Here is a 57,671-nt window from a genome sequence, read left to right on the forward strand (position 1 = left end):
GCGGATGTGAACAGTTTTGGCGGGGAAGAAAAAAGTTTTGAGATCAGTGTCAACCCAAATAACCTCACCAAGTACGGCCTTACCTCGCTGGATGTATACAATGCAGTTGGCAAGAGCAATGTGAATGTGGGTGGAGACGTGATCGAACGGAACGGACAAGCATATGTGGTAAGGGGGATCGGCCTGTTGAACAATATCAGCGAGATCGAGAATATTATTGTCACCAAGATCAATGGGGTACCCATACTGGTCAAAAACCTGGCACAGGTAAAAGAAGCCGGCAAACCAAGGTTGGGACAGGTTTCAAAAGATACCACAAGTGATGTACTGGAAGGCATTGTCGTAATGGTAAAAGGTGCAAACCCGACAGAGATCCTGGAAAAACTGCATGAAAAAGTAAAAGATCTGAATGAAAACATATTACCCAGCGATGTAAAGATCGATACGTTTTACGATCGTACGGTGTTAATGGATTATGCCACACATACGGTGATTCATAACCTGATTGAAGGCATTGTACTGGTAACCTGTATCGTTATGCTGTTCATGGCCGACTGGCGAACAACTGTAACGGTCAGTATCATCATACCGCTGGCACTGCTGTTTGCATTCATGTGTCTGCGTATGATGCATATGCCGGCCAACCTGTTATCGATGGGTGCCGTGGATTTTGGTATCATCATTGACGGGGCTGTGGTGATGGTGGAAGGTTTGTTTGTGGCATTGGATCACCGGGCGAAGGAAGTGGGTATGGATAAGTTCAACAAACTGGCCAAACTGGGATTGTTCAAACAGGTAGGAACAGAAATGGGTAAAGCTATCTTCTTTTCAAAGTTGATCATCCTGACCTGCCTGATCCCCATTTTCGCCTTTCAGAAAGTGGAGGGTAAGATGTTCTCCCCACTGGCATATACACTGGGATTTGCTTTACTTGGAGCATTGATCTATACGCTTACCCTGGTTCCTGCCCTGTCAAGTATCCTGCTTCGGAAGAATGTTCGGGAGAAACATAATCCTGTGGTTCATTTTTTTGAAAATGGAATCAAAACATTGTTCCAGAAAGCCTACCGTTTTCCCAAAGCAAGTCTGGTGATCGCTTTTTCTGTGATGGCCCTGACTTTCTTCTCTGCCCGTTTCCTGGGAAGCGAATTTCTGCCCGAGCTGGATGAAGGAGCCCTATGGGTAAAAGCCCAGCTGCCCATGAGTGCTTCACTAAGCCAGTCTAAAGAGATCTCGGATAAAATGACCGCCATCATCCGTAAATACCCGGAAGTGCGGCATACGCTTGCCCAGATCGGAAGAACCAATGACGGTACCGATCCGAAGGGATTCTTTAATGTGGAAATAGCGGTTGACCTCTACCCCAAAGATGAATGGCGCAAAGGGGTGTCTACAGAAGCCCTGATCGACAGTCTCGACAGACAACTAAGCAAGATACCCGGCCTGCTGCTGAACTATTCACAGCCAATCAGAGATAATGTGGAGGAAGCCGTAGCGGGTGTGCCTGCATCACTGGCAGTGAAAATTTCCGGACCTGATTTTCTCAAACTGGATTCATTGGCCAACCAGGTAGAATCGGTTCTGTCCACCGTAAAAGGTGTGGAAGACCTTGGTGTACTTCGCAACCTGGGTCAACCCGAGTTCCGCATTGAATTGGATCAGGCAAAAATGGCACTTTACGGTATTGCAACGGTAGATGCCAATGCGGTGATAGAAATGGCTTTGGGGGGAAAAGCAGCCACGCAGTTATATGAAGGAGAGAGAAAATTTGATATCCGTATCCGCTACCAGAAAGATTTCCGTGACACACAGGAGAAGATAGAACAACTGATGGTTCCTTCAGAAGATGGAAGCAAGATCCCTATCAAAGAGATCGCAACGATCCGGACGCTGACCGGTCCGGCATTCATTTATCGCGATAATAACCGGCGGTACATACCCGTTAAATTCTCTGTACGGGGAAGAGACCTGGGAAGCACCATCAAGGAAGCACAGGAAAAAGTGAACAAAGTGGTATCATTACCCAAGAACTACCGGATGACCTGGAATGGTGAGTTTGAAAACCAGCAACGTGCCTCACAGACACTGGCCAATGTGGTGCCGATTTGTTTACTGGGTATCTTTTTGATCCTGTTCATCACATTCGGCAACGTGAAAGACGCCTTGCTTACCATACTCAACGTTCCATTTGCATTGATCGGCGGTATTCTGGCCCTGCACATCACAGGTATGAATTTCAGCATCAGCGCCGGCATTGGTTTCATTGCCCTGTTTGGTGTCTGTATACAGAACGGGGTCATCCTGATCAGCGTATTCCGCAAAAACCTGGAGCAGCATATGCCGCTGCACAAAGCGGTACTGGACGGGGTCATCTCAAGGGTAAGGCCTGTTGTGATGACGGCATTGATGGCCGCTATCGGATTGCTGCCTGCCGCCATCAGTACCGGTATTGGAAGCGAAACGCAGAAACCCCTGGCCATTGTTGTCATCGGCGGGTTGATCACATCAACCATACTTACCCTGCTGATCCTGCCGATCATTTACAGCCTGGTACATGTATTTATGCACAAACGACAAAATATGAAACTCCTGAAAAAAATGGGAGCTGTATAAATCGTCTTACCGGTGCAGCCGTTCGGCTGCACCGGTTTTTTAACTAATCACTTATGAAGTTTTGGTTCACATGGATACTATGCACCCTCAGCTGTACACTATGGGCGCAAAAGGATACGACGGTTGAAAGGGATCAGCATTATTCGCTTCATTTCCAGTCAACGTTCATTCCCCAGTATCATTTCGATTTTTCTGCCAAGTATACCGGTGCCAACAGTCTTTTACCCAGCGAAGTGGTACGTGCCTCTGTATCTGCCACAGCCTATCTCGCATACAAGCCCACCCAAAACCTGTACCTGGTGTTCAACCCGGAAGCAGCAGGTGGCAAAGGATTGAGCCAAACCATGGGTATCGCCGGATTCCCTAATGGCGAAGTATACCGTGTAGGAGATCCGGTTCCCCATCCATTTATCGGCAGACTGTACGCTGAATACCGTTTTCCGCTCAGCAGCAGGAAAGAAAGACTGGCAGATGGTCTGAACCAGGTGGCTGAAACGGCACATACCGATTATTTGTCTGTGCTGGCAGGCAAGTTTGCGCTAACCGATTTTTTCGACAATTCCACCATCAGTCATGATGCCCGCACCCTATTCATGAACTGGAGTCTTATGGGAAGCGGTGGCTGGGACTATCCCGCCAATACCCGCGGATACACTATAGGGGCAGTAATACAGACTCTCTACCATGATTGGGCATTCAGAACGGCAATGACCACAGTTCCCATCGAAGCGAATGGTCCGGAACTGCAGTTCCGGTTCAACAAAGCCATGGGTATGGTTTGGGAACTGGAAAAGACACACCTGTTTCAAAAAAACGAAGAACAGTTTACCACTTTACATGCCGGCATATTCATGAATAAGGCCAATATGGGTAATTACCAATTGGCGCTGAACAGCGGAATGTCGGTACCCGATATCACCGATAGCCGTTCCTACGGGAGAACCAAGTGGGGCTACTATTTCAGTACGGATAACCATTTCGGCTGGTTCAGCCATTTTTTCAGGGTAAGCTGGAATGACGGGAAAAACGAAACCTGGGCTTTCACTGAAATAGACAGAAGTATTGCTACCGGTATCCAGCTCAAAGGAAGCCGGTGGAAACGCAACGGAGATCATTTTGCCCTTGCCTTCGTTAGCAACGGTCTGTCACAGGATCACAGGAATTATCTCGCCAAAGGAGGATATGGTTTTCTGATCGGTGATGGCCAACTGCGTTATGGAAGAGAAAACACCCTGGAAGCCTATTATTCGATGCATCTTTTCCGACAGGTATACCTGAGTCCTGATTACCAGTTCATATCAAATCCGGGATATAACAGGGATCGCGGACCGGTGCATATTGTTGCTTTCCGGCTTCACGCATTCCTATAAAAAGCTACACAGCTAGCAGTACACCAGTTGTACGTTACAACCATGAGGGGCGGGGCGGATTATCTGGAGATAGAAAAATTAAACTGCGAAACTGGTGCCGCAACCACAGGTCTTGCTGGCATTGGGATTGCTGAAAGTGAAGCCACGACTGTTCAGTCCACCCTGCCAGTCAATTTCCATGCCGTATAAATAAAGCTGGTGACTTTTATTCATCACGCAGGGAATGGCTTCAATGGTAAAATGTTCATCATCTGCTTCAGCCTTATCAAATCCGAGCACATAGGTCATACCGCTGCAACCGCCCCCCTTTACACCGATACGGAGGTGTTGGGTGGTATCAAAACCTTCTTCGTTCATCAAACGCCTGATCTCTGTAATGGCACCGGCCGTTAAAGTTACCGGTACGGTTTGGGTCATTGTATCCATACATCTGCTTTACACTGCAAATTTAAGAAGAAATACAGGTATCCTGTCAATACCGGTTTTCGATACAGGAAATTTTGACCATTACAATTTTTGGAGGCTGTTTTCTTCCGGATTATGCCGCTACAGTTTGTTGCAAAAGCAGCTTGTACAGCCCTTGTTTACCTTATTTTTGTTCAAAATTGGCATAATGGATTCTAAATACCTGATACTGGCCGGTGTGGTCCTGGTGGGTTTTATTGCGTATTACTTCTTTTTACGGCCGAAAAATGAAAATAATCAGGCAGAGAAACCTGTAGCCGATAAAGGCTCGCTGGCATTGCAGTTGCAGGCATATGAACGTTTGATATTATTGGTTGACCGGATCACTATTAACCATCTTGTCAGCAGGATCAGTTACGAAGGTCTGACGGCCCGAGAAATGCAACTGGTGCTCACCCGTTCCATCCGTGATGAGTTTGATTACAATATTACCCAGCAGATCTACGTAACCCCCGAAACCTGGAATGCCGTTCGCAGTCTCAAGGAAAAAAACCTGCTCATCATTAACCAGGTGGGCGCTCTATTACCGGCCGGGGCCAGCGGACTGGACCTGAACCGGGCCTTACTGGAATACCTGGTGCAGGACGATAAAGCCAATCTGCACGAACTGGTAAGCGAAGCACTGAGTTTTGAAGCCAAAAAATTATTGTAACCACAGACGAACAGAACAGGTATAGTTTATTGTAACGATTGCCAAATGAGTGAGAAAAAAATATTTACCGACAGCGGGATAGAGATCCGAAAGGTTTACTATCCCACCCCAGACAGTACCAAGCAGCCAACGGAGCAGCCCGGTCAATTTCCCTATACCAGGGGTGTACAACCGGATATGTACCGGGGTAAACTATGGACCATGCGCCAGTATGCAGGGTTTTCTACTGCAGAAGAAAGCAATAAACGGTACCACTATCTTTTATCGCAGGGCGTGATGGGACTCAGTGTGGCATTTGACCTGCCTACCCAGATCGGGTACGATAGTGACCATGAACTGGCTGAAGGCGAAGTGGGTAAGGTAGGTGTAGCCATCGATAGCCTGGAAGATATGGAGCTGCTGTTCAAAGACATTACCCTGGAACAGGTAAGCACATCCATGACCATTAATGCCACAGGTTTTATACTGCTGGCGTTTTATGTGGCACTTGCAAAAAAACAGGGTGCAGACTTATCGAAGATCAATGGAACCATCCAGAATGATATCCTGAAAGAATATGCTGCCAGGGGTACCTATATCTATCCGCCCAAACCTTCCATGCGGATCATTACAGATATTTTTGAATGGTGTAGCAGCGAATTGCCCAAGTGGAATACGATCTCCATTTCCGGTTACCATATCCGCGAAGCAGGGAGCACCGCCGTACAGGAGATTGCATTTACTTTGAGCAATGGTAAAGCCTATGTGGAAGCAGCCCTGGCAAAAGGACTGGATATCAATGTTTTTGGCAAAAGGCTTTCCTTCTTCTTCAATGCGCATAATAACCTTTTTGAAGAAGTGGCCAAATTCCGTGCAGCCAGGCGTATGTGGGCTACGATCATGAAGAACCTGGGGGCTACCGACGAAAAAGCCATGATGCTTCGTTTCCACACGCAAACAGGAGGCGCCACCTTAACGGCCCAGCAACCCCTGAACAATATTTCCCGCGTAACCATACAGACCCTGGCAGCGGTATTGGGCGGAACACAAAGCCTGCATACCAATGGTTACGATGAAGCCCTGAGCCTGCCCACCGAAGAAGCGGCCCGTATTGCATTGCGCACACAGCAGATCGTAGCTTATGAAAGCGGTGCGCCGGATACGGTAGATCCTTTGGCCGGTAGTTATTTTATTGAATCACTGACCCATGAAGTGGAGCAGAAAGCCTGGGAACTGATCAACAGGATCAATACCATGGGGGGCAGCGTAAGTGCCATCGAATCCGGTTTCATGCAGGACGAGATTGCCAGGAGCGCCTACGAATACCAGCGCAATATCGAGAGCGGCGATAAGATCATTGTAGGCGTGAACAAATTCACCATCGACAAAGAGAACCCGATACCCGGTTTTAAGATCGACGACAGCATCCGTACCCTTCAGGCGGAGAAACTGCAGCAACTAAAGGCCAAACGCTCCGCAGAGAACGTAGACCGTTGCCTGCACCAGATCGTTGTTGCCGCAAAAGAGGGCTCCAACCTGATGCCCCAAGTGATCGAAGCCGCCGAAAACCTCTGCACACTGGGTGAAATTGCCTGCGTGTTAAGAAGTGTTTTCGGAGAATACAAAGGGTAATGAAACAAATTCAAAAATCAAAATTCAAAAGTCAAAAAATAGCGTTAAAGGACTACTTCTTGTTTTTACTTTTGAATTTTGATTTTTGAATTTTGACTTCATTTCAACTCAGTACTACGATCAACGCATAAATCACACCCGGTAACCAGAACAGCAGGGTAAGCAGTACGCTTAACCAGAATTTTCCGTTCAGTTCATGTTCATGCAGTCCAACCGCCAGTGGTGGTAATAATACGGCAAGGACGGCCAGCAGTACGGTATTGGTGCTTACATCTTCTCCGGCTGCTTTCATGGCTTTTAATTCCCTGAGTTTGGTTTTGGCTTCATGGAGACGCATTTTACGGTCAACCCGGGAAAGGCTACGGAACTCACGCAGCGCATCGGTGGCCACCACATCATCCAGCACCACTTCTTTTTTAGCTATTATTTCGTTTTTGCCTGTCTTTACCGGTTCTGTTTCGGTACTGGCCGCAGATAGGGTAACGGAAGTCAAGAGGGAGAAAGAACAGAGTAACAGTGTACATTTTTTCATAGATACGGATTTTGGATATGATTATAATAATCTGAAGCAAAGTAGCAAATAAATGGAAACCCTGCAACCAACTAATCCACAATTACACATCAAACGGCAGACAAGGCTTCTAAATAAAGGGGTTCCCTGCGTGGTTGAAGCCTGCAAATTTGTACCTTCCCTATCTAAATGATTGCCATGAAAAAGCCGGTTCTATTTGTATGGATCTTATCCCTGTTTGTTATTGCCGGTAACGCACAGACACCCCGTTTTGTGAGCGACAGCCTGGAGAACTATATCAAAAACGGCATGAAGGACTGGCAGATCCCCGGACTGGCCATCGCCATCGTGAAAGACGGCAAACTGGTCTATATGAAAGGGTATGGAGAAAGTAATATCGTTACGCACGAAAAAGTAGACGAGAATACCTTGTTCATGATTGCCAGCAACAGTAAATTATTCACCGGAACCTCGCTGGCGCAGCTGGAGTACAACAAAAAACTTTCTCTCAACGATAAAATTACCCGGTACTTTCCTGATTTCAGGCTGTATGACAATAACACCACGGAGATGGTGACCATCAAAGACATGCTTACGCACCATCTTGGCACCAGGACCTTCCAGGGCGATTTCACTTTCTGGGACGGGAACCTGAGCCGGAGCCAGATCATTCAGCGGATGCGGACACTCAAACCGGAGGGACAGTTCCGGCAGGATTTCGGGTATTGCAACAGTTGTTTTTTAACAGCAGGAGAAATCATACCCAAAGTAAGCGGCAAGCCCTGGGAAGTATATGTGTACGACAGCATACTGATGCCGCTCGGTATGAAAAATACCCATATGCTTACCACCGGTATTGCACAAAGACCCAATGTATCACGCCCCTACTCTACTTCTTTTACCGGGCAGTTACATGAGCTTCCTTATGACCAGGTTGACAACCTTGGTCCGGCGGGCAGTATGATCAGTAATGTAAAAGATATGGCAAAATGGCTGCTGCTGCAGCTCGACAGCGGCCGTTATGAAGGCCAGCGTATACTTCCCTGGCAGGTGATCCGCAGAACCAGGGATATGGTAACAACCATCTCCAGCCGTAAAAGCAGTTTATATCCCAGTCATTATACCGGTTACGGTCTGGGTGTGTTCATGACGGATTATAACGGAAAACAGGTATTCTGGCATACGGGTGGGGCATTTGGTTTTGTGACCAACACCTGTTTTGTACCCGAAGAGAAACTCGGGATCACCATTCTTACCAACAACGATAACCAGAACTTCTTTGAAGCGCTGCGTTACCAGATACTGGATGCCTACCTGGGCGTAGCATATGTGAACAGAAGCCAACAGCAGTTACCTGGTCACCAGAAAGAAACCGAGCAGGCGATAAAAAACCTGGCTGCACTGAAAGAACGGGTAAAAGGAAATACGACCGCTTTACCCATTTCGGCCTATACCGGTGAATATGGCAATGAGGTTTACGGAACCATCAGCATTAAACCCAAGGGAAATGATCTGCTGATCAAGTTCAACAGTCACAATAACCTGACCGCCACCCTGCAGTATATGGACAAAGAGGAATGGTTACTGGCGTACAGCAACCCTGCCTTCGGCATCTTTCCTGTAAAGTTCAGGACTGAACACGGCAAGGTGCAATCAGTAGATATCAAAGCCAGTGATTTTGTTGAGTTTGATTCCTACCTGTTCATTAAAAAATAAATCAATTACCTCTATATCCATTTAGCACATGAAAAAAATTATCCCTTTCTGTTTACTGTTCAGTGTGGCTGCTTCGGCCCAGAACCTGCCTGCCGGTTATGAGCAGCTGGTAAAAGATGAAAACGCCAAAGTAATTGAATGGCGCAGGTACTATCACCAGTACCCGGAATTATCGAACCGCGAGTACAATACTGCCAAAAAGATCGAAGCCACTTTGAAACAGTTCGGCATCGAAACAAGAAGTGTTGCAGGTAGCGGAGTGGTAGGTGTATTGAAGGGCGGCAAACCCGGTCCGGTGGTAGCCCTACGTGCCGATATTGACGGCTTACCGGTCACCGAACGAAATGCCCTCTCTTTTAAGTCAACCGCTACCTCAGAATACAATGGACAGACCGTTGGTGTTATGCACGCCTGCGGACATGATTCACATATCGCCATGTTGCTGGGAGCAGCTGAGGTTTTGTCTAAAATGAAAAAAGAGGTTCCCGGAACGGTCGTATTCCTCTTCCAGCCTGCCGAAGAAGGTCCTCCCGGCACCGAGGAAGGCGGTGCCCCCCTGATGATCAAACAAGGTGCCCTCGACAACCCGAAAGTGGATGCGGTCTTCGGCATACATATCCAGGCAAGCCTGGATCCCGGTAAGATCTATTATAAACCCGAAGCCTTCATGGCTTCTTCCGATTGGTTCGTGATCAAAGTAAAGGGCCGCCAGACACATGGCGCTTCTCCCTGGCTGGGTGTTGACCCGATCGTGGTCAGCTCCGCCATCGTACAGAACCTGCAGACCATCGTAAGCCGCCAGTCGCAGATCACCAAAGCACCTGTGATCCTCACTGTGGGTAAGATACAATCCGGTGTTCGCCCCAATATCATTCCCGAAGAAGCTGTAATGGAGGGAACCATCCGCACACTGGATGCCGATATGCAGAAAGATGTGCACGACCGTGTCCGGAAAATGGCCCAATCGGTGGCAGAAGCCTATGGCGCCACCGCAGAAGTGACCATCGATACCAAAACACTGGTTACATATAACGATCCCCAACTGGTGGCACAAAGTCTGCCTTCTCTGCAGAAAGCTGCCGGCGATGGTAACGTAGTATTACATCACTGGGATACCGGTGCGGAAGATTTTTCCTTTTATGGTACCAAAGCACCCTCGTTCTTTTTTTACCTGGGCGCCCGTGATGCCAGATACACCCAGGAAAATGCCCCCGGTCACCATACACCCGATTTTGTGATCGATGACAGCAAACTGGACGTAGGCGTAAAAACCTTCTGCCAACTCGTATTCGACTACGGCAAATCCAAATAAAACATTCACTCATTGAAATATTGCCCCATGAAACGAATAATATCCTTAACGATTCTTAGTGCGATAGTGACACTATCGTTCGCGCAGACCAATCTCACCCCCGAACAACTCTGGAAATTCGGAAGGGTAACCGGCCTGGGCATCTCGAAAAACAACCAGTATGTGGTATACCAGGTAAGCACACCCAATGCTGCTGAGAACAAGAGCTCGCGTAAGTTCTATGCCATTGCCGCCAGTGGCGGGGAAGCATTCGAGATACCGAATACGGACAGTTTCCTCGTCAACACCAAGATCTCTTCCAACAACAGGTTCTTTGCGGAAGCCCGTAACGTGGAAGTGATGAAAGTGACCGGCGCGGCCAAATACCAGGACCTCAAGAAATCGAATGTATACATCTACAATTCACTGAACTACCGGCACTGGGATACCTGGGAAGACGGAAAGTTCGACCATGTATTTGTTGGACCGGTAGTGAACGGCAAACCCGATCCTGCAAAAGCCAACGACATCCAGCTCAACGAGCCATTTGATTGCCCCACCAAACCATTTGGTGGCGATGAAGACTTTGTATGGAACCCCGACGGAAAGCACCTGGTATATGTTGCCAAGAAAAAATTTGGAACAGACTACGCAGTCAGCACCAATACCGACCTGTATGAATATGATGCTGAAACCGGCAAAACTCGGAACCTCACCGAAGAGAATAAAGGCTATGATGTAAATCCGGCTTTCAACAGCAAGGGACAGCTGGCCTGGCTGCAGATGAAAAGAGACGGTTATGAGGCCGACAAACAGGATATTATCGTCAGCAACGGTAAGAAAAAGCTGAACCTCACTGCACACAGGGACGATATTCATGTGGAGAGTTTTCTCTGGAGCCGTAAAGGCGACAGTATCTATTTTATCGCCCCCATCAATGGCACCCTGCAGTTGTTTCGTGTGAACGATGCACTGGCCACCAACAGTACGCCTGTGATCACCCAACTGACCAATGGAGATTTTGACATCAGTGCCCTTATTGGTGAAGCCAACAATATGTTGTTTGTGGCGCGAAACGATATGAACCGGGCTTCTGAAATATACAAGCTAAATCTGCTGAACGGCCAGTTAACACAGTTCTCGAATGTGAACAATGCAGCGTATGCCGGGATCAACAAAGTAAGAACAGAACGTCGTTTTGTGACCACTACCGATAACAAACAGATGCTGGTATGGGTGGTATATCCGCCGGGTTTTGATCCTGCCAAAAAATATCCCACCCTGCTGTATTGCCAGGGAGGACCACAATCCCCTTTAACACAGTCCTATTCCTTCCGCTGGAACTTTCAGCTGATGGCTTCGCAAGGGTACATCATTGTGGCGCCTGCACGCCGGGGTATGCCTGGTTTCGGTACAGCATGGAACGAAGAAGTCAGTAAGGACTGGGGCGGCCAGGTGATCAGGGACTACCTGAGCGCCATTGATGCCGTTGCCAAAGAACCTTTTGTGGATAAAAGCCGTTTAGGTGCCGTAGGCGCCAGCTTTGGCGGATTCTCTGTATTTGCATTGGCCAGTCAACATGAAGGACGCTTTAAAACCTTTATCTCCCACGATGGTGTATTTGATTTCAAAAGCATGTATGGCACTACTGATGAAATGTTCTTTGAGAACTGGGAAAAAGGCGGCCCTTACTGGGATAAGAACAATGCAGTTGCCCAACGTTCTTTTGGACAGTCGCCCAGCAATTTTGTTGAGAAATGGAATACCCCGATCCTGATTATCCAGGGCGGACGTGATTATCGTGTACCCATTGAACAGGGGCAGCAGGCATTCCAGGCTGCACAACTAAAAGGCATCAAAAGCCGTTTCCTGTATATACCTGATGAAAACCACTGGGTATTAAGTGCCCAGAATGCACTGGTATGGCAGCGTGAGTTCTATCAATGGCTGGATGAAACATTGAAGTAATTTGAGAATTTGGGAATGTGCTAATTTGAAAATGGATATCCTTGTTTCTTTTCAAATTAGCACATTTTCACATTGTCAAATTCCCTTATCAGGATATATTCTTGCGCCGAAAAGTAAACTGCCTATGCGAACCAGGGTGCTTCCCTCTTCTACGGCGATGGTATAATCGCCGCTCATGCCCATACTTAACAGGGCCCATTCACCATTCACTACCGGCCACTCCCCGATCTTATTGAACAGCTTTTTCAGCAGTCTGAATTCATTACGGACTTTTTCCTGGTCATCGCTGAAGGAAGCCATTCCCATTAATCCGCACACACGAACATGAGACAAGCCAGCGGCAGCAGCAAGTGCTTCTTCCAGTTCGGTCTCATCCATCCCGAATTTGGTTTCTTCCTGTGCAATATGCACCTGTAACAGGCAATCAATGATACGGTTATGTTTAGCCCCCTGTTTATTGATCTCCTGTAAAAGTTTGAAACTATCCACCCCATGTATCAGGTGCACAAACGGAGCTATGTATTTGACCTTATTGGTCTGCAGATGGCCGATAAAATGCCAGCGGATATCTTTCGGTAAAACCGCCTGTTTATCTACCAGTTCCTGCACATAATTTTCTCCAAAATCACGCTGGCCCAGGTTATACAATTCCTGTATGTCTTGGTTGGGTTTGGTCTTACTTACGGCTACCAGGGTCACCCTCCCAAGTTCCTTTTTGATCTCGTTGTATTTTTCAATGTTCACTGCCATACAATAGTATTTTAGAATAACGGATCCTCAGCTATATGATAGACGGTTCGTGATGAGTTACCCGAATCTGTCATTCCCCTACCTGCAGATCCAATAATGTATTTTTCAACGCCAGGTATTCCAGCAACAAAAGATTATTATACGCATCACAATCGTAATAAAATTTCCCGACCCCGGTTCCACTCACCCATTGTTTAAAGGGATCAGGCAACATAGAAGCCATATTGGCAATGAAAAACGAGAAAGGGCCTTCTTCCACTAACTCCCTAAAACTATTTGCCTGCTGTACTTTTATTGACGGCGGCTGAACGCCCCACCGCATTAAGGACGTATAGAGGATTACCTGCTCCATAAAATCGTTTGTACTTATCAAAGCTTCCCTGGTTTGGACGATCAGCGCTGTCCGGTATTGTTCGAGTACGGGTATCGGCTTTACTGTCATCAGCCTTGACAAGTGATATAATATAATGGGCAGCTTACCATAATGCGGCGATACGTAGGCGGCATCAGTAAGGTGTTTTTTGTCACTCAGCACTTTTTCAATCAGCTGAAGGCTGGCACTGTCAGCGGCTGTCCATTCGAGGTTATATTTCTGAACGAAATACAGGATATTGGCCAGTACGCATACATCAAAATCGACCGGCATTTTTTTACCGAACCAGGTGGAGTAAGCGCCTATATTACGATACGCTTTAAATGTATTCTTTACCGGTTTTACACCATTGTTGGTGAAAGCCTGCATCAATGCGTGCACTTTCCGGGCAACAGAATCGGGGGCTTGCAAGGCCAGCAGCATGATCACAGTATCATCCAGATCGTCCGGCAACGACTGCGGTTTATCAAACAGGTTCAGCCAACCTCCGTTAGGGAATATTCGTGGAGTATCTGTTGGCCAGAAATTATAGGTGTTCCTACCCTTTCGGTTCTCAAATTTGGGATATACCGGCAAACTGTTGTTCACGATCCTGTCTGCGATCATCTGCTGGGAAGCATTGAATAAAGGTCTCAGGTCACGCAAAGTAAATCCGATCAGTCCGGTAAAGAAATTGTTGACATCGGCTTTGTCGCGGTCTCTGTTCAATGCATACATACGATAGGAAGGGAACATGCCTTTGGGAAACACGCTGCTTTCCTTTGCCTGTAACTGCTCCAATCGCTGAAGTAACTGGGTCATCAAAACGCTATCCTGTGCCACAACACGATCTGACAACAACAAAAAAGACAGGAATACGATTTGCCGAAACATCGTCATATTGTAAAATTAGCGCATTGACCCCTTATGAATCCATGAGTCACAAAATAAAAACGCTGGTCCGTTAAAAAACAGCAACCAGCGTTCTAGCATGTATCATCCTTTGATCCGCCATCTGCGGATCCGTACAATCAATTATTTCAGGATACTCCTCGAAATCACGATCCGCTGCACTTCACTGGTTCCCTCATAGATCTGGGTAATCTTAGCGTCACGCATCAGTCGCTCAACATGGTATTCTTTCACAAAACCATAACCGCCATGGATCTGCACTGCTTCCGTGGTCACCCACATGGCTGTTTCAGAAGCAAAGACCTTGGCCATGGAAGAACTGAGTGTATAATCGTGGCCATGATCCTTTTCCCAGGCAGCTTTTAAACAAAGCAGGCGGGCCGCTTCGATTTTGGTGGCCATATCGGCCAGTTTGAACTGGATAGCCTGGTGATGCATGATCTCTTTTCCAAAAGCCTTACGCTGTTTGCTGTAGGCCAATGCCAGTTCATACGCGCCACTGGCAATACCCAATGCCTGCGAGGCAATACCGATACGGCCACCGGCCAGCGTTTTCATGGCAAACTTGAAACCAAAACCGTCTTCGCCGATCCGGTTCTCTTTGGGAACTTTCACGTCGGTAAACATGATACTGTGCGTATCGCTACCTCGGATACCCAGCTTGTTCTCTTTGGCGGCCACCACAATACCGGGTGTATTCTTTTCAACAATGAAAACATTGATACCATGACTTCCTTTTGCGGGATCCGTTTGTGCAATCACCAAATATACCGATGCGGAAGATCCATTGGTGATCCAGTTCTTGGTACCATTGATCAGGTAATGATCACCTTTATCCTCGGCAGTGGTACGTTGACTGGTAGCATCACTACCCGCTTCCGGCTCACTTAACAGGAAGGCGCCGATGTATAATTCCCCGTCTTTACGGCCCTGGGCCAGCGGGGTCAGGTATTTCTGTTTTTGTTCCTCGGAACCATAGGCTTCCAGTCCCCAGCACACCAGGCTATTGTTCACACTCATACTCACGCTGGTACTGGCATCGATTTTACTGATCTCCTCCATGGCCAGCACATAACTGAGGGTATCCATACCGGAACCGCCATAATCTGGACTAACCATCATACCCATGAATCCCAGTTCGGCCAGTTTCAGTACCTGTTCACGGGGAAATTTCTGGTGTTCATCACGTTCGATCACACCAGGTAAACATTCATTACGGGCAAAATCACGGGCCGCTTTCTGGATCATCAATTGTTCTTCGGACAGTTCAAAATGCATCGGTAAAATATTTTTGTGATACAAATTTACACTAACAACTGTTAGGATTTGCAATGTGATGAAATTTTTTATCCATAGTTTCTATCACCAGCTTATCCACTTTGGTCATCGGAGTTGTGTAACTCACTTGTACGGCATACGGGGTGGCAACATAGAAACGGGGAAAACACCCTTCTCCTATACCTATTGAACCCTTAGTTTTAGGATTGACTGTGACAGATATTATGAGATGCAAGATGAGAATCGAAACCTCTGTATTCTGGGTTACCGGAAATTAACAATATCAAAACCTGCATTTATGAAAAATAGACGATCAGTTCGTCTGGTATTATTCAGCCTGTTCTCATTTTGTATCATGTCGATGGCGGATGGACAATTGCTGAATGGGAAATACATAGGGTATGAAAGATTTCCGATACGTTATTCATCAGAGATATTGTCGATCATCGGCAAACCGGATACTAAAATAATCAAAAACCAGTTCTACTATGAAGTAACACTGTGCATCACCGACAGCTTCATAGCTATCAGTAAAATACCCGTTAAATTCATTAATGACAGGCTCACAAAAAAACTGGTGGATACTACAGCCGGTGGTTATTATCATTATTCTGTAAAAATATAATCCGCAATTTCGATGGACACACCCTTCTTGATGGATCCCTGATTGATTGTACTTATTGTGATAAGCCAACTCATGGAATTCCCTTGTATTACTATATTTTTTATTGGGTAGTTCAAAATGGAAATGACCTGATTGTAAGCAGTACAAATGAAGAAAATATGTTATTCAAAAGACAAAAAAGATGAGCTCATTTTGCCTTTACAGAAAAAGTAGCCATACATAACATCCACACTTAACGGATGATGCATCTCGACAGGCTGACCGTATTTATACTGAAAAAAATACGGGGTTTTTCCCCTTATAAAACTTAGCTTATTTGGATAGCTTTGTTTTAGTGATGTCTCAAGACGGCCCAATTAGTAACCTTCCAATACCGTATTCTATGCAACCCCATCACCTGGTAAAAGCCATGCTGTTTGTCCTGCTCATTATTTTTTTTGTGATGGTAGGTGGTACTTATTTCTTTTACAGTAACGTTAAATCTGCCAGAGCCACTACCCTATATGAGAACCTGAACGATGCACAGAAAGCAGAAGGAGCCGATTATAAAAACTGTATCCTGCTGGAGAAAAAAGCCATTGTACGCATTTCTGAAGGACAAAAACAGGTATTGCCTTATGCACAAGCCCGGCAAATACTGATTCGCGACACCCGTATTAACCAATCCGGGTTCAGGATCATTGTTACACCCGACATCAACTACCAAGACCTTTCAGATATCCTGTTGCTGATGACAGAACTGAAAATGAAAAATTATATCCTCCTAAAATCCTGATCTATCTAACCAACCGAAACTGCTACCATGGGAAACCTCGCCTACCAGGAATTACTTCTCTTGTTCGTATCTCTTTTCTGCATGTTGATACCTGTACTGATGATCATCTGGATGTACCGTCTCTCGCGTCGCTCACACAGCAACCAGCAGCGCATCGCCTATCTTGAAACACAGTTGCAGGTGTTGGAAGCAAAACTCGGCAGGTAAGCCTGATGCCGCAGAATACAACAAGAGTGATAAAGCCCCACCTTGAAATAGGATATTATATACTAGGTTAGTGCATTTCACGGTTGATAAAACTCATGTAAAATCAGTCATGTACGGAGATGTAGCGATCTGTACAGCAATGCCGGCTACCCGGGCCTGCAGAAAACGCTGATACCATCTGACCAATATCATATTTCGTCTGCGACAGCTTCGGTAGCTTTCCGTTATGAAAAAATGGATTCTGCTGGTCGTAGTATGTTATTCCCTATCCTCTTTTGCACAAAACAAGAGAGACAGCACCGTAACCGAATGGCAGGCAGGCCTGGAATTGGATGTACTGCCCTTTGCCCTGGGAGGTTATTTTGGCGCCAGCTGGATCGGAAAAGACCAATTCCGGTTACGCGTGCTTACCGCTAATGTGCATAAACCGGATATTACTACCAATCCTGCATTCACCCATCACCATATTTATGCCTATGCATTGGTGGCAGATTATTTTCTGAAACCCGGCTGGAAAGGCTGGTGGATAGGATCTGGCCCTGTTTTCTGGCAAAGCAGCATCATCAGCAAGAGCAGTGGTGCAGAAGCGGGTTTCCATAACTGGTTATGGAATGGCAGCGTAGGACACCATTTTCCTGTCAGGAAGCGCTTCTATTGTTCCCCCTGGGCGGGCCTGAGTTTCCGGATAGCAGGAAATAAGCACACAGTAGTTGGCCCTGATTACTTTACACTGCCACTGGTAAACCCGGAGCTTTCCGTCAAGCTGGGTTTTATTTTTTAGGGCGCCCCCGAAAGAAAGCAATCTATCACCGCTTAGAATTCACGAGGAGTCTGCATCACCCCGATCACGATCGTAGAAACGCCTATCGGAATGGTAAACAAATGAATGGGACTGAAACTGGAATACAACAAATGCGTTAACGAGAGAAAAGAGATAAAAATTCCCTGAATAATGATCAGGTAAGGATATATTTTTTTTTTGAAGACTGTACAGAACAAGGTCACCAAACCGAAAAGCCCTACAAGGCATAGCAAAATCCAACCAAGTATGGTATAATTGGAGAAAAGTGAGTCAGCAATTTTTTCTTCCGGAAAAGGAAATAGGATATCCGGGAACCATGCAGTATTGATCAGCCTGGCACCCCGGAAAATACCGACGAAACTGGATATGGTAAGTAAAATGATAGAGATCTTCCGGAGCCTGCTCATAATCCGGCTAAAACTATCTAAAGTTTTGATTCCTACAAAATCTTAGCGGCGTGTACAACTCACCGTTAGTTATTTGTATATTCATGTTCTAACTGCTTACCCTCAAATCTATTAGTTTGAAACGATTGTTATCCCTCGATTTTATGCGGGGCCTCATCATGGTACTGCTAGTACTGGAAAGTGCAGGCCTTTACGAAAGCCTTGCTACTGCCTCAGACAATACATTTCTGAACGGATGGGTACAGCAATTTTTTCACCACCCCTGGAATGGACTCCGGTTCTGGGACCTGGTGCAACCTGCATTCATGTTCATGGCCGGTGTTGCCATGGCATATTCGCTTACCCGGCAGCAGGAAGCCGGGCACAACTGGCTGCAGCGATTCCGTAAAACCCTGCAACGCTGTGGCTGGTTATTCTTCTGGGGAGTGCTGGATTATGCTGTACGTAAAACAGGACTTTCATTCGAGTTATGGGATGTACTGACACAGCTATCATTCACCACCCTGGTTGCTTTCCTGATCTTTGGGTTCAATACCCGGGTCCAGATACTGGTATGTATCGGATTGCTGCTGTTAACGGAGGTATTATACCGGTTTACCCATATTCCGGGTTTTGACCAGCCTTTTACCGACCAGCATAATTTTGGCAATTATGTTGACTGGTTACTCATGCACAAGATCAACAAAGGCGGCTGGGTGGCCATTAATTGCATTCCTACTGCCGTACATACCATTGCAGGTGCACTGGTAGGAAAAATGCTCCTGCGGGGTGGAACTACCATCATCCGGAACCTGCTAATCTGGGCCCTGCTTTGCCTGGTAGCAGGATTTGCATTGGATGCCATGGGCATAACCCCCATTATCAAACGTATTGCCACCAGTTCTTTCGTACTGGCATCCCTGGGCTGGTGTATGGCAGGCCTGGCAGTTTGCTACTGGTGGATCGATATACGGGATCATCGCAAATACCTGGTATTTTTTACCACGGTAGGCATGAATTCCCTGTTCATTTACCTGTTTATCGAGATCGTAGGTAACCGATGGTTCACGGAATATATCAGCACCATCAGTAACGGTGTATTGTCGTGGATAAACACACCCGCACCCTTGAGTCATATTCTTTCTGCACTCTGTGTATTCTCACTGGAATGGAGCCTTTGTTATTTTCTGTACCAGAAAAAGATTTTCTTCCGGATATAAGCAGTAAAAATTCGGCTGGCTCAGCGCCGGTTTGTATATTAGGTATATAAATAACCTCTATGAAAGCAGACAGAAGAAAATTCCTGGCAACCACTACCCTTTTAGGCACCGGCCTGGCAGCATCGGCATTGCCACTTACAGCACCGGAAAAAAAACAACTGGTTCACCATGTTTTTTTCTGGTTAAAGAATCCCGATTCCAAAGAAGACCGCGATAAACTGGTAGAAGGATTACGAACACTGGCTAAGATAGAAACCATCCGGAAACTACATGTGGGTGTGTTGGCAAGCACAGAAAAAAGGGATGTGGTAGACACCAGCTGGCAGGTTTCCGAACTTATGTTCTTTGATGATCTTGCCGGACAGGCCATTTACCAATCGCACCCCATACACCTTGCTTTCATCAAGAACTATGGACATTTATGGTCCAAAGTAGTGGTGTACGATGCCATGGAAGCCTGAACACAGACATCTTATTCATTCATACGATAAAATACCATTTATGCCACTCTCTTCCGCATCATCCAACCCACGCCGCCGTTTCTTACAGCAGTCGGCTTTTGCCACCATGGGTATACTTATTAGCCGGAGCACTTTCGGCAACAGCCTGTCTGCCATTATCACACCGGGCAGTATTCAAGGTGTTCAGGTAGGCGTGATCACCTATTCATTCCGCAGTTTACCGGGCAGTGCTGAACAGATCCTGAAATATTGCCAGGATGCAGGTATCACTGATATTGAGCTGATGGGCGATGCAATCGAAGACTATGCAGGCAAACCTGCCAATCCCGTAAAATTTCCTCCCAGGGTTCCCGGGCAGCCGATGAAACTGAGTGATGAACAGAAAGCACAACTGGCAGCTTACCAGCAGCAGGTTGCTGAATGGCGGGCTTCTGTACCGATGAACAAGTTTAAAGAGATCCGCAAAATGTACCAGAAAGGGGGTGTCAGCATTTACGCTTTTAAACCCAACGCACTCAACAGCAACAATACCGATGCGGAGATCACCTATGCTTTACGTGCAGCTAAAGCGCTGGGAGCAAGATCTGTTACCGTAGAACTGCCTGCCGATCCGGCACATTCCAAAAGACTGGGCGAACTGGCGGCAAAAGAAAAAGTGTATATCGGCTATCATGCCCATACACAGGCCACTGATACCGCGTGGGATGAAGCCCTGGCGCAATCTCCTTACAATTCCATGAACCTGGATTGCGGACACTATATCGCCGCAGGCGGAAACAATACCAAAGAAAGCCTGCTGAAGCTGATCGAAGACAAACACGACCGTATCACCAGCATGCACCTCAAAGACAGGAAGACCAAAACAAACGGGGGAGCCAATGTGGCCTGGGGTAATGGAGATACCCCTATACGCGAAATCCTGAATCTGCTGAAGGATAAAAAATACAAGATCCCGGTCACCATCGAACTGGAATACGATATACCTGCCGGCTCCGATGCCATAAAAGAAACCGCGATCTGTTTGGCCTATGCCAGGAAAATGCTGGAAAGCTGATCCTAACGCTTACCTGGCCAATCCAATAACAACTTACACAATAGATTATCATACCTAAAGAATACGCCCCGGGGAACCGGGGCGTCTATTGTACTACAACCATTACTCACACCTTAGTGTGACTGTACCACTTGCTTTAATAACCTAAACTTCATTTATAAGAAGCGCTATGAAATAACCCTATCGATATAATTCTGTAAAAGTGGTCGGATATCTGGATCAGTACGATATACCAAAAGTACTCTGCCCCGGAAGGGCAAAAAATGACCGTAAGCAGTTCCCGGAATGATTTATATCATAAAAAACTACAGGAATATGTAGTAAACTCTCTAAAACAGCCCGTATTGAAATTTGACGGATTCACCCCGGCTACTGACTGAAACACCCCTATCCTTTTCTCACTTTATCTGTATTTTCATTCCAGCCAAAAAAGCACTTTATGAAACGATTGGAAAGCAGGATTCAACCTGCAGATAGTACATATGCAAGAACAGCCTGTTGGCAGAATATTTGTAAAAACTAACAAAATCCAATAATCATGCAAAAGATCACTCCTTTTCTCTGGTATGATGGGAAAGCTGAAGAAGCCATGCATTTTTACCTGAGTATATTTAAGAATGGTAAGGTCATCAATGTCAACCGGATGGGCGATGATGGGCCTGTCATGTCGGTAAGCTTCGAACTGGAGGGACAACCGTTCCATGCACTGAATGGTGGCCCCATGTTCTCATTCACCCCTGCCATTTCTTTTTTTGTGAATTGTAACACACAACAGGAAGTAGATGAACTCTGGGAAAAACTATCCGAAGGCGGCAGCCAGGAAAGATGCGGCTGGCTGAAAGACAAATATGGTCTGTCCTGGCAGATCATCCCTTCGATTCTTGGCGAATTGCTGTCCGGCAAGGAACCTGAAAAATCTGACCGGGCCATGCAGGCCATGCTTAAGATGAACAAAATCATCATTGCAGACCTGTTAAACGCCTGATACGAACCAGCTGCCATGTTACAGAATATTAATTATCTTTTGTTTTCCAAATGATAAAAGAATAAAATGTGATGAAAACCTGATAAAGCTTACCTGCAAACCTTACAAAAATCATTTTTTGTTGGTTGTACGCGAAAGAAATTTGCATTATTAAAATCTCACAAGTATGTTTTCCTATTCAACAGCAGAACAAGCGTTAAGTATTATCAAGAGTAATGACAGGGTTTTTGTCCACGGCAGCGCCTGTACACCCCTTTTCCTGATGCGGAAACTGGCAGAGCAGGCGCCGCGGCTTACAGATGTGGAACTGGTATTCATTACGGTATTGGGCGATATTGAAGTACAGAAGCCCCAATACCAAAGCAGTTTCCACATCAATTGCATGTTTGTTTCTGCTCCTATCCGCGAAGCGGTCAATGATGGCAGGGCGGATTATATCCCGGTATTCCTCAGCGATATTCCTGATCTGTTCAATAAGAGGATCCTCACCATCGATGTGGCACTGGTACAGGTATCTCCTCCGGATGCGCATGGATATTGCTCTCTCGGAACCTCGGTGGATATTGCCCGTTCTGCAGTGAATATGGCCAAACATGTAATTGCACAGATCAACCCTAAAATTCCACGGACACATGGCGACGGATTGATCCATATGTCCCGTTTTACCCATACCGTATACCACGAAGAAGACCTTCCCGAAGTAAATTATGGCGCCAATACCAGCGATAATGAAGTGGCCATCGGTAAACATATAGCCAGCATGATCGAAGATGGAAGTACCCTGCAGATGGGTATCGGTACCATTCCGGATGCCGTACTCAAATCACTCACAGGCCACAAAGATATCGGCATCCACACCGAAATGTTAAGTGATGGAGTGATAGACCTCTTTGAATCTGGTGTGATCAATAACCGAAAGAAAAAAATCCACCCCAACAAAGCAGTAACCGGTTTTGCCGCCGGCACCCGCCGTTTGTATGATTATGTGGATGATAACCCGGCTATCAATTTCCTGGATATCGATTACGTGAACAACCCACACGTGATCCGCCGTAACCCTAATGTGGTGGCTATTAACAGCGCCATTGAAGTGGACCTTACCGGCCAGGTCTGTTCAGACAGCATTGGCTCAATACAATACAGCGGTATTGGCGGACAGATGGACTTCATGCGCGGTGCGGCACTCAGTGAAGGAGGAAAACCCATCATTGCCCTGACCAGCAGAACACATAAAGGGGTGCCCCGTATTGTGCCGCATCTCAAAGATTTTGCCGGTGTGGTTACTACTCGCGGACATATTCACTATGTGGTGACCGAATATGGCATCGCCTATCTCTATGGCAAAAACCTACGCCAGCGGGCCAAGGCACTGATCGATATCGCCCACCCCGATGACAGGGAGGAACTGACCAGGGCCTGTTACGAACGTTTCAAAATATTCTGGTAACCATTACACAATTATAGAAAGAGGGCAGATGATTTTACCATCTGCCCTCTTTCTTATCATACCCGGGTAACAGAGCTATCCCTACATGTATTTTTTCTGAAGGTTATACAATACACTCTTGTCGATATCATTGAGCTGTCGGGTGGTATCCTGCAGGAAATGCCTTTTAAAGGAGCGGATAGCAGCAGTGGTATCCTTCACATCGTACCCTACAATGCGTAATGCCTGTATGGGATTAAAACCTGCGGGCACTTCTTCCCTGTTTTCATCGAACCACAAACCAAAGCCCTTTTCTGACAGTTTCTTCCAGGGGAAACGGAAATTCGGATCATTCTTACGGGTCGGGGCTATATCGCCATGACCGATAAAATTGGCCGTTGGAATATTATAGTCCTTTTTCAACCTGGCCAACACACTCAGCAGGCTGTTCAGCTGCAGGCTATCAAAGGGCTCAAATCCATTATTATCCAATTCAATTCCGATGGAAGAGGAATTGATATCGATCAGGTTACCCCACCGGCTCACACCGGCATGCTGGGCACGCAGGTAATCGTTCAGCATATGATGTACGGTTCCATCTTTACAGATCACATAATGCGCACTCACAGCTGTCCTGGTAAGCGTAAAGGTTTTCAGGGTCTGCTCACAGGAATTCTGTGCGGTATGGTGTATGATGACGAAATTGGGCTTCCTGATCCCGAAATTGGTGGTACCCACCCAATACGGCGGCTGCTGGATCGTATCGTTTACAGGATTTACCGGCTGTAGCAGTAACTGTTTGGCAAAAGCTTTGGTCTGTTTCCTGTATACTTTATTGGTGGCACTATAAGGTTTGGGACTACAGGCACCAATGACCAGCATCAGGAATAATACTACGGGGAAAAATAAGCGTTTCTGGTTCATATCGGGGATTGATTTAGTCGACCCGGCTGTTAGTAGCAGGTGGCCGTAAATTTTGCCTAAAGATATTACTCAGCCTAACATCTAAATCAAAAACAGCCTCCTATCTTTGAAAGAAAGACTACTACCATGTCGCTACATCTTGGCAGAAACGAATTCGGAAATCCGGCTAACAAAGGAAATGTATTGACCCGCGACGAAGCCCTGCAATTGTTTCATAGTTGGGTATTGAATCCCAAACTGCAGGTTCATATGCTACAAGTGGGGCACTTGATGAAATGCTGGGCCGCCGAAAAAGAAAACCTGGATGAAAGCGGACAATGGAAATGGGAAATGGCAGGTTTGCTGCACGATGCCGACTGGGATCAGTGGCCTGACCTGCATTGCAAAAAGATCATTGAAGAACTGGAACAAAGGAATATCGACCCTGAGATCATCCGGGCCATCGCATCGCACGGGCATCTTCATTTTGGGGTGGAGCCTGTCAGCCAGATGGATAAGATGTTATATGCATTCGATGAACTGTCGGGACTGATACATGCTTACTCCCTGATGCGCCCCGGTGGCTACGAAGGCATGGATGTGAAAGGCGTGAAGAAAAGGCTCAAGGAAAAATCATTCGCAGCCAATGTTTCCCGTGATGACATCCAGGATGCCTGTGAGCGGGCGGGCATACCATTGGACGATCTGATCGCTTTCATCATACCCAGGCAGGCAACGGTCATTTCAGCAAGCTAAATACGGAACATGGAAAACAATCCCGACTTTCTATCTGCCTCCTACTGGAATGAGCGGTATGACCGGCAACAGACAGGTTGGGACATCGGTTATGCATCCACACCACTCAAAGAATATATCGATCAGCTGACCGACAAACATATCCGCATACTGATACCCGGAGCAGGGAACGCTTATGAAGCCCGTTACCTGTGCGATAAAGGTTTTACCAATATCACTGTACTTGATATATCTTCAGTTGTCATCAACCGGTTACAGGTACAGCTGCGTGAAAAATACCCCGCTATCAAACTAGTCACAGGTGATTTCTTTGACCATTCCGGCACTTACGACCTGATACTGGAACAGACTTTTTTCTGCGCACTGGATCCTGCGCTACGTCAACAATATGTGGCCAATATGCATTCGCTGCTCTCAGGCAACGGCAAACTGGTTGGCCTGCTCTTCAACAGGGATTTTGAAAAATCCCCACCCTTTGGCGGAAATACCGGGGAGTACAGGCAACTGTTCTCTTCCGTCTTTCGTATGGTAAGGCTGGAGCCATGTTACAATTCCATTCCGGAACGCGCCGGCAATGAATTGTTCCTCATGGCTCAAAAATGAAAACACGTTTGTGATTCATTTCATTTATCAACCTTAATATCCTAACAATGGAAAGAAGAGAATTCCTTGGAAACCTTACCGGGCCCGTATTTGTGGCCTGCGCAGCCTGTATGGGCGCTTGCAGCAAAGGCGGAACCAGCACCAGCAACAACCCAGGAGGGGTAAACCCACCAGCCAATGCCAACATTACGGTCAACCTTGCTACCAGTCTTTTATCAGTAGGCTCTTCTGTGGTGCAGGACGGGGTCATCATTGTAAGACTGGCTTCATCCAATGTTCCGGCTTCCTTTACTGCGGTGCAGGTAGCCTGTACACATGAGGGGACTTCCATCAATTTCAATTCGGCATCCAATCAGTTCGTATGCCCCAACCATGGAAGTACGTTCAACACTTCAGGTGCCGTAGTACTGGGACCCGCGGCCAAAGCTTTGAAACAATATACCATTTCCATTACGGGAGACACGCTCACTGTTACCGGATAAACTGTTCCTGACCTGGTACCGGCAGGAATCGCTTGTACTTATACAAGTGGTTCCTGCTGGCTCAGACAATGGAAACTTCCCAGTCCCCAGATGATATCGGTAGAATCAATACCCACCACCTGTCTTTCAGGAAAACAGCCGGCAATGATCTGCAGGGCTTTCTCATCCCTGGCACAGTTAAATACGGGTACGATGACGTGTTTGTTACTGATATAAAAATTAGCGTAAGAAGCCGGTAAACGCTGGTCTTCATAGATCACCGCATCCGGCATGGGAAGTTCAATAATATTCAGCTGTTTGCCATTCAACAAACGCATCTGTTGCAATTGCTTCAAGTTCGTCTGCAGCAATTCGTGGTTCTCATCATGTACATTCTCTTCCACTACGGTGATCACGGTATCTTCATTCACAAAACGAACCGTATCATCAATATGTCCGTCGGTGTCGTCACCTATAATCCCTTCAGTTACCCATAACACCTGTTCAACCCCATAATACTGATACAGGTATTCCTCAATCTGCTGCTGGTTCAGATGCGGGTTACGGTTCTCATTCAGTAAACAGGCAGTTGAGGTAAGCAGGGTTCCCTTACCGTTAAACTCTACAGAGCCCCCTTCCATGACAATTCCTGGATGGTATACCGGTATGTCAAAATGTTTACCGATCAGCGTCGGGATCACATCGTCCAGATCATAGGGAGGATATTTATTACCCCAGGCATTATACCCCCAGTCCACGATCACTTTTTTGATGACTGCATCAGGATTCACCAGGAAGGCAGGCCCATGATCGCGGCACCAGGCATCATTGGTCGGATGTGCAAAGAATTCCACCTGCGTAAGATCCACGCCGGCTTTCTGCAGATGTGCGGTTGCGGCCGCCTGCATGGCAGCATCCGCTATATTGATCCTTACTTTTTCGCTTTCGGCCAGGTATTTCACGAACAGGCTGTAATTGGGATAGATCGTTTCGATCTTACCGGGCCAGCTGGCTTCCTTATGCGGCCAGCTTAACCAGGTTGCTTCATGTGGTGCAAATTCTGCGGGAAAATAATAACCTGACTCTTTGGGTGTTTTCATGCTGTTGTTTTTCGCTGGATCCCTCTGTTACACGGTGATCAGTCTTCGTCAATGAATCTTTTGGTAATGGGCTGGTATGAATCGATCCTCCTGTCGCGCATAAACGGCCAGTGTGTCCTGTAACGGTCTGTCTTTGCCGTATCGATCTCCACCACCGTCACTTCTTCTTCCTCATGCGACGCCTTGTACAATAAGGTTCCAAATGGATTGCTCACAAAGGAGCCTCCCCAGAATTTCATGGCGCCATCCTGTTCAAAACCTACCCGGTTCACGCTCACCACATGCACGCCATTGGCCACGGCATGACTTCTCTGTATGGTCTGCCAGGCATTGTACTGTTCGGTATTGGTGGCTTCGTCCTGTGAAGTGGCCCAGCCGATAGCGGTTGGATAAAAAAGGATCTCCGCTCCCATCAACGAAGTGATACGCGCCGCTTCAGGATACCACTGGTCCCAGCAGATGAGAACTCCCAGGGTAGCATAACGGGTCTTGAACACTTTATAACCGAGATCACCGGGTGTGAAATAAAACTTCTCATAATAAGCCGGATCATCGGGAATATGCATTTTGCGGTACTTACCAAGATAACTGCCATCCGCATCGATCACGGCTGTGGTATTGTGATAGATCCCTTGTGTCCTTTTCTCAAACAGGGAAGCGATGATGACCACATTCAGTTCTTTGGCCAAAGCCCCCAGCGTATCGGTGGTGGCTCCGGGGATTGTTTCTGCCAGTTTAAAATTTTCATAGTCTTCCACATCGCAGAAATACAGGGAAGTAAACAGCTCCTGCAGACAAACGATCTGCGCACCTTTGGCGGTGGCTTCGCGTATTTTGTGTATGGCTTTGTCCAGGTTGGCTTTCGGATCGGCCGAACAACTCATCTGTATCAGGCCTGTTTTTACAATTGACATATTACGAGGTTGGGTTGATAATGGGTTCTGGATACTGGATACTGGATGCTGGATACTGGATGCTGGATTTCAGGGTTTAAGTGATTTGCTGGATGAAGGCATCAAAACTTTTGATGCCGGGTGTTTTTTCTGTGTAATAACCTTCTGCATATCCCACTCCTATTCTTTTACCCATCATCAATGCCCTGGCTTTTACGGTTTCAAGGAATTGGGAAGAAGAAATATAGGTTTGTGGTTCATTCAGATCCGGGTTAAAGAACTGTGTACTGTATGCCAGCACGGCTTCCATTTTTTTATCCATAAAACCAGTGATATCTACTACAAATGACGGGGCTATGAAACGGTCCTGTATGTAATGGAAAACATAGGCGGGTTTCCAGATTTCCTGCAGTTGTCCTTCTGAAAAGGTTTCGATCTTGCGCAACCCGGACAGGAATGCGGCATCGGCAACCAGTTTGGCGCTTTTTCCATGATCGGGGTGCCTGTCCTCAAAAGCATTGGCCAGGATCACGGAAGGCTGGTATTTGCGGATCATTTCGATCACTTTCCGCAGGTTGGTCTCATCATTCTGAAAAAAGCCGTCTGCCATACCCAGGTTCTCGCGCACCTGTATACCCATAATTTCGGCTGCTCTTGCGGCTTCTTCCTTACGGGTTGCTGCGGTACCGCGGGTACCCAGTTCGCCACGGGTCAGGTCTACCACCCCTACTTTTTTGCCTTCTGCCATCGCCGCCAGCAAAGTGCCGGAGCAGCCCAGTTCCACATCATCCGGGTGAACGCCAAATGCTAATATGTCAAGTTTCATGGTCATTTTTTTCGTTGGCAAAGGTAATGTTTGCTACGGTTCTATCAATGGCAAAGCCGGAACGTCGGGTTCCGGCTTTTCTGCTGATCAACCGCCAGTAACTTCTGTTAATAATGATAGGTTACGGTTTCCTGTAACTGTTGTCCGCCACTGTTATAGGTCATTTTCTTCGTCAATGGGTTCATAAAATCATTATAGGTGTAAGTGAAATTGAACTCAGTAGGCTCTCCGGTTCTCTCATCTACGCTGATCATTTTCCGCGCATTCCTGCTGCTCAGCACTACCTGCGAGAGGTACAGGAAATTACCAATGCTTTCCTCAGGATTAATATGGGCGTCGTAATCCAGAAAGGTCCTGGAATATTCTTTCACCAGGGCCTGTGCCTGCGCATCCCAGTTGTACACAGTCTCTTTCAGCAGATTGCCCTCGGCATAATAAGTGAACTCCCTCCGGGTCATCAGTTGGTGCCCCGGTACGGAAATGCCCGGACGGTAATGTTCTTCCACTTCAGCCAGTTTCCCGTTGTTCCACACATAGGTCCTGTAATCTTCCTTGGAGCCGCCCACATAATGTAAAACAGCCACCAGCTCCCCGTTGATATACCTATAGTCGTAATATTCCCCATTGTTATCGGTGATCCGGGTCACTTTTTTAGCCGCATCATAGTCGAAGGTATAGACCTCATCATAAGGAAAGGGTTGAACGTTATGCGACACGATTTTGCGGATGGTTCCATCCGTATGATAATATATGGAATCATACCCGCCGTTACCATAGGCCAGTTTGGAGAGTTTTCCCACTACCGGAACGGGATTCTGTGGTTGATTGGTCGATTTACGGCAGGATAACACAGTAAATACCAGCAAAAGACAGGTGCATGCAGCAAGGTATTTATTCATGGTATTTTGATTTCTTTCAATAATGAAATCAAAAATATTGGCACCTGCCCCGCAAGTCTATCGCATATTTGTGTGGTTGATGACGGACGGCAAAAAAAGAACCCAACGTGTGTAACGTTGGGTTCCCTGATATGATAAAGAAAGTGATTAGGCTTTCTTGGCGTAACGTTTGTTGAACTTGTCGATACGTCCTGCTGTATCCACCAGTACATTCTTTCCTGTGTAGAAAGGGTGAGAGGTATTGGAGATCTCCAGTTTGATCAGTGGATACTCATTACCATCTTCCCATTGGATGGTTTCTTTGGTGGCGGCTGTAGAGCGGCAAAGGAAAGTGTGTCCATTACTCATGTCCTTGAACACAACAAAACGATAATTTTCCGGATGGATACCTTGTTTCATAATTTCTTTTTTAGGTGGCACGGATTTGGCCGTGCGATTATTTTAGGATTGCAAAGGTAAGATTTTCTGTACTCTCAACCAAATAAATCAAATTGTAAATAATATAATAAACTCATTATCAATAAGTTACTAATTTTTCATATTCACAAACTGCAGCGGAATACCGAAATTGGCAGCACGGCATTCGGCAATCACAGCCTGCAGGTCATCGATCTTTTTGGCGGTGACCCGTACAATATCGTCCATGATAGCGGCCTGCACCTTAAAGCCTTTGTCCTTGATCATCTTTACGATCTTCTTGGCATCTTCCTGTTTGAGGCCGTTCCTCACCCCCACTTCCTTTTTGATTACTTTACCACTTGGATAAGCATCCTTGCTGAAATCGAATGCACCGGCATCAATGCCTTGTTTCATTGCGCGACTGATCAGCACATCGATCAGTTGTTTCATTTTCATGTCACTTTCCACTTCCAGTAAGATCTGGTATTCTTTTTTGTTCAGCTCTACGGTTACCGGAGAACCCCGGAAATCGAAACGGGTACTGATCTCTTTTTTTACGGTATTCACCGCATTATCCAGTAACTGGATATCTACTTCGCTGGCAATATCAAAAGATGGCATAAGCAGGGATTTTTACAAAGGTATATATCCGGGGGGAATATTGAATAATGAACAAGGGATGTTGAATGATGAGTACCCTATGGACTGGCTGGGGACGAACCGGGCGTAGATAATGGCAGTTAACGGCAACCTTCAGGAGCCGCCGTAAAAAAGGCCCCGATAGACATCGGGGCCGGATCTATATAATGCACATGAGAAAAAAGAATTGTATACGCCAAAGTTGCTTCCTCAAAACCAATTGAACGAGAGATATGGTATGAGTGGTGTTAAACAAATGTCAATGGCAACAGCCGCTTGCTGTAACAACGGCTGTTGCTCATTTTCGCGTTATTGGTTTTCTGCTCCTTTTACACGACTGGCTTCTTCGCTGGCACCACCCCTCTTGCGCTGCACATTACCCACTTTACCTTTACTGAAACGGTAGGTGAATGAGAGGTTGACAAAACGGGAATCATTGCGCTGCTGAAACTGTGCATCGATATTTCCGAATTTGCTACCTCCGCTGGCACGCTGTGTCCAGAAGATATCACGGATATTCAGTCGCAGTGATCCTTTGTTCTTCATCACCTGTTTGCTGACACCCAGGTTCACACCGCCAAGGCCATTGATGCCCATCACGCCATCCACGGCAGCCGTACGATAGAACCCGCTGGCTTCCAGTCCCCAGCCCTGGTTCAGTTTGAACTGCTCCATTACATTGAACATGGCGGTCGTGGTTCCGAAAGTATTCATCTCACCGTTTACGATACCGCTGAAACGGTTGTTATACACATTGGCATAGATATTAGAGGTCCACCATTTTTTGATCGATACCATGGCATTCACAGACAGGCCGAACTGGCGCTGGGTAGCGATATTGGACTGTTTGAGTGCGGTTTCGTTCTGTCCTGCATTCTGTTCCATCACCTGCTGCATGATATCCGTGGTCTTGGTATAGTTCAGGGTAGTGGTCAGGAAATTGTTGAACGTGTGCGACAATTCGATATTATGGCTGAACTGCGGCCGCAGGTTGGGGTTACCCTGTTCGTAAGTGTACTTATCCAGGAAGTATACGAACGGATTCAGGCTCTGGTAGTCGGGGCGACCAATCCTTTTTCCGTACTTCAGCACGAAAGAGTTTTTCTGGTCGGGCTGGTATTGCAGGTACAAAGTGGGGAACAGCTGTACATAGTCCCTGATAAAGTTCACGCCGGTGGTCAATTGTTGACCATCAGAGTGGGTATGCTCCAGGCGGAGGCCTAACTGGGCGGTCAGTTTTTTGCTCAACGGGCGGCTGTAGTTGACATACGCGGCGTTGATGTTCTCACTGTATACAAAATGGTTGCTGCGGTTCAGATCCCTGACAGTTGAGCCATTGATCACACTGTCGTAGATAGCGTTGGCATCTGTACGGATGAAACTGGATTTAACACCGGCCTCAAAACGCGCACCCTCTTTCAAAGGTTTCAGGAAATCCAGTTTTGCACTGTAGATGGTGATATCCTGCGGTAACCTACCCAATAAGGAATCCGGTTTTGAACCTGGTAATGGCGCACCACCTGCATTGTAATAGGCATTGAACAGGTTGGTATTATTGGTAGAGTTGTAATTGATATAATCCAGGTCGGCAGTAAGCTCTGCTCCTGCAGTATCCAGCAGCTGGCGTAGGTTTAGATTGGTACTGAAATTCTTCCAGTCCTGGCTGTTCTCAGAAAGACCCACGGTCTGGCTCTGCAACACATTGTTCGGATCGGAAATATTGATCAGTCCTTTACTCCTGAACTGCTGGTCGCTTACGCCACCATTGAGTACAATACCCACCGTGGTCTTCTTCGAAACAAAATAATCCATACCCAGTTTCAGGTTCAACGGCTCGTCCCTGCTGAACAGGTTGTTCTCCTGAGAAAAATGAGATTTCACCACTTTGCTGGCATCCATGAATTTACGCTGGATGAACAGGTCGTTAAAACGTTCCCGGTAAGCATAACTCACGTTGCCGAACAGGTTCACTTTACCGGTACGGTAGTTCATATTGGCACTGGCATTGGTCCTGCCATACACACCCTGGCCGTAACCGGCGGTGATGCTTCCGTTATACCCTACCTGCTTGTTCTTTTTGGTCTTGATATTGATTACACCCGAGTTACCGGCTGCATCATATTTTGCGGGCGGATTGGTCATGATCTCGATCTGGTCCATCTGGGTACTCTGCATGTTGCGCAGCATGTTCGCCAGGTCCTGGCCAGAAAGATAGGTGGGACGGCCATCTACAAATACCTGCACACCTGTTTTTCCTTTTAAACTGATGTTGCCATCCTTATCAACACTGATCCCGGGTGATTTCTCCAGCACTTCCAATGCGGTGCTGCCGGTATTGGTAACCGAAGCTTCCACATTCACAACGGTACGGTCGATCTTTTGCTCCACCAGGGGTTTCTGTGAAACCACGGTCACAGCAGTCAGGTTACCTGCAGCCTGTTTCAACTCAACTGTGTTCAGCGAATATTGTGGCTTTTCGGCACTGATCTCGAAACTATTACTGTAGTACCTGGTATATCCCAGCGCCTGTACAGACACCAGGTATTTACCTGCTCTAACGTTTTCGATCTCAAAGACACCGTTCTTGTCGGAAACAGACAGTTTCGCCACAGAGGAATCTTTTGCCCTTAACAGGCTGATGGAGGCGGATTCAACGGCTTTCTGAGCGGAATACACAGATCCGTTCACTTTACCTGCCAGGGTGTTTTGGGCATGGCCAACAAAGGAGAAACCGACGATCCCCAGAGCTGTCAGCATGGTTAGCATTTTTTTCATAAGATTGTTTTATTCGTGTTGATTTAGTTCCAGTTGTTACTGATTACAGGCCAAAACTATGTACTATGCAATGCATAGTACATAGTTTTGTATTTAACGGTAATTAGGCAGGATAAGTGGTAACCGGAACTGGGAACTGAAAAAAATTAAATAAATACAACTTATAAAACAGTATGATAATCAAATAAAAAAGGGAAAATCGATGATTTTCCCTTTTTTAACACGCATCAATAGCGCCGGTAAGACGCTCTTGAATAAAGTATTATTTTGTATTATATGTGTCAGGCAACCTCAAAACCAACCTGGTAAAAGTTGTTGACAGCCCCCAAAGGGTTTAGTTGAATGTAGAAATTACGCGTAAACTCGAGATAGGCCTTGAACTCATGCAGGGCTACCGAAAACTCATCGAAAAGGATCACATCCCCTTTCCGGAGCATGGGGTACAATTGTGACAGGGTATAGATAGTGGCAGAATACAGATCGGCGTCCAGCAGTATCACTTTACGGGCAGGGGATGACAGGAGAGCACGATTTTCATGGATAAAACCCGTCAGCGTATCCTGGAAAAGTCCTTTTACAAAAGTTCCCCGCGCATCGGTCTGCTCCGGCATGGAGAATTTCATGGAGCCCTTGTCGTAGAAACTTCCCCATTTTTCCGGTAGTCCTTCAAAAGTATCGAAACCGAAGAACCGGGAATCAGGGTGCTGGTTGTGTTGCTGCCACCACCGGAAGGATTCACCTGAAGCCACACCATATTCGAGGTAGATCAGCGGTTCATCTGCTTTTGCATTACGTTTCTGCACAAACTCATATAACTGGTATCGTTTGTTATAATCGCGGACAGGCGTGTAATAGTCATTGAAGGCAAATTCCTGCTTGTGTTTGCGGATCCAGCTTACCAGCTTATTAAAATAGGCAATGAACAGGAATGCCCTGGTAAAAGGTTTGAACAAAAATGTAACGGGAACAAAAAGAAGAAAATCTTTACAGAACTTGACAAGTTGCTTCATGTTGGAACGTTTATACAGCCGCTATGGGGGAGCAGTTACCCTTCAGTTGATTTTTTGGAGAACCATTTTTCAGAACGAACCATCACCACCATCCCGGCAATCACCAGCACAAGAGAGATCAGCTCTGCCTGTGTTGGCTGGAAAGGCAGCTGTTCATATTTGGTGTTGACACGGATCTTTTCAATGAAGAAACGTTCCAGTCCATTCAAAACAAGGTATAACCCGAAGATGCGTCCGGGTACTTTGATACGTTTACGCAGTATCCACAATACAGCAAACAGGATCAGACAGGTAATGATCTCGTACAATGCCGTTGGATAGACAGGAGCAGGTAATTGGTTACAGTAGGGACCTACGCAACCCGGAATAGGTACACCCTCTCCCACCACATTGTGCGGATAGGTATAGGCCCACATCCAGTCAGGCAGCCAGCTGAAGGGTTTGGGGTTCAGATTTACAATACCCCAGTCGCCATCGCCACTGACCTGGCAGCCGATACGACCCAGTCCATACGCCAGCATCATGGTTGGCGCCATGGCATCACAGAGATGTACCACGCTAATATTTTTCTTACGCGCATACAGAATGATGGCAATACCTGCACAGATCAATCCGCCATAGAACGTGAGTCCGCTGAAAGAGATCAACGATCCTACGGGATCGGCCACAAAATCATTCCAGTTCTCCAGGTTATGAAAAATCTTGGCACCCAGGAAACCGAATGCGGCTGCGTAGATCACGATATCTCCTACCCTGTCCTGCGGCCAGATTCGTATCGTTCTTTTTTCAGGTTTGGCTAATTTCTGCTTGTTCTTCTCCCACCATTTCATTCCGGCAAATAACAAACCAACCAGCAGCCCCACGGGTAAACTTCCTTTTGCGGATAAGATAAATGCCTGTGGGTCACCGAGAGCATCGGGTATGGTGAAGGCGCCGATGATCTTGTAACCAAAAATGAATCCTACCAGGAAATTGATCAGTAATTCAGATACACTGGCAGGTGCACCGATGATCAGGGTCTCTTCCGTATGCAAGAAAAGGCCCTGCTGTTGTTTTCTTCTTAATTCAAGCGTAAGCACCCAGGCACAGATGATGAAAGAGAGCGCCACAAAAAAACCGAATGAGTTCACCAACTTCAGGCCGGACAACTCTATGCCAAAAAGATCTTTGAATGCGTAGTATAAATTGGGATACATGTAGGATCAGGTCTTAATAAATCGTTAGTGTATTAACGCTGCAATGTTACTCAGAAATAATGATACTGTTGTGACGGTAATGCGTGCAGTGTATAAAAGATCCCTAAAAAAGTAAGGCCCCACTTTTTGTGGAGCCCATACTTACTAACCCATCTATAACAAAACTAAGTCAAAATTAATTACAGTACTCATCAAACACAGAAATTAAATGCTGGGCCAATACCTGTGCCGGGCGACCCTCGATCTGGTGTCTTTCCACCATACTTACCAGCTGACCATCCTTGAACAGGGCAATGGCAGGTGATGAAGGCGGATAAGGCAGTAAATGGGTCCTTACCTGGTTAACTGCTTCGGTATCAAATCCCGCAAAACTGGTAGTCAAACGGTCCGGACGCTTCGTTGCGTTCTGTACCGCCATCACCACACCTGGCCTGCAACTACCTGCTGCACAACCACATACAGAATTTATCACCACCAAAGTGGTGCCTTTTTCGGCCAGGGTCTTATCTACCTCACTGGCTGAAACCATCTCTTCAAAGCCATTGTCGGTCAACTCGGCTTTCATCGGTAAAACTATCTCTGCTGGATACATATTTTTCTTCTTTTATTGATAACACAAAGTTACAACAAAAGTTGAAACACCGAGAAGCTTGTTAAATAGCCATTATGTCATGTTCTAATTCAATAAAGCGACATTGTGTCTTTTTCGGATGATCAAAAATGTCAAAAAGTAAGCAGAGTACTGTAAAAAAGCAGCTGGTATAGCATTTGGACAACCCTATATACAAACTTATTTATCAACGTATAAAACGAATAGCCATGACACTCGTAAAACAACAAAAACCGGTTTATTTCGGCAACCTGTTTGATGATTTCTTCAATCAGTTTCCCAACAGTTGGGGAAAAGATGTACAGACCCTCAGTTCAGTACCCGTGAACATTCATGAGACCAAAGAAGGGTATCATATTGAAATGAATGCACCTGGCCGGAATAAAGAAGATTTCCAGATCAACCTGGAAGATGGTTTGCTCACCATCAGTTTCGAGAAAAAAGAAGAAACAGAGAAAAAAGAGTACAAGACAATCCGCAAGGAATTCAGCTACCAGAGCTTTACCAGAAGCTTCAGTGTAGATGACAAGATCGATACCGCAGGCATACAGGCGAAATACGAAAACGGTGTTTTAAAACTGTACCTGCCTAAAAAAGAAGAGATCATTGCCACACCCAAACAGATCTCTATCCAGTAATCAGATCGCAACATAGTAAACATACTGTTTCACAAGCAGTTGGTTTTGGTTTACGCCCCGGGTTTCCACTCAGGGCTTTTTTTTAGGAAAAACAGGACCTGAGTGGTAATATTTCTCCCGAAACAGCTACCTATGCAAAAACGGTAGCATGAAGTTTTTCTCTGGCTGTTTGCTGGCTCTCTTGCTGGCACCTGCACTATATGCTCAACAAACCTCCTCTCTTTTGTGGAAGGTCAGTGGCAATGGCCTGCAACAACCCTCCTATCTGTTCGGTACTTTCCATATTCTTTGCAAAGCCGATTTCTCCATTTCTGCCGAACTGGAAAATACATTGAAGACCTGCAAGAGCTTTTACAGTGAGATCAAAATGGACGAACCGGGCCTGCAGCTGCAATTGATGTCAAAAATGACTTTGACCGGAAAGAACATTCCGCAACTGGTGGGCGATACCACGTATAACAGGATCAGTCCGAAGTTCCAGTCCATCACCGGCATGCCCATGGCCATGCTGAACCCATTCAAACCCTTTTTACACATGAGCCTGTTGGCCCAGAAAGCCATTGTCTGTTCCGACCAGGTACAACCCGAAACGGAGCTGATGAAACTGGCGCAACAAAACCATATGAATATACTGGGCCTTGAAACCATCAACGACCAGATAGAAGCGATCGACAAGGAGCCCCTGGACTCACAACTGCACTCGCTGGTAAAAATGTTGCAGAATTTCGACAGTGTGCAACAGGCTATGTCGAAACTGGTTGCTGTATACAAGGTACGCGATGTCGATTCGATCTACCGGTACATGAAGGAGACCGGCATGGATGAAAATTTCACAACTGATATAATCACCAAAAGAAATGAGAAATGGATACCCCTGATGCAGCAGGCCATGTTGGGCCAACCTTGCTTTTTTGCGGTAGGCGCCGGACACCTGGGAGGTGCAGAAGGAGTGATCAGTTTATTACGGAAACGGGGTTACCGGCTAACCCCTCTAAAGTTTTAATTTAGCCGGATGCCCGACGAAAAGGAATTCATTGCATTATTGAACCAGCACCAGAAGATCGTATACAAAGTGTGCAACCTGTATATGGATCAGCATGCCGACCGGGAAGATCTTTTCCAGGAGATCACTTTGCAGGCATGGAAGGCATATGGGAATTTCCGGGGCGATGCCAAGTTCTCTACCTGGCTGTACCGGGTGGCACTGAATACAGCCATCACATTCTTCCGAAAGGAAAAAAGACAACCGGATATCTACGCAACAGACCAGGTGCCGGACAAGCACGACAATACCCACGATCCGATTGAAGAACAGGTAAAAGCCATGTATGCCGCTATTGGCAACCTGTCGAAGATTGACAAGGCAATCATTATGTTATACCTGGAAGATTATGATTACAGGGAGATCGGTGAAATGATGGGTATCACGGCGAACCATGTAGCTGTGAAGATGAATCGCATCAAAACCCGGCTGAAGGAAGAAACACAAAAAAATGAAGCGAATTATAATTATTAGACAAGATGGAATTAGATGAACTGAAATCGCTGATCAACCAGAAACTGACCACCGCGCATGCGGGAAGGTCGGGGGATGATATTGCTCAGATGCTTACACGTAAGACTGTTTCAGTCATCGACAAACTGAAACGCAGTCTCTGGATAGAGATCATCTGTTGTACCGGGGCCATTTTGCTGTTTGCCTATTTCGGTTTTGCAGGAGGTAATCATGCCAACCATATCTATTTTTCTGTTTTTGCAGTGGCAACGGCCATATTCCTGGCCATTGTTGTCTACCTGCTTAAAAGAACACAGCAGCTGAGCGCTACCGCCCTCCCGGTGAAAAGCAACCTGCAAACGATCGTGACTATTATCGAAGCGTTCATGAAACGGTATTTCCAATTCACCATGGGGTTGATTCCGGCTTGTTTTGTTTTCGCAATTTTACTGATCTACTATGAGCATGGATCGATACCTGATGCCAGCACCATCTTCAACACTTATTTCAAATCCAACTGGCAGATGGTGCTGTTCCTCACCGTGTACCTGACCATCCTCACTGTAGGTATCTATTATTTTACCAGGTGGTACCTCAGAAGATTATACGGACGTTATGTGGAGCAATTAAAACAATGTATCCTGGAACTGGAAGAGCAGGACTGATCATTCTTTACAACCCTGTTTTCTCCGTGTATCGATCAGGTACTGTATTTTCCAGGCACCGTTCTGCCGTACCAGCTGAAAAGAATTCACACCACAGTGACAAAATTTTCCGTTATAATAAAAGTTATAAGGAGTCCAGGCAATGGCCAGCGGTCCATCTACTTTCACTACCTCAAAAGAGATCCTTTCATCGGCAGCCATTTTGGGCATGGAACCCACCACCGTTGCAAAATCAGCCGGTTTCTCGTTCCGGATAACGGCCTCCCCTTCTTTGTTCCGGGCGATGGTCTGCATGATGGCGCTGTCAGCAAAACAGGACATAACTGCTTTTCCACCTGCGTTCCGCATGGCGCTGAAAAGGTTCTCGATCGTGGTCTTTACAGAATCTTCCGCAGACTGGGCATGAGCGGTCTGCATACCCGCCACAAACAGGAAAACAAGTAACAGGAATTTATGCATAAACGGATTTTGCTTAAAAATAAGGCGATTTCCGGCATCGCTTATTTTATTTTGGATGAATGGGCTTTCCGGATCTTTGATCCGATAGTGAAAAACAGAATATCCCTAAATTGTAGCAGAATTGCCCGGAATCGTCAACACTGCTTATGCCCCTGTCAGTACTTATTTTCTGGTTATCAGCAGCCATCCTCTGCTATAGTTTTTTCGGGTATGGCCTGGTATTATGGCTCTGCTCGGTATGCAGGAAAATACTTGGGTACAAAAAACCTTTTACCGATGCTTCTTTCGAACCCCCTGTAACCCTGGTAGTGCCTTGTTATAACGAAGCGGGCATACTGGAGCAGAAGATCAGCAATTGCCTGTCTCTGAACTATCCACAGGAAAAACTGCAACTGGTCTTTATCACCGATGGATCAACCGACCAAACAGCAAATCTGCTGAAGCAATACCCTTACCTACTTTCGCTGCACCAGCCTGAGCGCCGCGGAAAGACTGCTGCTGAAAACCGCGCGATCGGTTTTGTACAAACACCGATGGTTATCTTTTCCGATGCAAATGCCCTGCTCAACACCGAAGCCATCCGCAACCTGGTAAAACATTTTGCCGACCCAAAAACCGGTTGTGTTGCCGGAGAAAAAAGAGTATCTGCACAACCCATTGATACAGCAGGCGCTGTTGGGGAAAACCTGTACTGGCGATACGAATCGATCCTGAAACAATTGGATGCCGATTTTAACAGTGCTGTAGGTGCCGCAGGCGAGCTGATGGCTTTCCGTACCTCCCTGTATCAACCACTTCCCGAAGATACCCTGCTGGATGATTTTATGCAGTCGATGCAGATTGCATCAGCGGGTTATCGTATTGCTTATGAGCCCGGCGCCTATGCAACAGAAACAGCTTCAGCCAATGTAGCCGAAGAAATGAAAAGGAAAATCCGCATTGCCACCGGCAGCTGGCAGGTGCTTACCCGGTTGGGTAAAAAGCTCAGCATCCGAAAAACACCGCTGCTCTGTTTTCAATATTTTTCGCACCGGGTATTACGCTGGGCGGTAACACCCTTTCTGCTGATTTTGCTGTTCCTGCTGAATATCGGATTGGCCTTATCAGGCGATAACATTTACCGGGTCTTCCTGATCCTGCAATTGTTTTTTTACGCCGTTGCTCTGCTGGGATATACGCTTCGGAATACCCGGACACGGTTCACCCTGATCTTTCTGCCCTATTATTTCTGTGTAATGCATTATGCCTTACTGGCCGGACTGTACCGGTACCTGTATCACAAACCACAAAATGGTCTCTGGGAAAAAGCAAAACGGAGCACCACTTAACAGCTGTACTCCGTTTTACTATTGTAATAAAATGACTCCTATCGCAGGTATCCGAGTATTTTCAACATGCTTTGTGCGGATTGTTCTTTTGCATATACCCAATCGATCAGTTTACCATTTTTGTCATATTCTACGATCACGTGTTTGGGTGAAGGGATCAGGCAGTGTTTGATACCGCCATAACCGCTGATCTGGTCCTGGTAAGCACCGGTATGGAAGAAGCCCACATACAATGGCTCCTTGTTTTCAGCGGCATCTTTGGGGTCGGAGGAAGTTATTTTTGGAAGGAACACTTCGTTGATATGCTCTTCCGAATCATAGTAATCGTGGCTATCGCAGGTGATACCTCCCAATACCACCCGGTGGTATTCATTGTTCCATTTGTTTACCGGCAGCATCAGGAATTTTTCACCGATACCCCAGGTGTCAGGCAAGGTGGTGATGAACGAGGAATCGATCATGTACCAGCACTCACGGTCATTCTGGATTTTCTGGCCGATCACGCTGTAGATATGCGCCATGCTCTCGCCCACGGTGAAACTACCGAATTCGGTGTAGATATTCGGCATCGGCACTTTGGCCTTCTTGCAGGCTTTTTTGATATTGCTCACGATCTCATTGATCATGAACTGGTAATCATACTCAAAACCCAGTGAGTGTTTGATAGGGAAACCGCCACCGATATTGATCGAATCCAGTTCAGGGCAGATCTTCTTCAACTGGCAGTACAGGTTGATGATCTTGTTCAGCTCTGACCAGTAGTAGATATCATCCTTGATCCCCTTGTTCAGGAAAATGTGCAGCATCTTCAGCTGGAACTTGTCTTCATACCCTTCAATCTCATCCACGTAAAACTCCAGGATATCTTTTGCACGGATACCCAGACGGGATGTATAAAATGGAAAATTGGGCTCCTCTTCTGCTGCCACACGGATACCCAAACGGAAAGGTTCTTTCACGCTTCTTTTATAGGCCTGCAGTTCTTCCTTATTATCCAGGATCGGCACCACATTCTTAAATCCTGAATTGATCAGCTTGGCAATACGTGAGGTATAGTTCTTCTGTTTGTAGCCGTTGCAGATGATATAGGTTTCCTTGTTGATCTTCCTGCGCTGGTACAAACGGTTGATGATCTCGATATCGTAAGCGTAAGAAGTTTCCAGGTGAATATTGTGCTTCAGTGCCTCTTCCACAATGAATGAGAAATGGGAACTTTTGGTACAATAGCAATAAAAATACTCCCCTTCGTACTTATGCTTTTTGAAAGCCGCCTCAAACATTTTCTTCGCCTTGTTGATCTGCATACCGATCTTAGGAAGATAGGTCAGCTTCATCGGTGTGCCGTACTTGTCGATCAGGGATTTCAGGTCAAGGCCATTGAATTCGAGATAACCATCATCATTCTGGTCAAACCCTTCTTGCGGAAAATGGAAAGTCTGGTTAACCAGCGAAGTATAGGTGTTGTTCATTTAGGGGTTAGCTATTATACGGTGAACAGAAGGCATTACTATGTACAAAAATAACAGTTTGTTCAGTTCTACACATAAAAAAAACCGGGGCGTTCAACACCCCGGCTTATGCTATTTTCAGGCGACCTTATTTCACAGAATCTACCAGTGCCTTGAAGCTGGCTGGCTCGTTCATGGCCAGGTCGGCCAGTACTTTACGGTTCAGGTCGATACCCTTTGTGCTCAGCTTGTTGATGAACTGGCTGTAGGTTAAACCTTCGGCACGTACCGCAGCGTTGATACGCGCGATCCACAGCTGGCGGTATTCACGCTTTTTCAGCTTGCGGCCTACATAACTGTAGGTCATACCTTTTTCAACAATATTCTTGGCTACGGTATATACATTTTTACGCTTACCGTAGAAACCCTTTGCTTGCTTCAGGATTCTTTTTCTCCTGGCTCTTGATGCTACTGCATTTTTTGAACGTGGCATACTATAATTTTTTGGAACCGACTGTCAGTAACAGGCTGGTTGATTTTTAAATGGTGGATGACTTTCTGATCGCTGGATTAACCTTTTAAACGCAACAAACGCAGTACAAAGTCCTTGTTGGTAGAACCTACCAGGCCTTTCTGGCGCATGGCTCTTTTACGTTTTTTAGATTTTTTGGTCAGGATGTGACGTTTGAAAGCTTTCTGGAAAGTGATCTCTCCGGTTCCAGTCACCTTGAAGCGCTTCTTGGCGCTTGAGTTGGTTTTTACCTTTGGCATAAAAATAATCTATCAGAAGATTACACCCTGCTGGCGCCACACCACCGGGTGTGAACTTGTTGAGCCATACGGGAAATGGGCTGCAAAAGTAAGAAGAGATGGCTATATTTCAAGCAGATAGGAGGAAAAATTAGTAATTAGTGATTAGTAATTAATAATTAGCAGTCTTACATATTAATAAATATATTACTAACTACTAATTATTAATTACCAATTGGCCTAGCTTACGGCTTTTTTCTTGGTGCCTGTTTTGGGCGTGAAGATGGCGAACATACGCTTGCCTTCCAGTTTGGGCATACTTTCCAGCACGCCGGATTCTGCCAGGCGTTCTGCAAATTTCAGCAGTAACAGCTGTCCGCGGTCCTGGAACATGATGGCACGTCCCTTGAATTGAACATAGGCTTTTACCTTATTACCGTCTTTCAGGAATTTTTCTGCGTGTTTGGCCTTAAAATCGAAATCGTGATCATCGGTTCCTGGTGTAAAACGGATCTCTTTTACCTCGCTCTGCTTGGAATTGGCTTTCATTTCCTTTTCCTTCTTCTTTTTCTCGTAGAGGAACTTTTTGTAATCGATCACCTTACAAACAGGGGGATCGGCGGTTGGAGAGATCTCTACCAGGTCCAGCTCCTGCTCCTGTGCAATCTTCAACGCTTCCATGGTGGAATATACGCCTACAGTTACATTGTCGCCAACCAGTCGAACCTGTGGTACCCGTATTCTTTCGTTGATACGATGTTCAGGCTCGGGCTGCCTGTTAAACCTGGGATTAAATCTTCCGCCCCCTCTTGGTGGTAATGCCATTAAAACTTGTTTAGTGAATAATTGATTTGTTGTTAAAGATATGTCATTGGCGTTTATTCGCCTGATTTACGGTGTTCTATTTCATCTGAAATCATGTCAATGAAAGCGTCGATATCCTGGCTGCCTATATCGCCCTTACCCTGGCGGCGAACAGACAGTTTGTTCTCGTTCATCTCCTTCTCTCCCACTACCAGCATGTATGGCACTTTCAGCAATTCCGTGTCGCGGATCTTCTTGCCGATCTTCTCCTGCCTGTCATCAATCTCCACCCTTACGCCCGCTTTCTTCAGTTTCTTCTGCACCAGCTGTGCGTAATCCATGAACTTATCACTGATTGGCAACACTTTCACCTGCAGCGGTGCCAGCCATACCGGGAATTTACCGGCATAATGCTCCAGCAGGAACCCGATGAACCGCTCATGGGTACCCAGCGGTGCGCGGTGAATGATCAAGGGAACTTCAGGGGTATTGTCCTTATTGGTATAAGATAGATTGAATCGGCGGCCCTGCGCAAAATCCACCTGATTAGTAGCCAGCGTGAACTCGCGACCAATGGCACTCCAGATCTGTACGTCTATCTTAGGTCCGTAGAAAGCGCCTTCGTCCTGCACTTCCACAAATGGGGTACCGCTTTCGATCAGCACCTGGCGAACCATCTGTTCGGTCTCTAACCAGAGCTCGGGTTCATTGATGTATTTCTGTCCCAGCTTGGAGGGTTCGTGCAGACTCAGCCGCATCACATATTTATCGATACCGAAGATCTCAAAATACTTCAGGTACATATCGTTCACCGCCTTGAACTCCTGGGCAAACTGTTCCTTGGTGCAATAGATATGGGCATCGTTCATATGCAGGCAGCGTACACGCATCAGTCCGAACAGCTCTCCGCTCTGCTCATAACGGTAGCAGGTACCATATTCGGCCAAACGGTATGGAAGATCCTTATAGCTTTTCTGCTCGGCGTCGAATATTTTATGGTGGTGCGGACAGTTCATCGCCTTCAGGTAATATTTGTTCCCGTCCAGTTCCATGGGTGGAAACATGCTGTCCTGGTAATAAGGCAGGTGTCCGCTGGTAATGTATAAATTCTCTTTGGCGATATGCGGGGTAACCACACGTTTGTAACCGGCATCCTCTTCAGTTTCCTTGGCCAGCTTTTCCAGTTCTTCAATGATGATGCTACCGTTCGGCATCCAGAGCACCAGGCCCGGGCCAATATCCTCATCCATGGTAAAAATGCTGAGTTCCTTACCCAGTTTACGGTGATCGCGTTTCTTGGCTTCCTCCAGCATCACGATGTACTCGTCCAGTTCTTTCTGATTGGGGAAAGTAACGCCATACACGCGTGTCAGCATCTTGTTCTTCTCATCTCCCTTCCAGTAAGCACCGGATACATTGGTGAGTTTGATGGCTTTGATCAGGCCGGTTTCCGGAATATGCGGTCCGCGGCAAAGGTCTGTGAAGGAGCCCTGTGTATAGAAAGTAATCTCACCGTCATTCAGGTTCTGCAGGAGGTCCAGTTTGTACTCATCCCCTTTTTCTGCAAAATAGGCCACGGCTTCTGCCTTGGGTATTTCCTTGCGGATATAGCGGTTGCCCTGTTTGGCCAGCTCGTTCATTTTCTTTTCCAGCGCCAGCAGGTCGTCTTCCGTCATCTTGCGGTCGCCCAGGTCCATGTCATAATAGAAACCTTTGTCCAAGGCAGGTCCCACCCAAAACTTCACACCGGGATACAGGTTTTCCACCGCTTCTGCCATCAGGTGGGCAGAAGAATGCCAGAAAGTATTCTGTCCTTCAGGGTCATTCCAGGTAAGTAATTTCAGTGAAGCATCGCTGGTAATGGGTCTTGTAGCGTCCCATACCTGGCCATTCACACTTGCAGCCAATACCTTTTTGGCAAGGCCTTCGCTGATGGACTTAGCGATATCCAATGCAGTAACACCACTTTCATATTGTCTTACTGCGCCATCCGGGAAACTGATACTAATCATGTTCTTGTAAATCAACCTCTTTTTTAGAACTGCAAAAGTAAAGAATAAACGGCACCCAAAACGTGCTTCGGGCAGGTTTTGACCCGAAAAACCTTAACGCTTCTTTAGTAAGGCTTACTATATTGTGCGCGTAGATTTGCCCTATGCGATTGAATTTGACCCTTTTCTTTCTTTTACTGATCGTTTTTTCATCCAATGCCCAGCAGTTAACGGGTATCTGGCGGGGTTATTTCAGCTCATCAACCGGCATGTACCGGGAGGGATTCAAAGAAGAGACCTATAAGTACGAGATCCAACTGGACCAGCAGTCCAATAACAGTGTAAAAGGGGTAACCTACTCCTACAAGAGCACCATTTTTTACGGAAAAGCAGAATTGAACGGCATATATACCCCTACTTCCAAAAGCCTGATCATGAAAGAGATCCGGCTGGTGGACCTGAAAATCGGCGACAAAAGTGAGCCCTGTCTGATGACCTGTTACCTCGATTACACGAAGATCGGTAAACTGGAAGTACTGGAAGGTACCTTCATTTCCACCAATGTGAAGGACAAGGGTGATTGCGGCAGTGGTAAAGTGTACCTGGAAAGAGTGCCTACTTCTGATTTTAAAAAGGAAGATTTTCTGCTAAAAACAAAACCGGAAAAAAGTACCCAGACCTTATCGAAACTGACCGATAAAAAAACGGGTACTCCACAAAACACCGAAAAAAAACCTGTTACAGGCAAACCGGGTCCTGCCGTAAAAAACAATACAACAGCAAAAGTTCCGCAACCTAAAACACCGCCTGTTCCGGCACCCGTAAAGAAACCTATTGTCAAAACACCTGCACCCATCGCTAAAAAGCAATCACAGCAGAACAGCAGTCCCGCCAATATACCCCCCGCAGCCCCTACTAAGCCAGCCGACCGGGTACCCGAGCAACTGGTGAAATCTAAACCTGCAGAAGCGGTTTCCACACCCAGTCAGGAAGAACAGCGACACAAAGTCCCCATTCCGAGAGTATTGATTGAAAGAGAGAACAGACTTGTCAGAACCATAAACACATCTGAAGAAAATATTCAGATCAATATCTTCGATAACGGCACTATTGACAACGATACCATTTCCTTGTACCACAACAATGCGCTGGTGATCAGCAATGCCAAACTGGATATCAGGCCTCTTACGCTGAAGATCAAATGCAGCAAGACCGATAACCGGCATGAGCTGGTGATGGTTGCCGAGAACCTGGGCGAAATCCCACCTAATTCTGCTATGATGGTAATCACGGCAGGTAAAGAACGCTACGAAGTATTCCTGGCTTCCGATGAACAGCGCAATGCCAAAGTGGTGATTAACTATGTTCCCAAAGAATAAACAGTAACGGTTTTACAAACGTATGTTCCAGGTCACTGAAGGCAGTATCGGGAACAATGACACCTGTTTGGCCACCACTTTCAATGTTCCGGCAGCAGCGGTACCCTCCTGGTCATAATAAATAAAATACGGATTCATGCGGCTGTAGAGATTGTAGATACTGAACACCCAGTTACTGCTGAACTTCCGTTGTTTTTTGGGTTGCGGCGTATAGGTAGCCGATACATCTAGCCGATGGTAGGCTTTCATCCGGTAAGCGTTGATGCGGCTGTATTCCTGGGTAAGCACCCCTCCCACAAAATAGAAACGTTCGGGTAAGGAAGTGGCATTACCGGTACCATAGGTGAATACCGACGATAGTTTCCATTTCCTGTTCAGTTCATAACTGCTGACAATGGACAGATCATGCCGGCGGTCATAACGACTCGGGTATTTCAATCCGTCGTTCAGGTCGGGGAACCTGCGCCAGGTCCAGCTAAGCGTATAGCCGATCCAACCTGTCCACCTGCCCTTCAGCTTGTTCACAAAAAATTCAGCTCCATAACTCCAGCCCCTGCCAAACACAAATTCTTCTTCAGGGTCTTTGAGAGACGGGGTATATCCTTCCCGGTATTCGATCTGGTTTTCCATGTTCTTGTAATACGCTTCCACAGAAGTTTCGAACATACCATTACCGAAATTTTTAAAATATCCCAAAGCATACTGCCAGCTGATCTGGGGTTTTACGCGTAAGGTGCTGGGCACCCAGAGATCAGTGGGCAAAGTGGAGCCCGCATTGGTTACCAGGTGTATGTATTGGAGGTTACGTGTGGCCGCTATTTTTACAGACTCGTTCTCGTTGATACTGAAACGTAAGGTAGCACGGGGTTCGAAACCGCCATAGGTCTTCACATTCTGCCCGGGGCCGTATACCGTGCTGTCGGTCTTATTACCATAGGCATCCCGCTGGTACCAGGTAAACCGTCCCACCTGTTGGAACAGGCTGTACCGGAGGCCCAGGTTCAGTTTGAGTCTGGGATTGATCTCCCAGTCGTCCTGCACATACACTGCCACTTCATTGGCGAATTTGCGGGTGGAGTTATTGGGTGCAAACACCACGCTATCCTGGTTACCACTGAGGATATTGGGCAAGAAGGTATGATAGGTATACTGCAGGCCGAACCGGATCTTGTGTTCCGGAACCGGGTAAAAATCCACATCCGTTTTGGCTGTCAGGTCACGGATGCCCGATGAGAGTCGCAGGTTCAGGTCGTTCTGTCTGCCGTCCAGCGAAAATCGGTAATCGTTGTACACGAGCGTGGTATTGGCAAACAATTGTTTGTTGAAAATATGGTTCCAGCGAAGTGTTGCCGTGGCATTACCCCAGGGTATGGTGGTACTGAAAGACCGCTTGCTATTATTGAAATTAAACTTATCCTTACCGAAATAACCGCTCAGAAACAGCTTGTCCTTTTCAGAGAACTGGTAATTCATTTTGGCGTTCAGGTCGTAGAAATAATAACCGGAGCCATAATATTCACTGGTCTTGCTGATCATGGGTTTGGCCAGCGCATCGATATAGGTCCTGCGTGCGGAGATCATATATGATGCTTTGTTCTTTTTGATAGGCCCCTGTATGGAAAAGCGCGATGCTATGAGCCCGATACCCGCATCCACCTGTGTGGTATGCTGGTTCCCCTCTTTCATCGCAACATCCACTACGGAGGAGATCCGCCCCCCGTACTGTGCGGGCATACCGCCCTTGATCAGGGTGACGTTTTTAATGGCATCGGAATTGAACACGGAAAAGAAACCGAACAGGTGACCCGTATTGTATACCACCGCATCATCCAGTAAGATCAGGTTCTGGTCTGGTCCCCCGCCGCGTACATAAAAACCCGCGTTACCCTCTCCTGCATTGCGCACACCCGGCAACAGTTGCAGTGTTTTCAGGATATCTACTTCCCCTAAAAAAGCAGGTAAGGTTCTGGCGGTATTCACACTCAGCTCAAACTTGCCCATTTGGGCGGTTTTGACATTATTGTCCCGTTTCCTGCCATATACGGTCACATTACTGATCTGGTTGGAATTGGGTAGCAGTAAAATATTCTGTTGCAGATTGCTGTTCAGGTTCAGGTCAAATTCACGGGTCTGATAACCCACAAAAGAACAGGTAAGGGTATAAACACCTTTTTTGAGGGTGATGGAATAAAAGCCATACTGGTTGCTGACCACCGTCTTGTTTTCCGGTTTACAGCTGAGATTGGCACCAATCAGTGTCTCGCCGGTAAGGGAATCCTTAATATAACCGTTAAACGTGAACTTATCCTGGGCCTCAAGTTTTGTTAGGGTAAAACAGGCCAATACCCAAATCAGTAATTTCTGCATAATCTTCTATAACCAACAATACAACAAGTCGAAAGTTGGCTTCCGGTTAATATCAATGTCTGAAATCCAGGGAATCCCTTAATTCACCACAGTCCGGCTTTTTTTTGGGCAAATAAGGGTTACGCACCTGCTTGTTATGGGTTAACCAGGTCCCTCCCTGGTCGCTGAACGCATCCGCACAGTAAAACTGGTAAATGATTTGCCGGTCGTAATGAACGGTACGGATCAGGTCATACAACTGGTCACTCACCAACTGGAAGGATTTCCGTTTGGGGTCCAGTTCCGTTTCGCCCAGTAAACCTTTCAGTTCGGAGGAAATGCCTATCGCATAACTGCGGGCAGTAGCCACAATATTGGTATCTGCCTTCAGTTCATCGAGCTTCAGGCTATCCGTTGCCTGTACCAGGCGTTGGGATGCAGCGGTGATACCCGTATCATTTTCCGCTATAAAATGGTCCGTAAGCGTATAATATTGGGTCATCACCTCCCCGAAAGACAGGTTAAAGGCTTCGGAATTAGCGCTTTGCGACAAAGCTATTGGTTGCTGATGTGCAGCCTCCGGTTGGGTGGTTTTCTGGTCGCTGTTCTGGCAGGAAGCAAGCAAAACGGCGATACCATACAGCAAATACTTCCTCATAGGAAAAAATTTAGATAACAAAAATAAAGCAAATGGAATTGGGAGCTGTTTGCATTTACCTTTGCGGCCTTAAATACATGTTAATAGATGTTGATAGGATTCCAGAATGTTACGTTTGAATTTGGTGCAAGGGTAATTGTAGAAGATGCCACCTGGCATATACAGCCCGGCGACCGTATTGGTCTCATTGGTTATAACGGTACCGGCAAATCCACTTTGCTGAAAGTGCTTGTGGGCGAATACACCCCTTCCAAAGGAAGCGTGGAAAAAAGTAAGGATACCACGATCGGTTACCTGCACCAGGACCTGCTGAGTTTTGATACCAACGACAACATCACCGAAGTGGCCCTCAGTGCTTTTGAACGCGTACGTGAACTGGAGAAAGAGATCGAACAGTTGGGACATGCACTGGAAAAGGATTCCGAGAACGAAGAACTGCTGATCCGCTATACAGATGCCCTGCACGAACTGGATGTGCTGGACGGATACAATATTCACCACAAGGCCGAAGAAGTATTACATGGCCTGGGCTTCAGCAATGAGGACCTGGTACGACCCTACAAAGAGTTCAGTGGTGGCTGGCGCATGCGTGTGCTGCTGGCAAAAATGATCCTGCAGCAGCCGGATGTGCTGCTGATGGACGAACCTACCAACCACCTTGACCTCCCATCCATCGAATGGCTGGAGAAATACCTGCTGCACTACAAAGGCAGTGTGGTGATCGTGAGTCACGATAAATTTTTCCTGAACAGGATGGTGAACAAGATCGTGGAGCTGTACCAGCAACAGTTACATATTTATTCTGGAGATTATGAGTTTTATGAGCAGGAAAAGATGATCCGAATAGATATGCAGCAGAAGGCCTACGAGAACCAGCAGGACTATATCCGCCAGCAGGAACGATTCATAGAGCGTTTCAAAGCCAAAGCCAGCAAAGCTGCACAGGCACAAAGCGTGCAGAAACGGCTTGATAAGATCGAAAAAATTGAAGATGTGAAACTGGAACGTCCCGACCTGCGCATCAATTTCCAGCTGGACAAAGTTCCCGGAAAGATATTGGTACACCTGAAAGATGTGAGTAAACATTTTGGCAAACTGAATATTGTTGATCACACCAGTGCAGAGATCGAAAGAGGCGATAAGATCGCGTTGATCGGTGCTAATGGAAAAGGAAAATCCACCGTACTGCGCATGATCGCAGGCACAGAAAAATTCGATGGCGAACGCGTTTGGGGCCATAACGTGGAAGAGAGCTTCTATGCACAGCACCAGCTGGAAGCCCTGACGCTCAACAATAACCTGCTGGAAGAGCTGCAGCAATGCGGCAGCAAAAAAACGGATGTGGAACTGCGTGCCCTGCTGGGTGCTTTCCTGTTCAGTGGCGATGATGTTGACAAAAAGATCAGAGTGCTGAGTGGCGGCGAAAAAGCCCGGGTGGCATTGGCCAAGACCATTGTGAGCAAGGCCAATTTCCTGCTGCTGGATGAACCTACCAACCACCTGGACATGCATTCGGTAGAATTGCTGGCCGAGGCATTGAATAAATATGAAGGCAGTTATATCCTGGTGAGCCACGACCGTTATTTCATTTCCAAGACCGCCAATAAGATCTGGGAGATTGTAGACCACCAGATCAAGGAATTCAAGGGAACCTACCAGGAATGGGTTGATTGGAATGAACGTATGGCCAGGATCAATGCAGAAAAACAGAAACAGGGCACCACAGACAGTAAACCCGAGCCGGCACCGGTTGCCAAACCCGTGGTTCCTGAAAAACAGGCAGCCCCTGCTCCCATCAACCGCGAACTGCAGAAAGAACTGCAAAAGGAACAGCGACGTTTAACCAACCTAGAAACACAGCTGACCAAAGCCAAAGAAGAAGAAAACCGCACTGAACAGGCTTTGGGCAATCCCGATAACTATGCCGATAAAAGCAAGTTCGTTCAGATCGAAGCTGACTATACAAAAGCAAAAAAAGAACGCGAAAGACTGGAAAAAGAATACGAAATGTCTTTTGAAAAAGTGCTTGAACTGGAATCGCAGATTTAGGCGATGGACATGGCTTTGACAAAATCACTGACCAGGTAACTGATCATTTTGCCTGTTGCCGGATTGGCCCTTCCATCAGACAACTGAACCGCTCCTTCGCAGATATGCAGGTAAGCCACTTTACTGTCGGCCGCTGCAAAATTCAGAAACTGTCTGGCATGGTTCAGCGAAATACCGGCGGGACTGGTAGCACTGCTCAGCGCGTGTTCAATGCAATCCAGGTCAAGCTCTAGTCCGCATAAAGTGTCGTTGGTAAAATTGGTGGCGTGCCCTATCGCCTGCAAAAAAGTACTTTTTTCGTGAATGAAAATGTCTTCATAGGTAATACAGTCCACAAAAGGGTTGTTCACTACATCCATCCACACATTCTGCGGCAGGTAATTTTCGTGTAAACACAGGATAAAATATTTTTCCAGGTACCCGTCGGCTTCGGCATAACTGAAGCCGTTGCCGCTGTGGCGTCCTTCCATGGGTCTGAAATCGGCGTGGGCATCCAGGTTAATGGCATTGATCTGCGCAATAGGCAGTACACCCGCTTTATAAAATCCTTTGGCTGCGCCTTTGATGCAGGGATAGGAATTATTATGTCCGCCACCGATCACGATCGGGATCTTCTTGTTCTGGGTGATGATATGCACCAGTTGCTCCACTTCATCGTCTATCGCATTCACCGCATGCCGGTAAGCGGCCAGTCGCTCATCATCGTCATGTGCGTTCTGTTCGATCAAACGTTCCATATCCGAAAAATCGAAATGGCCCAGCAACAGTATATTACTTCCTTCCAGGAAATCATTGCTTTGGATATTCGCGAAAGCGGTCAGGAAAGCCAGCCAGGCCGAATCCGTTCCCCCGATGCCCATATTGGCTTTCACACCAATATCTTCCGGAATGCCGAGTAAAACGAACGATGCGTCGGATTGCTGTAAGGAAACTTCCAGTTGGTTAGGATCGGCCAGTATCTGCAGACGCTCTCCCAGTTTGGTCTCAAAACGTCGGATACGCGTAATCGAGAGAATATCCTGTTTATTGTAGAACCTGAAATAACTCATATGGCAATGTTTTCCCGGATAAAGTAAATAGGATGCCGACTGTTATCCTAAATATACTTAAATAAACGACCCGTTGATCAACACTTTATCGATCAGGTTCGAGCCGAAGGCGTACGGGAGGTAAGCCAGAGAAGGAATGGGATGGGTAATGATCAGGTTGGCCCGTTTGCCGGGAGTGATGCTGCCCAGTTCCTCCCCGAGTTCCATGGCATAAGCCCCATTGATGGTGGCGGCATTGATGGCTTCTTCCGGCAACAGTTTCATCTGGATACAACTCATGGAAAGCACCAGGTTCATGTTCCCGCTGGGACTTGATCCCGGATTATAATCGGAAGCGAGCGCAATGGCGCAACCTTTCTCGATCAAAGTCCGGGCAGGCTGAAACGGCATGCGCAGGAAAAAAGCGGCAGTGGGCAGCAAAGTGCCGATCGTGTTTGATGCGGCCAGCGTATTCATGGCATGTTCATCCATGGTCTCCAGGTGATCGACCGATACGGCACCAAGCTTCACCCCCATTTCCGTACCACCCGAAACATGCAACTGGTTGGCGTGTATCTTGGGTTTCAGGCCAATGGCCATACCGGCACGGCAGATACTTTCTGTTTCCTCCGGGCTGAAAAAACCCTGTTCGCAGAAAACATCAATATAATCCGCCAATCCCTCCGCCGCAATAGTGGGTATCATTTCATCAATGATCAAACGAATATATCCTTCATGATCTTCCCGGTAAGCAAGCGGAAAAGTATGCGCCCCCAGGAAACTGGCTTTCACCGGTATCGGCGCTTTCTCCTTCAGGCGTTTGATGACACGGAGCATTTTTAATTCGCCGGCCACGGAAAGTCCATAACCACTCTTGATCTCAATGGCGCCGGTTCCCAAACGCATGAGCGATTGTAAACGCTCCCATGCCTGGTCAAAGAGTATGTCTTCCGGCGTATCGTTCAATTTCCGGGCAGAATTCAGGATACCGCCACCCTTGGCAGCGATCTCGGCATAGGAAAGTCCCCTGATCTTATCAACGAACTCCTCTTCCCTGCTGGCAGCAAATACGATATGCGTATGACTATCGCACCAGGCAGGCAGAATGGTGGCTCCCCGGGCATCGTACAGGTCTTCTCCCTCCTGGAATTCACGGTTGGCAAGGGTTGTCATCTTGCCGTATTCCTGGATCCGGCCATCCCTGATCAGCAACCAGGCATCTTCCATCACCGGCAGGCAGGCCAGTTCGGCACCCCGCAACAATGTCGAATTTTCGCGAACATTTACCAGTTGACGGATGTTGGTGATCAGCAGGTTCATACAGGCAAATTAACCAGAAACTCAGGAATCCCCAATAAAGCTTTATTTTAAGATATGATCTGTCAACTCATCGTAGTTAGATACCCAAAATGGCTGGGCTGGGCCGGGTTCCTGTCAATGGCTCTCTTTCGTTTACTGCTCTGGTTTTCACCCCATATCAGCTTCTGGAAACTGATGGGTTGCGGTCGCAATGGTACATTCGATAAAACCCCTGACTGGCGGCAGTGGGCGGTCTTACAGGTCTGGCGCGAGGAACCTGGTGTCAGTGATCACTTATCCGTTCCCGGCTTTCTTTCTTCCTGGTGGCAATTCTTCGGCTGCGAAAAATGGGAACTACTGCTGGAACCCATGGAAGGACATGGGACCTGGGACGGCAAAAACTGCTTTGGCGACCTACCCAAACAGACCGGTCATGAAGGCCTGATCGGTATCTTGACAAGGGCCACCATACGACCCAGCAAACTGGGCCGTTTCTGGAAACATGTTGACGGCGTAGCCGGGCAAATGACCACAGCCGATGGTTTTATCACTTCCCTGGGTATTGGGGAAGTTCCCTGGATCAAACAAGCCACTTTCAGCATATGGGAGAACCGGGAAAAGATGAAACAGTTCGCCTACCAGATGCAGCAACATGCCGAAGTGGTCCGTAAAACGAGAAAAGAGAACTGGTACAGCGAAGACATGTTCGTACGATTCCGGATCCTCTCTGCCAATGGCAGCCTGCAAGGCCATAATCCTTTGCAGGGAAAGTTGTAACTTGCTATTACAACCTATGAACCACTGTAGCACCATATCACTCCTGACTGCCCATTTTGCCTGGATGTACCGCGGACTGAATGCTATGCCGGATCATTGACAACGACCGATCCCCCCTATTGTCAACCCGTTTTTTTCATTGATCCCAGCTTAATTCTTTTGTATGGATAAGATATTATCTGTAAACTCCGAAATAGGAACCTTACGACGTTTATTGGTACACAGTCCGGACAGCGGCCTGGGCAAAGTAGTACCTTCCAAAGCGCAGGACTGGCTGTTCGAAGACATTGTACATCTGGACACCATCCGCCGGAATGAATACGATTATTACACCAAACTGCTGCTGTATTTTCTTGATCCGGGAAAAATAAAAGGGCATCTGGGCAAAATAGATTCCCCTGAAGCCAACCGGAATTTTTATAAACCCGAACATCCTGATTTTTTTGCATCAGAGAATGTGGTAGAGCTGGAATGGCTGCTGGCACAGGTACTGGGCGATAAAGACATCCTTAACAAACTGGTGGCGTCGGTCTGTGCCATCGAGGGTTGTACTTACCGGGTGCAGAACGACTTACTCGGATATACACCTGCCGAACTGGCCAAAACATTCATTTCAGGAACATCGCGCAACAAACAATTGCTGTTTGCCCCGATACCCAATTTCATTTTTACACGTGATATCGGCATCACCATCAAAGATCATGTGCTGCTCAACAAACCCGCTAAAAAAGCACGTACCCGCGAGACCCTGCTGGCCAAATACATTTTCTTCCATCACCCCATGTTCAGCAGGTACCGTGACAATATCATTGAGCTGGCCGATTCGAATCATAGTTTTCTCGTACCCAAGGATGATGATGAAAGAAAGATCACACTGGAAGGCGGAGACATTATGGTAATAAGCGATCAGCATCTGCTGGTAGGCATCAGTGAACGTACCTCCTCGGAAGCCGCCGTAAAAATCACCAATACCCTGTTTGCCAAAGGGCTGATGGAGAAAGTCACCATCATCAAAATACCCAAGAAGCGAGACTATATGCATATCGATACCGTATTCACGCAGGTAAAAAGGGATGTCTGGGTGATGTTAGGTAATTTCTCGCGCAAAGCCATGAAACACGAGGATGAAGATACTGTTGAGCGCATACTCGAAGTGAAAAAAGAAGAGAAGATTAAGATACTGCAGTTCCACAAAAAACATCCGGATAATCCCGTTTCATTCGACAGCCTGGAAGACCTGCTGGCAGACATCAGCAGGAAGGACCTGCACTGCAGCGGCGAAATACGTTTCATCTATTCAGGCAACAATGAGTTTCCGTACAGTGCCAGGGAACAATGGACAGATTCCTGCAACCTGCTGGCGCTGAAAGAAGGTGTGGTACTGGGATACGACCGGAACGACAAGACCACGGAAGCATTCAGGAATGCCGGTTTCCGGGTGATACATGCGAGTGACCTGTTGCAGCAACTGGAAGCTGGCACTATGCAGACGGATACCATCAGCGATACGCTGATACTGATGCCATCGGCAGAATTATCCCGGGCCAGGGGAGGTTTTCATTGCATGAGTATGCCTTTGTGGCGCGAGCCATTGAATCATGATAAGTGAACCGTATCTTGAATTTCAGAAACCCGACAACATGCAGCATACATCACATATACTGATGATCCAGCCGGTGAATTTTGATTTTAACAGCGAAACCGCTGTAAACAACCGTTTCCAGGCCAGGTCTGGCGATGCCAACAAACAGGAGAAAGCCCTGGCAGAGTTCACCCATTTTGTGGCACTGCTCCGGCAGCATGGCATAGACGTGACCGTTGTGGAAGATAGTCCGGAACCACACACACCGGATTCCGTATTCCCCAATAACTGGATCTCTATGCATGAGGATGGCACACTGGTGCTTTACCCGATGTTTGCAGAGAACCGAAGACAGGAAAGAAAGCAGCAGGTGCTTGACAGGCTGCAGGAAAGGTTCACGATCGGTAAAACGATCGATCTTACCCATTTTGAAAAAGAGCATTTATACCTGGAAGGAACAGGCAGTATGGTGTTA

Annotated in this window: 56 protein-coding genes (2 of these 56 cut by a window edge); 29 read left to right on the forward strand and 27 right to left on the reverse strand. The window is 46.8% G+C overall.

What is annotated here, in order from left to right:
• Both ACH3Y6_RS13285 and ACH3Y6_RS13290 read left to right on the forward strand, forming a co-directional pair.
• Positions 1–2,613: the 3' portion of an efflux RND transporter permease subunit gene (locus tag ACH3Y6_RS13285; RefSeq protein ID WP_490836101.1), read on the forward strand. The gene continues 519 nt to the left of window position 1, outside the view; 2,613 of the gene's 3,132 nt are visible here — the last part of the coding sequence; the start codon falls outside the window, past its left edge; its stop codon occupies positions 2,611–2,613.
• 53 nt (positions 2,614–2,666) lie between these two features.
• On the forward strand, positions 2,667–3,983 hold the full coding sequence (locus ACH3Y6_RS13290; protein ID WP_490836102.1) for a carbohydrate porin: 1,317 nt from the start codon (positions 2,667–2,669) through the stop codon (positions 3,981–3,983).
• 78 nt (positions 3,984–4,061) lie between these two features.
• On the opposite strand, the gene ACH3Y6_RS13295 is transcribed toward ACH3Y6_RS13290, so the two are convergent.
• On the reverse strand, positions 4,062–4,409 hold the full coding sequence (locus ACH3Y6_RS13295) for a HesB/IscA family protein (protein ID WP_490836103.1): 348 nt from the start codon (positions 4,407–4,409) through the stop codon (positions 4,062–4,064).
• Between the two features lie 187 nt (positions 4,410–4,596).
• Between ACH3Y6_RS13295 and ACH3Y6_RS13300 the strand changes: the two genes are divergently transcribed.
• Together ACH3Y6_RS13300 and ACH3Y6_RS13305 are read left to right on the forward strand one after the other, a co-directional pair.
• Positions 4,597–5,100 carry a DUF7935 family protein gene (locus ACH3Y6_RS13300; RefSeq protein ID WP_490836104.1) on the forward strand — a complete coding sequence of 168 codons (504 nt, stop codon included), beginning with the start codon at positions 4,597–4,599 and terminating at the stop codon, positions 5,098–5,100.
• Positions 5,101–5,145: 45 nt separating this feature from the next.
• Entirely contained in the window at positions 5,146–6,711 is a 1,566-nt protein-coding gene (locus tag ACH3Y6_RS13305) for an acyl-CoA mutase large subunit family protein (RefSeq protein WP_490836105.1), read from the forward strand.
• A gap of 103 nt (positions 6,712–6,814) precedes the next feature.
• Here ACH3Y6_RS13305 and ACH3Y6_RS13310 read toward each other — a convergent pair whose 3' ends face one another.
• Positions 6,815–7,243: a YqaE/Pmp3 family membrane protein gene (locus tag ACH3Y6_RS13310; protein WP_490836106.1), complete on the reverse strand. Its 429-nt coding sequence runs from the start codon at positions 7,241–7,243 to the stop codon at positions 6,815–6,817.
• Positions 7,244–7,420: 177 nt separating this feature from the next.
• Here ACH3Y6_RS13310 and ACH3Y6_RS13315 point away from each other — a divergent pair, with 177 nt between their 5' ends.
• Genes ACH3Y6_RS13315 through ACH3Y6_RS13325 form a run of 3 tightly spaced genes read left to right on the forward strand, consistent with a single transcriptional unit; the run spans position 7,421 to position 12,197 of the window.
• Complete coding sequence (locus tag ACH3Y6_RS13315) at positions 7,421–8,938, forward strand: serine hydrolase (protein ID WP_490836107.1); 1,518 nt, start codon at positions 7,421–7,423, stop codon at positions 8,936–8,938.
• A gap of 28 nt (positions 8,939–8,966) precedes the next feature.
• The gene (locus ACH3Y6_RS13320; RefSeq protein WP_490836108.1) at positions 8,967–10,250 is read left to right on the forward strand and encodes an amidohydrolase; all 1,284 of its coding nucleotides are present in this window, start codon (positions 8,967–8,969) and stop codon (positions 10,248–10,250) included.
• A 27-nt stretch (positions 10,251–10,277) separates the two neighbouring features.
• Positions 10,278–12,197, forward strand: coding sequence for a S9 family peptidase (locus ACH3Y6_RS13325; protein ID WP_490836109.1), 1,920 nt, complete (start codon positions 10,278–10,280; stop codon positions 12,195–12,197).
• A gap of 75 nt (positions 12,198–12,272) precedes the next feature.
• Here the strand turns inward: ACH3Y6_RS13325 and ACH3Y6_RS13330 are convergent, their stop codons facing one another.
• From ACH3Y6_RS13330 to ACH3Y6_RS13340, 3 genes are all read right to left on the reverse strand, one after another.
• Positions 12,273–12,947, reverse strand: coding sequence for a YggS family pyridoxal phosphate-dependent enzyme (locus ACH3Y6_RS13330; RefSeq protein ID WP_490836110.1), 675 nt, complete (start codon positions 12,945–12,947; stop codon positions 12,273–12,275).
• Between the two features lie 70 nt (positions 12,948–13,017).
• On the reverse strand, positions 13,018–14,199 hold the full coding sequence (locus tag ACH3Y6_RS13335; protein ID WP_490836111.1) for a hypothetical protein: 1,182 nt from the start codon (positions 14,197–14,199) through the stop codon (positions 13,018–13,020).
• Between the two features lie 135 nt (positions 14,200–14,334).
• Positions 14,335–15,489 carry an acyl-CoA dehydrogenase gene (locus ACH3Y6_RS13340; protein WP_490836112.1) on the reverse strand — a complete coding sequence of 385 codons (1,155 nt, stop codon included), beginning with the start codon at positions 15,487–15,489 and terminating at the stop codon, positions 14,335–14,337.
• A gap of 298 nt (positions 15,490–15,787) precedes the next feature.
• On the opposite strand from ACH3Y6_RS13340, the gene ACH3Y6_RS13345 reads away from it, so the two are divergent.
• The 4 genes from ACH3Y6_RS13345 to ACH3Y6_RS13360 all read left to right on the forward strand — a co-directional run bounded on the left by ACH3Y6_RS13345 (position 15,788) and on the right by ACH3Y6_RS13360 (position 17,877).
• Entirely contained in the window at positions 15,788–16,114 is a 327-nt protein-coding gene (locus ACH3Y6_RS13345) for a hypothetical protein (protein ID WP_490836113.1), read from the forward strand.
• A 382-nt stretch (positions 16,115–16,496) separates the two neighbouring features.
• A complete protein-coding gene (locus ACH3Y6_RS13350) occupies positions 16,497–16,889 on the forward strand; it encodes a hypothetical protein (RefSeq protein WP_490836114.1) in 393 nt (130 codons plus the stop codon).
• A 27-nt stretch (positions 16,890–16,916) separates the two neighbouring features.
• Positions 16,917–17,096 carry a hypothetical protein gene (locus tag ACH3Y6_RS13355; RefSeq protein ID WP_490836115.1) on the forward strand — a complete coding sequence of 60 codons (180 nt, stop codon included), beginning with the start codon at positions 16,917–16,919 and terminating at the stop codon, positions 17,094–17,096.
• Between the two features lie 226 nt (positions 17,097–17,322).
• Positions 17,323–17,877 carry a hypothetical protein gene (locus ACH3Y6_RS13360; protein WP_490836116.1) on the forward strand — a complete coding sequence of 185 codons (555 nt, stop codon included), beginning with the start codon at positions 17,323–17,325 and terminating at the stop codon, positions 17,875–17,877.
• A 32-nt stretch (positions 17,878–17,909) separates the two neighbouring features.
• On the opposite strand, the gene ACH3Y6_RS13365 is transcribed toward ACH3Y6_RS13360, so the two are convergent.
• Positions 17,910–18,305, reverse strand: a complete 396-nt coding sequence (locus tag ACH3Y6_RS13365; protein ID WP_490836117.1) for a hypothetical protein — start codon at positions 18,303–18,305, stop codon at positions 17,910–17,912.
• Between the two features lie 116 nt (positions 18,306–18,421).
• On the opposite strand from ACH3Y6_RS13365, the gene ACH3Y6_RS13370 reads away from it, so the two are divergent.
• The 5 genes from ACH3Y6_RS13370 to ACH3Y6_RS13390 all read left to right on the forward strand — a co-directional run bounded on the left by ACH3Y6_RS13370 (position 18,422) and on the right by ACH3Y6_RS13390 (position 23,451).
• Complete coding sequence (locus tag ACH3Y6_RS13370; protein WP_490836118.1) at positions 18,422–19,504, forward strand: acyltransferase family protein; 1,083 nt, start codon at positions 18,422–18,424, stop codon at positions 19,502–19,504.
• Positions 19,505–19,563: 59 nt separating this feature from the next.
• Positions 19,564–19,965, forward strand: coding sequence for a Dabb family protein (locus tag ACH3Y6_RS13375; RefSeq protein WP_490836119.1), 402 nt, complete (start codon positions 19,564–19,566; stop codon positions 19,963–19,965).
• Between the two features lie 40 nt (positions 19,966–20,005).
• On the forward strand, positions 20,006–21,019 hold the full coding sequence (locus ACH3Y6_RS13380) for a sugar phosphate isomerase/epimerase family protein (RefSeq protein ID WP_490836120.1): 1,014 nt from the start codon (positions 20,006–20,008) through the stop codon (positions 21,017–21,019).
• Positions 21,020–21,557: 538 nt separating this feature from the next.
• Complete coding sequence (locus ACH3Y6_RS13385; RefSeq protein WP_490836121.1) at positions 21,558–22,004, forward strand: VOC family protein; 447 nt, start codon at positions 21,558–21,560, stop codon at positions 22,002–22,004.
• A gap of 166 nt (positions 22,005–22,170) precedes the next feature.
• Entirely contained in the window at positions 22,171–23,451 is a 1,281-nt protein-coding gene (locus tag ACH3Y6_RS13390) for an acetyl-CoA hydrolase/transferase family protein (RefSeq protein ID WP_490836122.1), read from the forward strand.
• Positions 23,452–23,532: 81 nt separating this feature from the next.
• On the opposite strand, the gene ACH3Y6_RS13395 is transcribed toward ACH3Y6_RS13390, so the two are convergent.
• Positions 23,533–24,354, reverse strand: a complete 822-nt coding sequence (locus ACH3Y6_RS13395; RefSeq protein WP_490836123.1) for an N-acetylmuramoyl-L-alanine amidase — start codon at positions 24,352–24,354, stop codon at positions 23,533–23,535.
• A gap of 126 nt (positions 24,355–24,480) precedes the next feature.
• Here ACH3Y6_RS13395 and ACH3Y6_RS13400 point away from each other — a divergent pair, with 126 nt between their 5' ends.
• From ACH3Y6_RS13400 to ACH3Y6_RS13410, 3 genes are read left to right on the forward strand one after another with little or no spacing between them, the layout of a single operon-like run.
• Positions 24,481–25,089, forward strand: a complete 609-nt coding sequence (locus tag ACH3Y6_RS13400; RefSeq protein ID WP_490836124.1) for an HD domain-containing protein — start codon at positions 24,481–24,483, stop codon at positions 25,087–25,089.
• Positions 25,090–25,098: 9 nt separating this feature from the next.
• A complete protein-coding gene (locus ACH3Y6_RS13405) occupies positions 25,099–25,692 on the forward strand; it encodes a methyltransferase (protein ID WP_490836125.1) in 594 nt (197 codons plus the stop codon).
• Between the two features lie 47 nt (positions 25,693–25,739).
• The gene (locus ACH3Y6_RS13410; RefSeq protein ID WP_490836126.1) at positions 25,740–26,174 is read left to right on the forward strand and encodes a QcrA and Rieske domain-containing protein; all 435 of its coding nucleotides are present in this window, start codon (positions 25,740–25,742) and stop codon (positions 26,172–26,174) included.
• A 38-nt stretch (positions 26,175–26,212) separates the two neighbouring features.
• On the opposite strand, the gene ACH3Y6_RS13415 is transcribed toward ACH3Y6_RS13410, so the two are convergent.
• The 10 genes from ACH3Y6_RS13415 to ACH3Y6_RS13460 form a co-directional block, all read right to left on the reverse strand.
• On the reverse strand, positions 26,213–27,253 hold the full coding sequence (locus tag ACH3Y6_RS13415) for an agmatine deiminase family protein (protein ID WP_490836127.1): 1,041 nt from the start codon (positions 27,251–27,253) through the stop codon (positions 26,213–26,215).
• 38 nt (positions 27,254–27,291) lie between these two features.
• Positions 27,292–28,167, reverse strand: a complete 876-nt coding sequence (locus ACH3Y6_RS13420; protein ID WP_490836128.1) for a carbon-nitrogen hydrolase — start codon at positions 28,165–28,167, stop codon at positions 27,292–27,294.
• 76 nt (positions 28,168–28,243) lie between these two features.
• Positions 28,244–28,972, reverse strand: coding sequence for a bacillithiol biosynthesis deacetylase BshB1 (gene bshB1 / locus ACH3Y6_RS13425; protein WP_490836129.1), 729 nt, complete (start codon positions 28,970–28,972; stop codon positions 28,244–28,246).
• 107 nt (positions 28,973–29,079) lie between these two features.
• The gene (locus tag ACH3Y6_RS13430; RefSeq protein ID WP_490836130.1) at positions 29,080–29,871 is read right to left on the reverse strand and encodes a toxin-antitoxin system YwqK family antitoxin; all 792 of its coding nucleotides are present in this window, start codon (positions 29,869–29,871) and stop codon (positions 29,080–29,082) included.
• Between the two features lie 147 nt (positions 29,872–30,018).
• Positions 30,019–30,270 (reverse strand): type B 50S ribosomal protein L31, encoded by a 252-nt coding sequence (locus ACH3Y6_RS13435; protein ID WP_490836131.1) that lies wholly within the window; start codon positions 30,268–30,270, stop codon positions 30,019–30,021.
• 129 nt (positions 30,271–30,399) lie between these two features.
• Entirely contained in the window at positions 30,400–30,891 is a 492-nt protein-coding gene (locus tag ACH3Y6_RS13440) for a YajQ family cyclic di-GMP-binding protein (protein ID WP_490836132.1), read from the reverse strand.
• A gap of 327 nt (positions 30,892–31,218) precedes the next feature.
• Positions 31,219–33,684: a TonB-dependent receptor domain-containing protein gene (locus tag ACH3Y6_RS13445; RefSeq protein WP_490836133.1), complete on the reverse strand. Its 2,466-nt coding sequence runs from the start codon at positions 33,682–33,684 to the stop codon at positions 31,219–31,221.
• A gap of 281 nt (positions 33,685–33,965) precedes the next feature.
• Entirely contained in the window at positions 33,966–34,694 is a 729-nt protein-coding gene (locus ACH3Y6_RS13450; protein WP_490836134.1) for a TylF/MycF/NovP-related O-methyltransferase, read from the reverse strand.
• A 35-nt stretch (positions 34,695–34,729) separates the two neighbouring features.
• Positions 34,730–35,890 (reverse strand): prolipoprotein diacylglyceryl transferase, encoded by a 1,161-nt coding sequence (locus tag ACH3Y6_RS13455; protein ID WP_490836135.1) that lies wholly within the window; start codon positions 35,888–35,890, stop codon positions 34,730–34,732.
• A gap of 175 nt (positions 35,891–36,065) precedes the next feature.
• Positions 36,066–36,482: a BrxA/BrxB family bacilliredoxin gene (locus ACH3Y6_RS13460; protein ID WP_490836136.1), complete on the reverse strand. Its 417-nt coding sequence runs from the start codon at positions 36,480–36,482 to the stop codon at positions 36,066–36,068.
• A gap of 227 nt (positions 36,483–36,709) precedes the next feature.
• On the opposite strand from ACH3Y6_RS13460, the gene ACH3Y6_RS13465 reads away from it, so the two are divergent.
• The 4 genes from ACH3Y6_RS13465 (at position 36,710) to ACH3Y6_RS13480 (ending at position 39,298) form a co-directional block, all read left to right on the forward strand.
• Positions 36,710–37,138 (forward strand): Hsp20/alpha crystallin family protein, encoded by a 429-nt coding sequence (locus ACH3Y6_RS13465; RefSeq protein WP_490836137.1) that lies wholly within the window; start codon positions 36,710–36,712, stop codon positions 37,136–37,138.
• Positions 37,139–37,286: 148 nt separating this feature from the next.
• Entirely contained in the window at positions 37,287–38,141 is an 855-nt protein-coding gene (locus ACH3Y6_RS13470) for a TraB/GumN family protein (RefSeq protein ID WP_490836138.1), read from the forward strand.
• Positions 38,142–38,150: 9 nt separating this feature from the next.
• Positions 38,151–38,654 (forward strand): RNA polymerase sigma factor, encoded by a 504-nt coding sequence (locus tag ACH3Y6_RS13475; protein WP_490836139.1) that lies wholly within the window; start codon positions 38,151–38,153, stop codon positions 38,652–38,654.
• A 5-nt stretch (positions 38,655–38,659) separates the two neighbouring features.
• On the forward strand, positions 38,660–39,298 hold the full coding sequence (locus ACH3Y6_RS13480) for a DUF8845 family protein (RefSeq protein WP_490836140.1): 639 nt from the start codon (positions 38,660–38,662) through the stop codon (positions 39,296–39,298).
• Here the strand turns inward: ACH3Y6_RS13480 and ACH3Y6_RS13485 are convergent, their stop codons facing one another.
• On the reverse strand, positions 39,299–39,757 hold the full coding sequence (locus tag ACH3Y6_RS13485) for a hypothetical protein (RefSeq protein ID WP_490836141.1): 459 nt from the start codon (positions 39,755–39,757) through the stop codon (positions 39,299–39,301).
• 146 nt (positions 39,758–39,903) lie between these two features.
• Between ACH3Y6_RS13485 and ACH3Y6_RS13490 the strand changes: the two genes are divergently transcribed.
• Positions 39,904–41,085, forward strand: coding sequence for a glycosyltransferase family 2 protein (locus tag ACH3Y6_RS13490; RefSeq protein ID WP_490836142.1), 1,182 nt, complete (start codon positions 39,904–39,906; stop codon positions 41,083–41,085).
• A 38-nt stretch (positions 41,086–41,123) separates the two neighbouring features.
• On the opposite strand, the gene ACH3Y6_RS13495 is transcribed toward ACH3Y6_RS13490, so the two are convergent.
• The 5 genes from ACH3Y6_RS13495 to thrS form a co-directional block, all read right to left on the reverse strand.
• Complete coding sequence (locus tag ACH3Y6_RS13495) at positions 41,124–42,554, reverse strand: type III PLP-dependent enzyme domain-containing protein (protein ID WP_490836143.1); 1,431 nt, start codon at positions 42,552–42,554, stop codon at positions 41,124–41,126.
• A 127-nt stretch (positions 42,555–42,681) separates the two neighbouring features.
• The gene (rplT, locus tag ACH3Y6_RS13500) at positions 42,682–43,026 is read right to left on the reverse strand and encodes a 50S ribosomal protein L20 (RefSeq protein ID WP_490836144.1); all 345 of its coding nucleotides are present in this window, start codon (positions 43,024–43,026) and stop codon (positions 42,682–42,684) included.
• Positions 43,027–43,103: 77 nt separating this feature from the next.
• The gene (gene rpmI, locus ACH3Y6_RS13505; RefSeq protein WP_161818313.1) at positions 43,104–43,304 is read right to left on the reverse strand and encodes a 50S ribosomal protein L35; all 201 of its coding nucleotides are present in this window, start codon (positions 43,302–43,304) and stop codon (positions 43,104–43,106) included.
• Positions 43,305–43,523: 219 nt separating this feature from the next.
• The gene (gene infC, locus ACH3Y6_RS13510) at positions 43,524–44,108 is read right to left on the reverse strand and encodes a translation initiation factor IF-3 (RefSeq protein ID WP_490836145.1); all 585 of its coding nucleotides are present in this window, start codon (positions 44,106–44,108) and stop codon (positions 43,524–43,526) included.
• Positions 44,109–44,161: 53 nt separating this feature from the next.
• Complete coding sequence (gene thrS / locus ACH3Y6_RS13515) at positions 44,162–46,099, reverse strand: threonine--tRNA ligase (protein ID WP_490836146.1); 1,938 nt, start codon at positions 46,097–46,099, stop codon at positions 44,162–44,164.
• Positions 46,100–46,242: 143 nt separating this feature from the next.
• Here thrS and ACH3Y6_RS13520 point away from each other — a divergent pair, with 143 nt between their 5' ends.
• Positions 46,243–47,457, forward strand: a complete 1,215-nt coding sequence (locus ACH3Y6_RS13520; protein WP_490836147.1) for a hypothetical protein — start codon at positions 46,243–46,245, stop codon at positions 47,455–47,457.
• A gap of 12 nt (positions 47,458–47,469) precedes the next feature.
• On the opposite strand, the gene ACH3Y6_RS13525 is transcribed toward ACH3Y6_RS13520, so the two are convergent.
• Both ACH3Y6_RS13525 and ACH3Y6_RS13530 read right to left on the reverse strand, forming a co-directional pair.
• On the reverse strand, positions 47,470–49,824 hold the full coding sequence (locus tag ACH3Y6_RS13525) for a TonB-dependent receptor (protein ID WP_490836148.1): 2,355 nt from the start codon (positions 49,822–49,824) through the stop codon (positions 47,470–47,472).
• A gap of 52 nt (positions 49,825–49,876) precedes the next feature.
• Positions 49,877–50,461, reverse strand: coding sequence for a DUF3347 domain-containing protein (locus tag ACH3Y6_RS13530; protein ID WP_490836149.1), 585 nt, complete (start codon positions 50,459–50,461; stop codon positions 49,877–49,879).
• Between the two features lie 87 nt (positions 50,462–50,548).
• Between ACH3Y6_RS13530 and ACH3Y6_RS13535 the strand changes: the two genes are divergently transcribed.
• Positions 50,549–52,510, forward strand: a complete 1,962-nt coding sequence (locus tag ACH3Y6_RS13535) for an ABC-F family ATP-binding cassette domain-containing protein (protein ID WP_490836150.1) — start codon at positions 50,549–50,551, stop codon at positions 52,508–52,510.
• On the opposite strand, the gene ACH3Y6_RS13540 is transcribed toward ACH3Y6_RS13535, so the two are convergent.
• Both ACH3Y6_RS13540 and hutI read right to left on the reverse strand, forming a co-directional pair.
• A complete protein-coding gene (locus ACH3Y6_RS13540) occupies positions 52,507–53,559 on the reverse strand; it encodes a formimidoylglutamase (RefSeq protein WP_490836151.1) in 1,053 nt (350 codons plus the stop codon). The two genes, ACH3Y6_RS13535 and ACH3Y6_RS13540, sit on opposite strands and share 4 nt — an antisense overlap.
• A 57-nt stretch (positions 53,560–53,616) precedes the next feature.
• Positions 53,617–54,858 (reverse strand): imidazolonepropionase, encoded by a 1,242-nt coding sequence (gene hutI, locus ACH3Y6_RS13545; protein ID WP_490836152.1) that lies wholly within the window; start codon positions 54,856–54,858, stop codon positions 53,617–53,619.
• 54 nt (positions 54,859–54,912) lie between these two features.
• Between hutI and ACH3Y6_RS13550 the strand changes: the two genes are divergently transcribed.
• The 3 genes from ACH3Y6_RS13550 to ctlX all read left to right on the forward strand — a co-directional run.
• Entirely contained in the window at positions 54,913–55,614 is a 702-nt protein-coding gene (locus tag ACH3Y6_RS13550) for a spheroidene monooxygenase (RefSeq protein WP_490836153.1), read from the forward strand.
• 163 nt (positions 55,615–55,777) lie between these two features.
• Positions 55,778–57,223: an arginine deiminase family protein gene (locus tag ACH3Y6_RS13555; protein WP_490836154.1), complete on the forward strand. Its 1,446-nt coding sequence runs from the start codon at positions 55,778–55,780 to the stop codon at positions 57,221–57,223.
• Positions 57,224–57,254: 31 nt separating this feature from the next.
• Positions 57,255–57,671: the beginning of a citrulline utilization hydrolase CtlX gene (gene ctlX / locus ACH3Y6_RS13560; protein WP_490836155.1), read on the forward strand. It continues 504 nt past the right edge of the window; 417 of the gene's 921 nt are visible here — the first part of the coding sequence; it begins with the start codon at positions 57,255–57,257; its stop codon lies off the right edge, out of view.

This window comes from Sediminibacterium sp. FW305-C-269 (assembly GCF_058231045.1).

Bases quoted from the DNA above. Each gene is read 5' to 3' on its own strand.
- ACH3Y6_RS13290 (WP_490836102.1), top strand. From the start codon at position 2,667: ATGAAGTTTTGGTTCACATGGATACTATGCACCCTCAGCTGTACACTA.
- ACH3Y6_RS13295 (WP_490836103.1), bottom strand. From the start codon at position 4,409: ATGGATACAATGACCCAAACCGTACCGGTAACTTTAACGGCCGGTGCC.
- ACH3Y6_RS13300 (WP_490836104.1), top strand. From the start codon at position 4,597: ATGGATTCTAAATACCTGATACTGGCCGGTGTGGTCCTGGTGGGTTTT.
- ACH3Y6_RS13305 (WP_490836105.1), top strand. From the start codon at position 5,146: ATGAGTGAGAAAAAAATATTTACCGACAGCGGGATAGAGATCCGAAAG.
- ACH3Y6_RS13310 (WP_490836106.1), bottom strand. From the start codon at position 7,243: ATGAAAAAATGTACACTGTTACTCTGTTCTTTCTCCCTCTTGACTTCC.
- ACH3Y6_RS13315 (WP_490836107.1), top strand. From the start codon at position 7,421: ATGAAAAAGCCGGTTCTATTTGTATGGATCTTATCCCTGTTTGTTATT.
- ACH3Y6_RS13320 (WP_490836108.1), top strand. From the start codon at position 8,967: ATGAAAAAAATTATCCCTTTCTGTTTACTGTTCAGTGTGGCTGCTTCG.
- ACH3Y6_RS13325 (WP_490836109.1), top strand. From the start codon at position 10,278: ATGAAACGAATAATATCCTTAACGATTCTTAGTGCGATAGTGACACTA.
- ACH3Y6_RS13330 (WP_490836110.1), bottom strand. From the start codon at position 12,947: ATGGCAGTGAACATTGAAAAATACAACGAGATCAAAAAGGAACTTGGG.
- ACH3Y6_RS13335 (WP_490836111.1), bottom strand. From the start codon at position 14,199: ATGACGATGTTTCGGCAAATCGTATTCCTGTCTTTTTTGTTGTTGTCA.
- ACH3Y6_RS13340 (WP_490836112.1), bottom strand. From the start codon at position 15,489: ATGCATTTTGAACTGTCCGAAGAACAATTGATGATCCAGAAAGCGGCC.
- ACH3Y6_RS13345 (WP_490836113.1), top strand. From the start codon at position 15,788: ATGAAAAATAGACGATCAGTTCGTCTGGTATTATTCAGCCTGTTCTCA.
- ACH3Y6_RS13350 (WP_490836114.1), top strand. From the start codon at position 16,497: ATGCAACCCCATCACCTGGTAAAAGCCATGCTGTTTGTCCTGCTCATT.
- ACH3Y6_RS13355 (WP_490836115.1), top strand. From the start codon at position 16,917: ATGGGAAACCTCGCCTACCAGGAATTACTTCTCTTGTTCGTATCTCTT.
- ACH3Y6_RS13360 (WP_490836116.1), top strand. From the start codon at position 17,323: ATGAAAAAATGGATTCTGCTGGTCGTAGTATGTTATTCCCTATCCTCT.
- ACH3Y6_RS13365 (WP_490836117.1), bottom strand. From the start codon at position 18,305: ATGAGCAGGCTCCGGAAGATCTCTATCATTTTACTTACCATATCCAGT.
- ACH3Y6_RS13375 (WP_490836119.1), top strand. From the start codon at position 19,564: ATGAAAGCAGACAGAAGAAAATTCCTGGCAACCACTACCCTTTTAGGC.
- ACH3Y6_RS13380 (WP_490836120.1), top strand. From the start codon at position 20,006: ATGCCACTCTCTTCCGCATCATCCAACCCACGCCGCCGTTTCTTACAG.
- ACH3Y6_RS13385 (WP_490836121.1), top strand. From the start codon at position 21,558: ATGCAAAAGATCACTCCTTTTCTCTGGTATGATGGGAAAGCTGAAGAA.
- ACH3Y6_RS13390 (WP_490836122.1), top strand. From the start codon at position 22,171: ATGTTTTCCTATTCAACAGCAGAACAAGCGTTAAGTATTATCAAGAGT.
- ACH3Y6_RS13395 (WP_490836123.1), bottom strand. From the start codon at position 24,354: ATGAACCAGAAACGCTTATTTTTCCCCGTAGTATTATTCCTGATGCTG.
- ACH3Y6_RS13400 (WP_490836124.1), top strand. From the start codon at position 24,481: ATGTCGCTACATCTTGGCAGAAACGAATTCGGAAATCCGGCTAACAAA.
- ACH3Y6_RS13405 (WP_490836125.1), top strand. From the start codon at position 25,099: ATGGAAAACAATCCCGACTTTCTATCTGCCTCCTACTGGAATGAGCGG.
- ACH3Y6_RS13410 (WP_490836126.1), top strand. From the start codon at position 25,740: ATGGAAAGAAGAGAATTCCTTGGAAACCTTACCGGGCCCGTATTTGTG.
- ACH3Y6_RS13415 (WP_490836127.1), bottom strand. From the start codon at position 27,253: ATGAAAACACCCAAAGAGTCAGGTTATTATTTTCCCGCAGAATTTGCA.
- ACH3Y6_RS13420 (WP_490836128.1), bottom strand. From the start codon at position 28,167: ATGTCAATTGTAAAAACAGGCCTGATACAGATGAGTTGTTCGGCCGAT.
- bshB1 (WP_490836129.1), bottom strand. From the start codon at position 28,972: ATGAAACTTGACATATTAGCATTTGGCGTTCACCCGGATGATGTGGAA.
- ACH3Y6_RS13430 (WP_490836130.1), bottom strand. From the start codon at position 29,871: ATGAATAAATACCTTGCTGCATGCACCTGTCTTTTGCTGGTATTTACT.
- ACH3Y6_RS13435 (WP_490836131.1), bottom strand. From the start codon at position 30,270: ATGAAACAAGGTATCCATCCGGAAAATTATCGTTTTGTTGTGTTCAAG.
- ACH3Y6_RS13440 (WP_490836132.1), bottom strand. From the start codon at position 30,891: ATGCCATCTTTTGATATTGCCAGCGAAGTAGATATCCAGTTACTGGAT.
- ACH3Y6_RS13445 (WP_490836133.1), bottom strand. From the start codon at position 33,684: ATGAAAAAAATGCTAACCATGCTGACAGCTCTGGGGATCGTCGGTTTC.
- ACH3Y6_RS13450 (WP_490836134.1), bottom strand. From the start codon at position 34,694: ATGAAGCAACTTGTCAAGTTCTGTAAAGATTTTCTTCTTTTTGTTCCC.
- ACH3Y6_RS13455 (WP_490836135.1), bottom strand. From the start codon at position 35,890: ATGTATCCCAATTTATACTACGCATTCAAAGATCTTTTTGGCATAGAG.
- ACH3Y6_RS13460 (WP_490836136.1), bottom strand. From the start codon at position 36,482: ATGTATCCAGCAGAGATAGTTTTACCGATGAAAGCCGAGTTGACCGAC.
- ACH3Y6_RS13465 (WP_490836137.1), top strand. From the start codon at position 36,710: ATGACACTCGTAAAACAACAAAAACCGGTTTATTTCGGCAACCTGTTT.
- ACH3Y6_RS13470 (WP_490836138.1), top strand. From the start codon at position 37,287: ATGAAGTTTTTCTCTGGCTGTTTGCTGGCTCTCTTGCTGGCACCTGCA.
- ACH3Y6_RS13475 (WP_490836139.1), top strand. From the start codon at position 38,151: ATGCCCGACGAAAAGGAATTCATTGCATTATTGAACCAGCACCAGAAG.
- ACH3Y6_RS13480 (WP_490836140.1), top strand. From the start codon at position 38,660: ATGGAATTAGATGAACTGAAATCGCTGATCAACCAGAAACTGACCACC.
- ACH3Y6_RS13485 (WP_490836141.1), bottom strand. From the start codon at position 39,757: ATGCATAAATTCCTGTTACTTGTTTTCCTGTTTGTGGCGGGTATGCAG.
- ACH3Y6_RS13490 (WP_490836142.1), top strand. From the start codon at position 39,904: ATGCCCCTGTCAGTACTTATTTTCTGGTTATCAGCAGCCATCCTCTGC.
- ACH3Y6_RS13495 (WP_490836143.1), bottom strand. From the start codon at position 42,554: ATGAACAACACCTATACTTCGCTGGTTAACCAGACTTTCCATTTTCCG.
- rplT (WP_490836144.1), bottom strand. From the start codon at position 43,026: ATGCCACGTTCAAAAAATGCAGTAGCATCAAGAGCCAGGAGAAAAAGA.
- rpmI (WP_161818313.1), bottom strand. From the start codon at position 43,304: ATGCCAAAGGTAAAAACCAACTCAAGCGCCAAGAAGCGCTTCAAGGTG.
- infC (WP_490836145.1), bottom strand. From the start codon at position 44,108: ATGGCATTACCACCAAGAGGGGGCGGAAGATTTAATCCCAGGTTTAAC.
- thrS (WP_490836146.1), bottom strand. From the start codon at position 46,099: ATGATTAGTATCAGTTTCCCGGATGGCGCAGTAAGACAATATGAAAGT.
- ACH3Y6_RS13520 (WP_490836147.1), top strand. From the start codon at position 46,243: ATGCGATTGAATTTGACCCTTTTCTTTCTTTTACTGATCGTTTTTTCA.
- ACH3Y6_RS13525 (WP_490836148.1), bottom strand. From the start codon at position 49,824: ATGCAGAAATTACTGATTTGGGTATTGGCCTGTTTTACCCTAACAAAA.
- ACH3Y6_RS13530 (WP_490836149.1), bottom strand. From the start codon at position 50,461: ATGAGGAAGTATTTGCTGTATGGTATCGCCGTTTTGCTTGCTTCCTGC.
- ACH3Y6_RS13535 (WP_490836150.1), top strand. From the start codon at position 50,549: ATGTTGATAGGATTCCAGAATGTTACGTTTGAATTTGGTGCAAGGGTA.
- ACH3Y6_RS13540 (WP_490836151.1), bottom strand. From the start codon at position 53,559: ATGAGTTATTTCAGGTTCTACAATAAACAGGATATTCTCTCGATTACG.
- hutI (WP_490836152.1), bottom strand. From the start codon at position 54,858: ATGAACCTGCTGATCACCAACATCCGTCAACTGGTAAATGTTCGCGAA.
- ACH3Y6_RS13550 (WP_490836153.1), top strand. From the start codon at position 54,913: ATGATCTGTCAACTCATCGTAGTTAGATACCCAAAATGGCTGGGCTGG.
- ACH3Y6_RS13555 (WP_490836154.1), top strand. From the start codon at position 55,778: ATGGATAAGATATTATCTGTAAACTCCGAAATAGGAACCTTACGACGT.